Here is a 56,225-nt window from a genome sequence, read left to right on the forward strand (position 1 = left end):
TTGCCCTAGAGTCGATGATGCATTAATTGCCAAATTAAAAGATGTACATAATTATGGGCGTGGTTTGAAATATGCACGTCAAACATTATATGCACAGTATGATATGGCGATTCACACCGCGGATGCACTCCAAACCCAACCGCTTGAAACGTGGCAGAAATTAGAAGGTAAAACAGCCTTAGGTTATACGCCAACGACAGAATTTCCAGGGCAGTTTGGTCACATTATGGGGGGCTATCAAGTTGGGTACTATGGTTATATGTGGTCTGAGGTCATCGCTCTCGATATGCTTTCAGCTTTTGGACATAACTTAAATAATCCTGAAGTGGGTGAACTCTACCGTAAAACGATTTTGTCACAAGGCGGACAGAAAAAAGCCAAGCAGCTTGTGGTCGATTTCTTAGGGCGAGAACCTGATAACAAAGCATTCTTTCAAGAAATTACAGGTCAGCGCCATTAAACCGAATTCAACAAAAGTTATTCAAAAAAATAATACAAAGGAATGAAGAATGTTGGCATATATCATACGGCGTTTATGGCAAATGATTCCCACCATGTTGGGTGTGATTTTGCTAATTTTTTTCCTGTTCAATTGGGTCGGTGGTGACCCTGCTTATATTCTTGCAGGGAAAATGGCAAATCTTGAACAAATTGAAAATATACGTCAACAATTGGGTGTCGACCAGCCGTATTATGTACAGTTAGGCATTTTCATCAAGCAAATTATTACCTTTGATTATGGTGTGAGTTGGAGTACAGGCGAATCAGTTTCAGCGATTATTCTGACACGTTTGGGACCATCATTCACCATTATGATTCCTTTGGTCATATTACAAACCGTCATTTCAATCATTCTGGCACTTGCAGTTGCTTCGGTTCGAGGTACATTGACAGATCGTATGCTGATGATGCTGTGTACTATTGGTATGTCGATTAGTATTTTGGTTTATATCATTGTGTTCCAATACTTTTTTGCCTACAAGCTCGGTTGGTTTCCCATACAAGGTTGGGGGGGAAGCTTTAGCGAAAATTTATTGAAATATTCATTGCTTCCAATCTTGATTATGTTAGTGGTCAGTGTTGCGCCAACATTACGTTTATATCGAAGCTTTATTTTAGATGAAATAAATCAGGACTATGTTCGAACAGCACGTGCCAAAGGCGTAAGTGAGCGACGTGTCTTAGGTGTGCATGTCCTACGTAATGCATCCATTCCGATCATTACGGATGTGATGTCAAGTTTACCTGCATTGCTCATTGGTGCCTTTTTAATTGAGCGTTTCTTCGGTATTCCTGGTATTGGGCGGGAAGTGATTATTGCAGTTGAGCGTAGTGATTTTCCTGTGATTAAAGCCATTACGGTTTATGTTGCCGCTGCAACGATGATCTTTAATTTGATGGCAGACCTCATCTATAAAGTGGTTGATCCACGTGTACAGTTGAAGTAGGTGAGAATGATGCTTAATATTTTCACTAAAAAAATTAATACCTCACAACAAGATTTATCATCAGGTTTAAGGCGCTTGGCAATGCGTCGTTTAAAAGCAGATCGTATTGCGATGGCTTCATTGTTCATTGTGCTGAGTTTTTTCCTGATGTTGGTTTTATCCATGACAGGCTTGATCGCCAAAGATTGGAATAAAGAAGTAGCTGTGAGTTATGCACCACCGACATTCATAGCCATAGATCAAAAAGTTATAGATCGTTCAACAATGATTGAGCAAAGCACAGTAAACCAATCGAGCAATCAAATTGACTATTATGGCATTCAAGACCCACTTGCAGAAGATATGAGAGCTATAGATCAACAATTGGATGGTCATTTACTTGATCAGCAAAGCGAACTGAAAACCAGCTTGCCTTTTGGTGCCGATAAATGGGGACGAGATATTATATTAAAAACCATTAAAGGTGCTGAAACTTCAATTTTAGTGGGATTAATTTCCGCTTTAATTGCAGTGGTTATTGGAACATTCTTAGGTGCAATCGCTGGTTATTTTGGCGGTTGGATTGATGATCTCCTGAATTGGTTCTATAACGTTTTTACTTCGATTCCTTATTTACTTTTAGTCTTGGCAATTGCGGCTGTACTGCAACAAAAAGGCATATTATCCATTGTTCTGATTCTCGGGTTGACGGGTTGGACAGGTGTGTTTCGTCTCATCCGTGCGGAATATATGAAACATACTTCACGTGAATATATATTGGCTGCCAAAGCCATTGGCGTGAGTCATATGCGTCGTATGTTTGTGCATATTTTTCCGAATGTTAGTCATATTGCGCTTGTTCAAATGTCCATTTTGGTTGTTTCATTTATTAAGTCTGAAGTGATTCTCAGCTTCTTAGGTTTTGGTGTACCTGTGGGGGTAGTGTCTTGGGGCAGTATGCTCAATGAAGCGCAAAGTGAATTGATTTTAGGCAAATGGTGGCAGTTGGTGGCAGCATCTGTCGCGATGGCAGTTCTAGTCACAGCATTTTCAATGTTTACCGATGCATTACGTGATGCACTTGACCCGAAACTGAAGTAAGGAGCAGAAAGATGTCAGAACAAAAAGCTACACCTTCTGTGCTACTCAGCGTTGAAAATCTCTGTGTTTGTTTTAAAGGTGAAAATAAGCAACTTACTGAAACAGTCAAAGGTATTTCTTTTCAAATACCACAAAATACAACAGTGGCATTGGTTGGTGAATCGGGTAGTGGTAAATCAGTCACAGCATTGGCAATGATGGCTTTGCTACCTGTTGGACAGTCTAAAATTTCTAAAAAAAGTAAAATCATGTTTGAAGGTAAAGACTTAATCAGTCTTTCAACTCAAGAAATGCGAGCCATATGTGGTAAAGATATTGCCATGATTTTCCAAGAACCGATGTCATCACTCAATCCTGTATTTACTGTGGGTGATCAGATTGCAGAAATCATGCGTATTCATTTGGGTTATGGGCGTAAGCAAGCCAAAAAACGTGTTTTAGAATTGCTCAAAGAAGTCGGTATTTCATCACCTGAAACGAAGATAGATGCGTATCCAAGTCAGCTTTCAGGAGGACAACAGCAGCGAGTCATGATTGCTATGGCAATCGCTTGTGAACCTAAATTACTCATTGCTGATGAGCCAACAACTGCCTTAGATGTTACGATTCAAAAGCAAATTTTGGATTTACTTGAATCTTTACGCAAACGTCGTCAAATGTCGATGCTGTTCATTACCCATGATTTGGCTTTGGTTAGTGAAATAGCAGACGAAGTGATTGTGATGCGTCATGGTGAAATTCGTGAGAAAGGCTTGGCAAAAGATGTCTTGGAATCTCCGAAAGATGCCTATACCAAGGCATTATTACTTTGTCGTCCTTCTTTATTACATCGACCTTATCGTTTACCTGTGATTAGTGATTTTCTGAAACAGCAGGATGGTCATTGGGTGGAGAGTATGACACTTTCTGAGTTGAATACAACAGATCATAAACGTGGTTTAGACGGTAGTGAAGAAATCATTCTAGATGTACATGATTTAAAAAAATCATTTTTTAACCGTAAAGGTTTTTTCGCTAAAGATGAGTTTCAAGCGGTGAAAGGAGCTTCTTTTCAACTTGCAAAGGGTAAAACTTTAGGCTTGGTGGGAGAGTCTGGTTCAGGCAAAACCACCATTGGTTTATTACTGATGCGATTGCAAGAAGCAACGAGCGGTAAAGTGTTGTTTCAAGGCAAAGATATTTTAGCGATGTCTGAAAAAGAGTTCACTCAATATCAACGTAAGATTCAAATTGTTTTTCAAAATCCTTATGCATCGCTAAATCCACGTTTTACTGTCGGACAGATTTTGATGGAGCCAATGCAGGTTCATAAAATTGGTGAAAATGATGTAGAACGTAAGCAAATGGCGTTAGATTTACTTGAGCGTGTAAGTTTACCTACGCAAGCATTTGATCGTTATCCGCACGAGTTTTCGGGGGGACAACGTCAACGTATTGCCATTGCACGTTGTTTAACTTTGAAGCCTGAAATTTTGATTTGTGATGAATCTGTATCGGCATTGGATGTTTCTGTTCAAGCACAAGTATTGAATTTATTACAAGATTTGCAGGATGAGTTTGGGTTGAGCTATATCTTTATTTCACATGATTTGGCTGTAGTGAAATATATTTCTGATCAGATTATGGTCATGAACCACGGTGAGATTGTGGAAATTGCCAATTCCGATGAGTTATACGCTTCACCAAAGCATGAATATACCAAGCGCTTAGTAAGTGCAATTTTATAAGGTGTTGTGAAAAATATTAAATTTCATTTTAACAAAAAAGAAGCCACTCATTTGAGTGGCTTCTTTTTTAAAGACCATTTAAAAATGGCGCTTTAATTTAGAACTTTTTGAAACCTTTATTTACGACAAATGGTTTTTTCTTTTCAACTTGTTGTGGTTCGCTACGTTCTTGTTGATCGAACGAAGGACGTGGTGTACGAATTTGACGTTCACTTGGAAAACGGTTGCCACGACTTTCAGTGCTACGTGCATTGAAGCTGTTACCGCGGTTTTCCGAGTTACCTGCATTAAAGCGATTGCCACGATTATCGTTATTGCCTGCATTGAAGCTATTACCACGATTTTCCGCTGAGTTATTACGCTGAGGACGATCGCCATAAGGACGCTTATCGCCACGCTGTTCAGTGCGTTGATCGCCACGTTGTTCTGTACGCTGATCTGGACGTGGTGAACGGTTGTTAAAGCGATTGTCATTATTACGGTTATCGAAACGGTTATTATCACCCATGTTACGATATTCACGTTGTTGCTGTTCAGGTTGGTTTTCACCTTCTGTATCGCGGCGTTGTTGACGTAAATAGCCACCACGACGTGCAGCTAAAGGTTTGTCTTGCATACGTTCAGTACGGCGTTTTGCCATACCATATAAGCCTGTACCCTGACGTGGTTTCAACTCAACAGCTTTTGTTAAGTTGTCGATATCATTCTTGTCCAATTCCATCCAACGACCTGTGCGCAATTCACGTGGTAAAATAACTGTACCGTAACGAGTACGAAGTAAACGGCTAACTTTCAGCCCTTGAGATTCAAAAATACGACGAACCTCACGGTTACGACCTTCTTTTACAACAACTTGATACCAACGGTTGATCCCTTCACCACCAATTTCAGAGAAAGATTCAAACTTTGCAGGACCATCATCCAAAACAACACCATTAATCATGTTGTTTTTCAGTTGCGGCGTTACTTCACCCATGACACGCACAGCATATTCACGTTCAATTTCGTTTGATGGGTGCATCAAACGGTTAGCAAGTTCACCATCATTGGTAAACATTAACAAACCTGTAGAGTTGATGTCCAAACGACCGACCATGACCCAACGATCATTGGCAATGGTTGGTAAGTTTTCAAAAACTGTTGGACGTGACTCTGGATCGCTACGTGAGCAGATTTCACCTTCTGGTTTGTAATAAATCAACACACGACGACGAATTTCATCTTCAATTTGGAACTGAACTTTACGACCATCGATGCGAAGCTCATCATTGGGTTCGATTCGTTCACCAACAGAGGCAACTTCACCATTGACGCTCACACGACCTGCGGCAATGACTTCTTCCATATAGCGGCGGGACCCCAGTCCAACGCGCGCAAGCACCTTTTGTAATTTTTCACTCATGACAGCATAACCTTAGAAATAATATTCAACAGTGCACCTATTTATGATTTTGGAGCATTCGCATCCAACGCCATAAAAGCTTCCTTGGCATCCTGTAGGGGAGGCAACTGACCCAATGAAACAAGGCCAAATGCATTTAAAAATTGGGGCGTTGTCACCAACAACGCAGGTCTTCCAGGGAGTTCTCTAAAACCAGATTCTTTAATCCAATTCCAATCAAATAATGTCCGAAGTAGCTGACTATTATTCGTAACTCCCCGTATTTGCTCAATATCAGCACGTGTCACGGGCTGATGGTAAGCGATCACTGCAACGGTTTCCAGCAGTGACGGAGATAATTTTGTTGGGCGTTCAGGCCAGACTTGAGCAATCGTATTGCGATACTTTGCACGGACTTGAAAACGGTAACCTTGTGCAGTTTCAATTAATTCAATTGCACGTCCATGTTGCAGAACGGCAAGTTGCTGCAAGTAATGACGTAATTCAGTTTTATTGAACTGATCTTGAAACGCTTCTTTTAAACGGGCAACAGAAACAGGCGCATCACTTGCAAAAATAATAGCTTCAAGTTGCATTAAAATTTCATGGCGATGTTCATCGGCTTGAAAATTTTGATCTTGTTCTATATTCATGGTGTTGCCCCTTGTATCGTCAATGGCGCATCGAGACCTGAAGAAAGAATATGAATTTTATTTTGACGAGTCAGTTCTAAAATCGCCATAAATGTCACGACTAAACCCATCCGACCTTGACTTGGTCGAAGTAAATCGTTGAAACCTAAGATATTGCCAGATTGAGTCATATATTCAATATAGGCAATACGTTCTTCAAGTAATACAGGTTCTTGTTCAATATTATGCGTTACAGGTTCAGGACGGTTAAAAATGCAATACAGCGCATCTTTTAACAAAGCAACATCATAACCTTCTTGAACAACAGGAATATCGCCTAATGACACATTACTATTGAATGTATCTCGTTCTAAAATATGCATTTTACCCAAGCGTTCAGCTGCTTGTTTAATGCGTAAATAGGTTTCTAAACGGTCAATCAGTTCTTTTTTCGGATCTTTTTCTAAAGTGACTGCTTTCGGTTTAGGCAATAACAAACGTGATTTTAAATCTGCCAATAGAGCTGCCATGACCAAATAATCTGCAGTTAGTTCAATATTTAGTGACTTCATTTCATTGATATACGACAAATATTGTGCAGCAATAGGCGCAATATCAAGTTGTAATAAATCAAAGCCATTTTTTTGAATTAAATAAATTAAAAAATCGAGTGGTCCTTCGAAATGTTCAAGCAGAATTTCGAATGCAGCGGGAGGAATATACAGATCATCAGGGATCGAGTCTTGCCATTCATCCAATACACGGATGTGCAACATTTGATGATCGATTACATCATGATTTACTAAAGTCATTACCGTTTTTAGCCACGCGAATTTTCAAAGGCATGAAAAAAGCGATTCGAAGATCACTACAGAATAAAAGAGAAGATAAAGTGAATGTCGAAAAGCATTTCGAGAAAGTTTGCCTATTCTAGAGCAAAAATGCTGATGAATAAATTACCAAATGTATAAAAATGATAAAAAACCCGAAAAAAGTTAAGGTTTTTTCTTTATTCAGTTGGTATTCAAAATTATTTGTTAATAAAGGTGGATAAAATTACAAAAATATGCATTATTGTAAATTTTGTCACAAAATTAAAGAATTAAGATGCTTAATTATCAAAAAATACAAGAAAATGATTTAAGTCAACAGGTTGGTGTAGATGTTCAACTTGAGCAAGCACAACATTTTCAGCCAGAACAACTTAATGGTCGTTGGGGTAAACTGATTCCATTGCAAACATTAGAATCTGATTCAATATTATTTCGTAGTATGTGGCGAACGATTGAACGTGAAAGTAATAAAGGTGTTTGGACTTATTTACCTTATGATGAATTTGTTTTTCAAGTTCAGCTTGAAGGTGCGTTGAAATCTAATTTTGCATTAAAGCATGCACTGCACTATTTAGTACAGGTTGGGCATCAGGCGATTGGATGGGTGGGATTGATTAATATTCGTGAAAAAGATCAGGTTGCTGAAATTGGTAATCTTTATTTTTCCGATCAACTTAGACAAACGACTGCTGCAACAGAAGTGATCTACTTATTATTGGAAGAATGTTTTAGCAAAGGCTTTCGTAAAATTGAATGGCGTTGTGATGATTTGAATGAAGCATCTATCAATGCTGCTGTACGTTTAGGTTTCCTTTATGAAGGAACACTCCGTCAAGATCGTATTGTGAAAGGCAAAAACCGAAATACGGCTTGTTTTTCAATGTTGGATGAAGAGTGGAAGCGTATTTCATTTGCATTTCAAGATTGGTTAAAACAGGATAATTTTACAGTAAATCGTCAACAAAAAACTCGTCTTGAAGAGTTTATGAAACAATATCCAATTACAGGGCGTTTAGAAAAAGAAATTAAAGAGCGTTTAATGGCAACAGTAAGTTAAATATGTTCTTATTTACACATCATTAATGTGTTTGATTAAGCACTGATATAAATCAGCCATTGTCATTTTAAATGACCAATGGCTATTTTTTGAATGATTGTCTCAAATCATTTGAGATATTGAATTACTCAAATGCGCTTACATCACCGACACCGCGACGAATGATTTCGGGATTTAGCCCTGATAAATCGACAATACTTGTGGTGGTTAAAGTTCCGAGTCCGCTATCAATAAACACATCAATGCGTTTTTCAAGTTGTTGCTCAATGTCATAAGGATCATCGAGTGGTGCATCATCCCCAGGTAAGATCAGCGTACTGGTCAGTAAAGGTTCACCAAGTTCTTTAAGTAGCATTTGGCAAACAGTATTACTTGGTACGCGTAGTCCAATGGTTTTTTTCTTCGGATGCATTAAACGCCGAGGCACTTCACTTGTTGCAGGCAATATGTAAGTCGTCACGGCAGGCGTGTTGGCTTTAAGTAGTCGGTACATGGCATTGTCGACTTTGGCATATGTTGCAATATCAGATAAATCTGCACAAATAATGGCGTATTGGTGTTTTGCCCCAAGTCCACGAATTTGTGCAATACGTTCCATGGCATTTTTATTACCAATTTGACAACCAATGGCATAGGCGGCATCAGTTGGATAAACAATCACATCACCAGCACGTATGCGTTCAACAGCTTGGCTAATTAGACGAGGTTGTGGGTTGTCAGGATGTACTCTTAAATGCAGCATATCTTTTCTCCTGATTCAAATTATCTATTTATATAGTAGTGAAAATTAGTACAATTAAACATCATTATTATTGTAATTATAGACCAATTGTCGAAAGAAAGTTGATGATTTCAAGAGAGATATTTTATCTTGACGATTTGACTTTAAATCATATTATTTCAACATAATTGGATTATCTTTCTCAGTTTTCGATTGTAGATGATATGGCGAATATTTTTCGATAAGAGATAAATAGATACAATCAGAAATCCATAACGAAACAATGAATCTTGTAAAGAATGAAATTGAAAGGTCATTTTTGAACCTAAAATAATGAATATAAAAGCAACCCAAACCATAACAAACAGTAGTTTTATGAATATTGAAAAGCGCAGCACATTGGAAATGATACGTTGTCGTTCTTGCTTAGTTTGCGTATTCATTAGCGATGCAAGAAGAGCAGGTGATGTAGATATACTTTTTAAAAGTTCTCGGTCACCTTGTTGAAAGCCAAATTTTATTTTTTCTAGCAATACAGTGATTATTTCTTGGTTTTTGAGCATGGGTTATATTCACTTAGTTAGAAATGCATAGAATCATCTATAATCTATAGAAGTTTGATTAATTGAGTTCGCTACGTAAGAAATCGTGCTTTTGTAATGTTTTGCCACCGCGAAGGCTAGTACAAATACAGTCAATAAAACGTTGAGCATCACGTGGAAGTTTCGTTTTACCGCTAAAATAATCTTGAACTTGAGCGAAAACATTGTCTTTGAATACAGCGCCATCACCACCATCACCTGTTAAATTATCAAGTGATACACGAAATTTACGACCAAAGGCTTTAGAAAATAACCATTCAATGGCTTGTGGCTTAATTTCTACCGATTCAAATAATGCCTGTTGTTCAGCTGTTCGACCATCGGGTGCATACCAATAGCCTAAGTCAGGCAAAAGTCGGCGTTGTTCGCCTGCAATCGTCCAATGGCTAATTTCATGCAATGCACTGTTAAAAAAACCATGAGCAAATTGAATACGAGCAGGTTGTTGTTCTACCGAAGGAAAATATTCGGGTTCATCAATTCCACGAATCAGCACAACATTTAAGTGGGAAAACCAATCATTAAAGTGTAAGATAAGCCAATCAACTTGTTGAGCTTCAGTCTGTAAATCTACCCATTGAAAACGTTGTGCAAGGGCTAGGTTCTCAGCAGATATTGGAGTTGAATTTGTATTGAACTGTAATGAAGGAGTGACTTCAGGTTGCGGCTGCAACTGTTGCATGACTTGTATTACCCAAATGATCTGTCTAAATAAGTACAAAATTGTATCTTAATCTTTGACAGAGTACCGATGAATTTGTAGAATTGCCGCCTAAATTATGTCAGCAAATACCTTTCCGGCACAGATTGAGCCGTTTAAATGGGCCGAACAAGGCTACGCATGGGCAGGAACACTGCCTTTGTCTCGTTTTGTTCGAATTACCCGTGAAGCTGTTGGATCAATTGATAATCAATTGATTACCATAGACTGTAAGCTATCAATGGATGCGTATCATCGTATCATTTGGCTAGATGGTCATGTAGAAACGCAAGTTCCAGTGGAATGCCAACGTTGTTTGGATTCAGTTGAAATTTCGTTATCTTCAGACTTCCATCTTGCACTTGTTGATGATGAGTCACTGATAGAGCGCTTGGATGAGGATGCTGATTTCATCGTCTTAGGTGAAAGTGAAGCTACAACGAAGGGGGATTATTTAACCAATACCTCACCGACTGTAGATTTACTCGCACTTATAGAAGATGAATTATTATTGTTGATGCCTTTGTCTCCTAAGCATGACGTTTGTGAGCATAAGCATCAACCAGTTGTTCAGGACACTGTAGAAGAAAAACAGGATAACCCGTTTGATATTCTTGCAGGTCTAAAAGGTAAACTTAACTGATTTTTATGTTATACTGCCGAGTTAAGACAACCGACTTTGTTCTGATCCATTTTTTCGATTTGTAAGGAGCCATCATGGCCGTTCAGCAAAACCGTAAAAGTCGCTCTCGCCGTGACATGCGCCGTTCACATGACGCTTTAACCGAGAATGCATTAACTGTAGACCAAACTACGGGTGAGACTCATCGTCGTCACCACGTAACTAAAGACGGTTTCTACCGTGGTCGTCAATTGTTCGCTAAAGCAACTGCTGCTGAATAATTGAAACAGCATTAAGCGTAAGCTTAGTGAAAAATTGGGAGCGAAAGCTCCCTTTTTTTGTTTGTAAAATCTGCTTTTTTTGTTGTATTTCGCAATTAAAATAATTTTTATTTACTGTAGAATTGCCGCATCGGAAACGAGCAAAGATTAAATAAGGGACTTTTTATATGTCTGCTAAACGACTCGAGCAAGCGGCTCAAGCGACTAAAACTGCATTTTTGTTCCCAGGACAGGGCTCACAAAAAATCGGGATGCTTGCAGAGCTTGCTGAACAGTTTGCTGTGGTAGGTGAAACTTTTGCGGAAGCTTCTGAAGCATTGGGTTATGACTTATGGCACATTGCGCAAAGTGGAGAAGGTCTCGATCAGACTGAAAATACACAACCTGTGCTTTTAACAGCAAGTATTGCATTATGGCGTGTATGGTTAGATTTAGGTGGTGTTGCACCAAAATACCTTGCAGGTCATTCACTTGGTGAATACAGTGCATTGGTTGCGGCAAATGCAATGACACTGACAGATGCTGTGAAGTTGGTTCATTTACGTGGCAAGTTGATGCAATCGGCTGTACCACAAGGTCAAGGTGCGATGGCAGCAATTTTGGGTCTGGATGATGCCAAAGTGCTTGAACTCTGCGCGCAAGCAAGTGTTGATGGACAAGGTTCTATCGATGCTGCAAATTACAATGCACAAGGTCAAGTTGTTGTTGCTGGTGATAAAGCCAAAGTAGAAGCAGTCATGGTGGCAGCGAAAGAGAGTGGTGGTAAAGCTATTGCACTGCCTGTCTCTGTTCCATCGCATTGCTCACTGATGAAGCCAGCAGCAGAAAAGTTTGCAGAAGCGTTGGAACAAACTGCCATTGAGATGCCATCTATTCCTGTATTACAAAATGTCAACGCTGTGATTGCGACTGATGTCGCGCAATTACGTCAAAATTTAACTGCGCAACTTTATCAATCTGTGCAGTGGACGAAGACAATGCAATATTTACAGGATCAAGGAATTCAGTATGTTGCAGAGTGCGGCCCTGGTAATGTATTGAGCAATCTTGCAAAACGATTGCCGAATATTGAAAAAGCTCTTCCTTTGGATACGCAAAGCCGTATGGAAGATGCATTGAATGCCATTCTAGTGGCAGAAGGAAAAATTGCATGACGCAAGAACGTAAAGTTGCACTTGTTACAGGTGCAAGCCGAGGGATTGGCGCAGCCATTGCTCAGCAGCTTATTTTAGACGGTTATTTTGTTGTTGGTACGGCAACTTCTGAATCAGGTGCAGAAAAACTTTCTGTATCATTTGCTGATCAGGGTGTGGGTGCTGTACTTGATGTGCGTGATGGTGCTGCAATTGATGCCTTAGTATCAGACATAGAACAAAAATATGGTTCAGTAATGGTTTTGGTGAATAATGCCGGCATTACCAAAGACAATTTATTGCTTCGTATGTCTGAAGATGATTGGGATGACATTCTCAATATTCATTTGAAAGCGGTGTTCCGTTTGTCTAAACGTGTATTGAAGGGTATGACTAAAGCGCGTTTCGGTCGCATCATCAACATTAGTTCTGTGGTTGCACATTTTGCTAACCCAGGACAAGCAAACTATTCTGCTGCCAAAGCAGGGATTGAGGCATTTAGCCGCAGCCTTGCAAAAGAAATGGGTAGTCGTCAGATTACTGTAAATAGTATTGCACCAGGCTTTATTGCAACAGAAATGACTGAACAACTTAGCGAAGAGATTCGTAAAAAAATGAGTGATCAGGTTGCATTAAGTCGTTTTGGTGAGACACAAGACATTGCCAATGCGGTGAGTTTCTTAGCTTCTGACAAGGCAAGTTACATCACAGGTACAGTGTTACATGTAAATGGTGGTTTATACATGGCTTAATGCGATGTGTAAACTTTGAAAATTTTTAAAATTCAATTAAACTAGTGGCAATTATAAACGCCACAAGCAATGAGGAGAATTCCTGTGAGCGATATCGAACTACGCATTAAACAAGCGGTTGCTGAACAACTTGGTCTTAAAGCTGAAGAAATCAAAAACGAAGCATCTTTCATGGATGACTTAGGTGCTGATTCTTTAGATCTAGTTGAGCTTGTTATGTCTTTCGAAAATGACTTTGACATTACAATTCCAGATGAAGATTCTAACGAAATCACAACTGTTCAATCTGCAATTGACTATGTTTCTAAAAAACTTGGTTAATTGTTAGATTTCAGCCTGTGCTGAATTGAAAGCCACCGTAAGGTGGCTTTTTATTTTAAAATCATAAATTTAATACATACTTGTTTACATATTGTTACGTTTGTTTTACCAATGAGAACAACTTTCAGTATATTTTTTAGATATAAAAATAGAGTCATAATTTTTATAACACTTCAATAAACACAGCTAAATACACAACGGAGAATAACAATGGGTCTTTTTGATTTTATTAAAGGCATTGGTAAAAAAAATACAGCACCTGCAGAAACTCAAGCTGCACCAGCAACTCCTTTAGAGCCATCAGCGCAAGAAATCGCAAACAAGCTTTTAGGGCACATTAAAGCATTGGGCTTACCTGTAACAGGATTATCTGTTAGCTATAATGGCGCATCAGACTTGGCGACCATTGCGGGTCAAGTACAGACTCAAGCAGATAAAGAAAAAATTATTCTTGCGGTGGGTAATATTGATCATGTGGCACAGGTCGATGATCAGATGACAGTGGTGGCACCAGAGCCTGAAAGTAAGTTTTATACAGTAAAATCAGGTGATAATCTTTCTAAAATTTCGAAAGAGTTTTATGGTGATGCAAACCAATACAATAAGATTTTTGAAGCAAATCGTCCATTGTTGAAAAATGCAGATGATATTTTTCCAGGTCAGGTATTACGTATTCCTGCATAAGCATGGTTGAATATTAGTATTTTTATAACGTATTGATTAAATAAAAGAATGTACATGAATTTGTACATTCTTTTTTGTTTTGATTAAAAATAATAAGAATCACTTATTTTAAGTTTTATTTTTTGATGTGCAAGTACTCCATATTTATTCTTTTTTAGAAGTGGTGCTACGTGCTAACCAAATAATGAGGCAGTACCCGCCGATAATGGTAAAAATAACAGGTGCTATCAACCTGATTGATCAATGCTATGTGGCTACGACAAGCCTTGGAGTTGTTATTTTTAGTTTGGTACGATTAAAATTAATGCCCAAAAATAATCTCGGTATTATTTAGTGTGGAATAGTCTGAAATACCACCTTTCATGAATCTGTATAAATTTATAGTATTATACTATGAGTATTGAAAAAACAGCGTAATCCATGCAGGTTTTACGCTGTTGAAATAGTTTTATTTCGCAGGTTTTCCCCATTGATTTGTTTCAGGTTTTGTTTCTGTTGCGAACCATACAATAAGTAGAATAGCTCCTATAAGTGGAATAAGGCAAATTAAGTACCACCATCCTGACTTCCCAATATCGTGTAGGCGGCGAACTGAAACCGCTAAGGATGGGATAAATAGGGCTAATGCTGTTAGCATGTAAAGTACTGAGGGTTTTTTGAAAATAATAGAATCAATCACGCTTGCGATAAGTATTACACCAAATTGTACAAGAATGAAAAACCAATATTCTTTGCGACGAGCACGTCCCGAAAAATTTGCGTAATTTTTTAAACTTTTAACAAACCAATCAATTGGATTGTATTGTTCTTCATGTTTATTTTGGTCAGATAGTTTATTGAGTTGATCTGATATTTGATTGATTGGGCTATTATGATTGATCGCTACATAAATCTGTGTTGCATTGCCTTGCGCATCAATATTGAAATCAACACGATCTCCACGTGTTGGTGCACGTTGTCCTTGCCATTCTGAACCGCTGAAATTGTAGCGTTGTTGGTCATCGCCACTAATTACACCTGTATTGGTTTGAATTGCATAATCTAGAATAGTACCTTGCATATTTTCCTCATTATTTTCACTGTTATAAATGTTTGAATGTTAAATTTAATTATTTTACATTTGAATGTAGGTGGATATTTAATCTGAATATTAGCATGAAAATTAGTCAATAAAATCAACTTAATTGTGCTTTGAAATGCAAAAATTAAAAATTTAGGTTGAGATATAAATGGCACTAATTTTTTTATTTATTTTTATTGAGTTTGTTGTGGAAAAAATCAATTGATATTGACCATATTTTTTATTTATACTGAATGATAAAACCGCCATTTTTGGCGGTTTTATTAATAATATCGTAAGACGACAAATGAAATTTCTTTTTTCAGAGATATATTCAATAGCTTACGTTCAAATGCGACTTTTAGAATTTCATTAAACGACATATAAGTTTTCATAAATAATAGAAAACGTCATATAACTTTTCATTTATTGATTTTCTTATTAAAAACCATGTTTAGGTTTTATTGCATAAACATCAATTTTTAGAAAAAGACGAACTTTTTTTTCATTTCCAAAGTAATAAGCCTCTATCAGGCCTTGCGAGTGTAAGTTTGTTATGTGTTGATGAGACATACCTAGGAATTTACTTGCTTCAACGCCCGTAAAATAGTTTTCTTTCAATTTCTTTATCTCATTTAAAGTATCTCTTTGAACATATTTACCAATTTTAAGATCAATTATGTTTAAAAAATTTGTATCAATCCAATATTTTTTCAACCAATTTGGCGGACAATTAAGTAGGCAAGATACTTCGCTCAAATTGATATAGTCACCACTATTAAGAATATTATTAACATAATTTATTGATGCTTCTGATATATAAAAAGATTGAAGAAGAGATCTTTTATGTGATTTTAATATTTTGCAATGAACCAGTTTTTTAACTTCCTTTATGGATATTTTTAGTTTTAAAGAAGTAACTTCTAGTTCATTGGTATCTTTTTGATTCATATAAGCTTTACTGCCAAAGCCTCTCTCATAATTTTTAATTGATTTAATTAAATCTTGAGTCAGATGCTGTACGTCATTTCGTCTAAAAACATCAATTTTAACATCATCTATAAATGGTCCATGTATAGGTTTAATCCCGATTGAATTCAGTTTAGCTGTAAGATACTGAGTAAGAACATCCAAATCTTTTGCTAGGCGATTGACAGTGATATATTCCTGATTAAATTTTATTAGATCATCTTTGCTTAGGACAGTATATGGACGATTGTTTTTGTAAATTATCTGTTTTTGTATAAGTCTATCTGTTGAGAAAAGCTTACCAGCCAATTCATAGTAAATTCCAAGAATTTCGGAGGCTTCTTTTAATGTCAAATAAACAGAATCTTGTTTTTGAGATTCAAGAGGAGCAGTTAAATTTCCTAATAAAAAACTATTTACCTTTTTAGCAGAGAAGCCATTATCATTTTTTAAAAATGAAAAATAATTTTCATCTAATTTTGCTCTATTAGCACCTATTAAAATTGCGGTTGTCCTTTTTGTTAAAATAAAATCTTCATCAATTTCTTTGAATTTAGAATAATTAAAACTATATTTTTCAGTTAATTCTAACGCAAATTTTTGTATATTTTTTTGCATAGAAGTTAGGAAGTGAACTAAGAGTAATTTAGGATGACCAATTAGCCGATTTTTATAGATGATTTTATTAAAAATTTCTTCTGCTTTAGTTTGATTTGTAAAAAATAAATAGGTTAATAATATTGGAGGTTCATCCATAGCAAAGTGTTTAAAAGTAATATAGGTAGATTGAATAGATGAAAGAAAAATTTTAATTGATTTCATTAACTCTAAATTAGTTGATGATAATTGTTCTAAAAACCATTGATTTGCTTGTATTTCATTGTCTAAAATATTTTCATGAAGTTGATTGTTAAAGACTTTATTGCATTTATAGCATTCATTAATTTTTTTACGGTTTGCACTAATAGTATGATGACAATAGTTACATTCAGTTATCAATTTTGTTTGATGAATTATACAACAAGTTAAGTGTTTTAATAACCATTCTGTTTTTAATATACCATTGTCATTGATACACTCAGTGCATAGTTTTGAGCCATCTGCACAAAAGAATTGATAAGAAATTGGCTGAGCTTTCCATACACGTTGTGATCTTTTCGTTGGACCATATATGCTTGGAATGATACTGATATTAGATTTGCAAATACCTAATTTTATAACTATTTTTTCAAATTTTTCTTGATCACTTAACATGCTATTTAAGCTTTTAGTATGTACTGGAAAACCATAAGCATTTAAAAATGATGTAAGAGATGTATAGCCATTTTCAAAAGATGCTCGAAGTAACAGGCTCGCAGCTGATTCACTTGGAAGTGATTTAGGTATATATAAAAGTGTCATATTCTATCTAATTAGTGAATTGATTTGTAAAAACTGAAAAGCTCTTTTTCAGACATAATAAAAGGGTTAGTTGTTGATAGACGTACTGAGCTAGTAATATCAGTTTCCCACGCTTTAGAAAAATGCTCAGTATTCAATACTATAGAACTAGTACTTAATTGAAAAAACAGTGCGCGCTTTATCAATGACATTAAAAAATCGTGATAGCCAGCTGTCGCAATAAATAACATTAATACAAACTTGTCCTGCGCTAGATCCTCCGTAGAAATTTGCATTTCATTTCTAATAAACTCTTGAACTTGATAAACAAATGGTTTGATATGTGTTTTTTCTGGATCATTACTAATTGTTAATGGGTTTAAATAAAATTGATCTTTATAGCGTCGACTTTGTTGACTATCACGTAAAAATAAATCTACATATTCTGGTAATGAAACAAGGCAGATACAAATCTTATTTGCATCACCTAAAGTTTTGATCCAATTCGCAATATTTTCATTGGTTGTAGTATGTTTTTTGTGTGATGATTCTGTTGAATATACATGATGGAATTCATCAAAAATTATTAACTTTGTTTTACTGATTTTTAATTTTTGAGCTAGTCTTATATATCTATCAAATGCTGTCCCACCTGAAGGATTAATATCACCGAGCTTCTGCAGCATTAGTTTTGTTAAATTATCGATATTCGTCTTGGCTGGTATTTGAATATAAAAAGCAGGTTTAATGACTATTGAATAACCCTCATGGGAAATGATTTCATCAGTAAACTTTTCTAGTATTTTATTACATATAGTAGTTTTACCGAGCCCACCCTCAGCGACTAGAAGGCAATTAATTGATTTATTAGGTGAAAATAGAGTTTCCTCCCAACATCTAAAAATTCCATCAATCGCATTTTTATACTCTTTATGAGTAATAATACAATAATCTAGCTTTGCTATAGTCGATAAAATTTTAGTATTCATAAGAATCTCCATCTAGTGACTCATATGAGAACTCATCGAAATTTCCAAATTCTATCTTTTCAGTAATTGATTGATTATTCAATATTATTTTTTTTGATGGACTGGCTTGTGGAGGTTCTAAAAATTTTAATGGATCATGTGAATCAATGAATTTTTTTCGATTAAGTTTATTCTGTTTTTTATAGCTCATAATTAGTTTATTTAAGGTAATACGTGCTAAAACATTTTCAGAAAATGGATAATTTTTTAGATCTTGTTCTTTTATACGTTTTTTTATATTTTGTGCCACAATATGATCATCTAGTGTAAGGTTAGATGTATATTGTGGATCGGTCGAAATTGCTTCAATTATTTCATTATTTTTAGCTGTTTTCACATAGATTTTACTTAGATCCGATTCATTTACGTAAATCGTTATTTTTCTCGATTTTTTATTTTCAAGTGTTCTAAGTGCATGAGAATAGTAAAATAAATTTTCATATTGAATTTGACCATTAGATATCATTCTAAAATAAGGGATTCGGCAAATAAAATCTGCATATTCTTCATCAATTATAATTGGACGATATGATTTTATAGCTTCATTGTATTTAGCAATAGGCACTCGTTTAATTCCAGAGTGTACACTTTTATGATATATATCAATCCAATTTAAAATGCATTCTTTAGCTTGAGGTAGGGTCAAAGAAGCAAATTTTTTAGATTCATATTCTTCAACACGAAACCTATTTGAGAAGGTTGTTCCATCAATTTTCTGTATGAAGTTATGAGCTAATGTTCTAAAAAAACGCTCTATGTAAGGTTTATTATCAGGCGTCTTTACTTGTGATGGTTTGAGCGTTATTTGAAGTTCTCTAGCTAGTGCTAGAACTGAATTATTTATAAATTCTGATCCGTTGTCTGGAATGACTATATCTGGTACACCGAATGTAGTTACCATGTTTTTCATTGCTTGAAGTGTAGTGAATGAATTTGGTGGGCATTCAGATATGTAAAATCCTAAAATAATTCTTGTAAAGATATCTATAGCAACTGTGATCCAAGGTCTGCATCTTATTTCAAGAGTCTCATCATCGAGTATGATTAAATCAAGTTGATGAGAATCAATTTCTACTAAATTTAGAAAGCCTTCACTATTTATTTTTTGACCAGAAGCCTTGCAATTATTTTGTGCAAAACGAGTTGAATTTTTAGCTTTGTCTTTGCTAAATTGATCAAGATGATTTTTTTTTAAACGCTGAATTTGTCTTAAGCTATATAGTTCTTCTTTCGAATATGTCATTTGATTGTCATTCAAGTATTGAATCATTTCTCGATTTATATCGTCAGCACTATCCATAAATGGACTATGAAGAGTGTTTGTTAAAGCAATATTTAAAGCTTGATTTATAATTAGCGGCTTTCGAGAAGAAAGATTCCCTTTTCTCTGATCAGTTAAACTTCTTATGTCGAAATTACTTGATGTATATGCACGAATCCAATTAGAAAGTGTTCGAGTTGTGGGGGGAGATAGATCATTAATTTTTTGGGAAATTATAGCTATAACATTCTTTAGATTAGCTTGACTGTGAGGTGCTTGATTATTTTCTAAAGCTAGCTTTACATATTTGTACTTTTTGTTTAGTGCTTCATATACTTTGGAGTTTTTAAGAATTTTACTTTTACTAAAAGTAACAGTTATCAAATTTTCTTTAATAATTTCATCAAAAAAATCTCTAGGCCAATCTTTTCTTTTACCACCGATAACTGATGATATTCCAATTCTATCAAGGTAGATTGATACAATTTCATATTCACTATTTTTGTATATAAATTTCATGCCGAAGTGTGGTGTTATAAATAATTCTGTCATAATAAAAACTCAAATATCAATATTTGCTTGTATGTGTTTATAAAAAATCAAATAACAAATTTCATTGTATGAATATTTGTATTTTGATAAGTGGTTTAATAAAAATGTAAAATTTTTATTTATATCTTCTGTTAATATTTTTGCTAAATTTATTCTATCTTTATCTATATTGATGTTTTTCACATGTTTATAAATTCTTAGAATAGAGTTGACATCTTTATTGCTTGGTAAAGCTATTTCATCAAATATTTTATATTTAATGTTATATGATTTTAAAACTTGTTTGGTTATTTCTAGCTTCTCTATTTTTTCTTTCGAAAGCGATTTTAAATTTGATTTAACTTCATGTACTTCATAGTTATGTAAATTATTTAAAATCAAAAAATCTGGTATTGCATACATTGCATTTGAAAGGATGACTTTTAGAGCTTGAGTTCTATACTTGAGAACGCTTATATCACGCTCTAAATTTAGTGCATGCGCTAGCTCAAGTTGGCTTTCTAATGAAAAAGCTCCTCCATTTTTATAACTTGAAAAAATAACTGTGCGTTTGTTAAATGAACCGTGATGAATATTTCGGATACCGAGAAATTGCCCAGAAATGGTTATTGGTTTTTCAAAAGCCTCTTGTAGTTGAGTTTCTAAACAATTGGATATATTAAATTTTTTTCTATGGTTTGGTTTAAATCCCATTTTAGTAATCTCTAAAATAAATAAATGCATTTATCCTTCGACTGTAATTTCGAGTCGAATCTTGACTAATTAGTGCAATCAAGAGATACTAAAAACACCACATAGTTAGTGATCTCAGGATTGCAAACTGGTAGAGCGGATTCTATGAGTCCGCTTTATTTTTAATTCATGTTTCTTTCTCCTCTGGAATTAATCCAAGTTTAATCGCAATTCTTTTGCTTTCACCACGTCGTGGTAAGCGATTTGTATTTAAAATTCTATAAACTAAATCTCGTGAAAAGTTATGACGTAAACTCCATTCTGAGAGCGTCATTTTTGATTGCTCAAACTCTTTTCTAACCTGCTCTTTTGTCTTAATCATAACAATAATAATAAGAAAAATTTATATAAACTTATGTTCTTTTTTTTATTTTATCAAGTGTTTTTTTGAGTTTGTTATAAAAATTTAATAGAATATTAAATGTTTATTTTTATTTATTCGTTTTTTTATATTTATTATTATTTAATGTTTACTAATTGTTTATTTTATTTTTTAATAAGTGCAGTGCTGAAGGTTTTTAATAATATCTATGATTATTTCTTTCTCGTTATTAAGTTTGTTAATATTTTTTTTAATTAATGAAATATAATTATTAAAACAAAAATCAATGGTATTGATATTTTTCTTCATTATCTCTATATCTTTGATTTTACTATTTTTTATTATGATTTCTAATTGTAGTTCTTCTAATCGTTTTTCTAATGTTTCTTTTGCTTTTTTCTCGCAGTGATATTGCCTAAATTTAGCCAATTTTTGTGTTTCTGAGTAGAGTTTTTCATTATCTTCATAATGAATAATTAGATATTCATAATAAACTAACTCTTTGATTAAAGAGTACGTTTGTTGCTGAATTGAATCGGAATTTGGATTGATTTCTTGCCAAATTCGTTTTGGTCTAAATGCAAATAAAAGTGGATCATTTTCTATGATTTTTAGAAAATTTTCTTTTAGAGGATGATTGAACTCATTCATAAAGGGAGAACAGAATTTTAAAAGAGGATTATAGTCCGTGGATGTTTAATCCTCAAATAGTGATAGTTCTGTTTTTTGAGCATTTGATTCAAATGACAGAATTAGCAACAGCGTTAGGTCAAAACATACGCAAAGCAAGGAAAGAGAAAGACCTTTCACAAGAAAAGTTAGCATTGATGTGCGGACTTGATAGGAGCTATATGGGACGTATAGAAAGAGGGGAAGTAAATATAACGGTTTTAAAACTATATGAAATATCGAAAGTTTTAGAGGTTGATATTCGACTATTGCTTGTCTAATTCAAGATATACGATTTTATAGTTAGAAATTAGAATAATTTTTCTGATAATAGTCTGATGAGAATACTTATTGTTAATCTTTTGAACTATATTGGTTGTATACAGGCTCATATTTTTTAGAGGTAAGTTTGGCTTTTGATGAGTTTTTAGAATAAGCAACTATAAAGTTAATATCTGCGAGATTTATATGGAAAATTCAGTTAAAAAATATGGCGTTAAAATAGTTTCTCGTCCGAAAATAAAGGCTTCTAAAAAGCTTGATTTAACTGGTAAAGAGGGAGAGCAAATTGTTGAATATGAAACGAAATTGCTTCTAATTCGCCATAAAAAAGCATTCGAACGTTTAGCTGATTTATAGGATATTTAATTTGGTTTACATTTCAAGTTTATATTTTTTATAGGTAATTATTTTTAAGTAAGTATTGATATGTACTTTTCTGAGCGTGATCTGCTTGAAAGTACTGGACTGCTCCCAGTATCCTAGACATTGAAGTAGCCTCATTTTGAAGCTGCTTCAAAGGCTTCTGGACTCATTCCATCAAGATGCGAATGGCGCCTGATTCGATTGTAAAACATCTCGATGTAATCAAACACTTCTGCACGCGCCATTTCGCGTGTTTTATAGATTCTCTTTTTAATTCTTTCCTTCTTTAAGCTGCTAAAAAAGGATTCTGCAACAGCATTGTCCCAACAGTTCCCCCTTCGGCTCATGCTGGGAATCAAGTTATGCTTCTGGCAGAATTTCTGCCAGTCTCTGCTGCTATATTGTGAGCCTTGATCTGAATGTATGATTACAGATTCATTTGGCCTGCGTCGCCTCACTGCTATGAGTAGAGCATCAAGTACGATATCTTTGGCAAGAGTGGGTTTCTCATCGACCAACCAATGACTTTCCTCGAATATAAATCCAGAACAACAGCTAGATATAACCAACCTTGCCATGTGCGGATGTAAGTAATATCAGTCACCCAAGAGGTGTCTGGAGTGTTTACGACAAACTCTCGATTTAAATGGTTGTGTGGCACAATCTGAGGACGGCCTCGACCATAGCTTTTATGTTTCTTATACCCTCGTACAGCTGTAATACCATTGTTTTTCATGATCTTCAGTACACGATTAGGTCCACAACCTTCACCTAATTCTTTAAGGTCTAAAGTAATGCGTCTGTAATCATAGATACCATAGCTGGCATCATAAGAAGAACGAATGAGCTGTAATAAACGCTTGTCTTCAATGGTTCTACTTGATTCAGGTTCATGTAGCCAAGCGTAATAACCAGCTCGAGCGATCTTTAATACCCGACACATCGTTTTAATCTTAAAGTGATGACTGTATTCAAGGATAAACTGATACTTTACTCGGGCAGGCTTGCAAAGTACCTTGCGGCCTTTTTTAAGGTATCTCGTTCCTCTTCAGTCTGTTTAAGCTGACTTTTAAGGCGTAGGATTTCTTTTTTTGCTTCAAGCAGTTCATGTTCATCATGATTGTTGTGTAATGGATGAACAGCTTTAAGCCATTTATAAATACTGTGTTGTGATACACCTAAACGTTCTGCCACATCACTGACAGAATATCCTCTTTCAGTAATCAATTTTACAGCTTCATCTTTAAATTCTGGGGTATAACGTTGTCCACTCATAATGTTTTCTCCTATGCAAAAAGAATAGACCATATTTGTCTAGGAGAGTGGTGGCAGTCCAAAAGATGGTTATATGTGTCTAGAATTTTGGTGGCTATTCACACTAACTTATGTGATTGGCACTATAATTTTAAATTATAGGTATGATCTTATTAATAAATTTTAGATGTTAATAGCTTTTTTGCGACATGTTTTGTCGCTCTTGTTATTTTTTGTATTGTGTTAAATATTCATTTCATACATGCTATCTTTTCAAAGTAAAAAGGATAAAAAATGAGTTCTTTAGAACGTTTTAAAAAGATTGAGTTGCTAAAATCTGAATTATTTGAATTGAGCGCAAAGCTTTCAAATATGCAGGAACGGACTAAGAAAAATTTGGTTAAATCTACAAAACATGATGCGTAAGAGATAGTAAAAGATGGATAGATTCCAAATATTAGCTTTATCAGGTGGTGGTTACCGAGGGTTATATACCGCTACTGTTTTAAAAGAATTAGAGCAAGAAGCTAAGGATAATGGACATGATTCATTGGCTGAATGTTTTGATCTTATAACAGGAACATCTGTTGGAGGAATTGTTGCATTGGCTATAGCTTATGGGATAAGTGTTTCTGATATTGTTGATTTATTTAAATCTCATGGAAATAAAATTTTCAAACCTAAGCCATTTTATAATAAAACTGGTGCTAAATATTCAAATGAATCTTTAAAAGAGATATTAGAAGATTGGTTTGGAAATTCAATTTTAGGTGATCTTAAATGTCCTGTTGTTATACCTACAATAGATTTTACAAGGGGAAGCCCTGTGACACTAAAAACACCGCATCATGAAAATTTAAAACGAGATTGGAAAATGAAAATAGTTGATGTTGCTTTAGCAACTTCAGCAGCACCAACATATTTTCCACGACATGCCATTGGGCCAAATGAGTTTGTGGATGGAGGATTATTTGCAAATGATCCAAGCCTGGTGGGTTTACATGAAGCAGATTATATGTTTAAAAAAAACTTAGAAAATATTCATATTTTATCTATTGGAACCTTGTCTTCAAAAAAACAATTAAATCCTAGTACGAAAAAAGATGGTGGATATTTAGATTGGGGAGAGGGATCTATTTTAAAAGCAGCCCCTAATATCATTGACTTAGTTTTAAGTAGCCAACAGCAATTTATGGAACAAATGGTTAGACATAGAATGGATTCTTACCCGAATCACTTTTATAAAATTGATGAAAATATTGTTCAATCTTCTGCACAATTTATTGGCTTGGATGAGACAACTGATGCTGCAAGGCAGGTATTAGAAGGTAATGGAATTCAGTCAGCGAAAGTTGCTTTAGGGAAAGAATTTGTTCGTAGTTACTTTAAACAACCGAGCAGACAAAGAAAATGGTTTGATGGTCCGCAGAAAAACACTTAATTTTTTACATTATTTTTTGAAAGTGAAAATTGAGTATGTAAATACTGGTAAGTAATATTTATAATAATAATTACATACCAATTTTTTTAAATATTGTTATAAAAAACAAGTATTTATTTAAAATAATTAGTATCTAATACAGCTATGAAATTGTTTTAATAAGTTTTGAAAAATGATTCAAACTGAAACTAGGAGAAAATAAACTAATGCTTAGTCAACCATCATCAAATTTACATTTAGTGTATCAGGACGTAGACCAAGGCTATGCAAGTAAGCTATTACCTCCACCAAGCTTAGTTGACTTATTAAAACGTTGTCAGAAAAAAGTTAGAAATAAACTAGAACAAGCCTTAAAAGATGCATATGACGAAATGCCAAAATTTCGAGTACAAGGCTCTTTTGCATATGGAACATGTAATATCCCTGCTCAGCCAAACAAAGGTCAGGAACTTGATTTAGACTATGGTGCCTATTTACCAGTACGAGTATTTACTCTCAACGCGAATGGTGTTCCTGACTCTGCTGAAGAGGCTAAAAATTATATCGATATAACATTCGATGCTTTACAAGAATTATGTGAAGAGAATAATGGGTGGTCGCTCGAAAGAAAATCTAATTGTTTACGAATTTATGGCGTGGCGCCTCATGCACATATGGATGTTCCCTTATATGCTGTTCCAAATGAAATGTTTGATGAGATAAAAAGTCAACATGGCTTGGTAATGGATAGCATCCAGAAGAGTGTAACTGCATCCTTAGAGCAACAATATGAAGGTCGAAGTATTGGACTTGAAAGTTATGATTTCGATTTTATGGAGGCAATTTCTGAAAATGAATCTAAGATTGATCTTAGTAAAATTGAAATGATTCATATGGCAAAAGAGGATGGTACGTGGTTCCCATCAGACTGTGAAAAAGTACGAGACTGGTTTAAAAAACAATGTGAAAAATACCCAAATAGCGGCAGACAATTACGTTTTGTTGCTCGATATTTAAAAGGCTGGCGTGATCAACAATGGGAGGAGAAAGGGCCAACCTCTATTGTGCTTATGATTGCAGCCGTCAAAAATTATATTTATTGTAAAGGCCGAGATGATCTAGCTCTTTTATCAGTTACAGCAAATTTAGATTTTGTGTTAGCAAATGATATCCGTGTCGAGGACATGGAAGACCATGAAGGTGAGGATTTTAATCGTTCGAATCCTTCTCAACGAATAGAAAATGCCCAAGCTGCAAAAATGCTACACCGTAGTTTAAACATGTCTCAAAGTAATGCTTTAAATGATGCAAAATCATCTTTAGATATTTTGACGGGTTCATTTGGTTTACGTATTCCAAAAGATACGTCGTTAATTCGACAAGAACACCAGCAGTATCAAGACCCTATTGCTAAAGTAATTGAAGCACCAGCAATACAAAGAACCACATCAGTGCAACTTAAAAGTCAATCGAGTGGTTAAATAATATAATAATCTATTGCAGCTTAGTTAATGAAAGGCTGCAATAGAGTTTGATTTTGGTGAAATAGTGAAAACTAGTGAAATTAAGCAGCGTGTACTGTATTTTGATAGAGTAGATCAATATTTAGCGGAACTTGGCTTAAGTATGAATTATCTTCCAGAGCCAAATAATAGTATTTTTCCAAATATTACAAAAAAATCAATAATAGTAGATTCTTGGGTAGGAAGCCTTAATTTTGATATTTCAAAAAACTATAAGATTAAGGTTGAATTATTAATTCAAGTGGTTGATTGGAATTTTTTGACACTTCCCAAAATATATCTAAAAGGTCCTTTGTCAAAGGAGCTAGAAAAATTAATAGGCTTAGCTCATTTTTTTCCTATGCCTTATTATATTCCTCTAGAGGGACATACGGATTATTATTTAAATATTTGTTATAGCCTCCATAGCGAAATTTCACTACCTCGACATTATCCAGAAGTATTGATGGAATGGGTAATTAAACAATGCCATAAATTATTCGAAGAGTCATTGTTGAATACTTTTGTAAGAGATGCTGATATAAAGCGTGATCTTGATATTATGTGGCATCAATTAGGAATAATATTATATGGAAGTGAGATTGACTTTTCTATTAATAAGTCAGCAGATATTAATCTATTAATTGATAGAATTGAAGATCAGGTTAAAAAAGGAGAGAATATAGATTTAGGTGGACAAAAAGATCAAGAGTTGCTTCACCGATTTAGATCTGTATCTTTAAATTCTCAATCATATATACACAGAATTGAACCATCTCAAACAAAACTAGTTTTGTATAAGAGACCGGCACAATGGGAATCTAAAGATAAGCAAGTCATAAATAATTATCTTACTAGGTTTTTTGTTATCAATACAGATGGGGAAACTAATGTTTTACCAAGCCTAGAAATTTTTTCTAAGAGAATTTTTAATTACCAAAAAGAGCTCCATAGTAATAGAGACAATGTATATTTGTATAGTGGCCCTATATTAAGATTAATTGATCTAATTTTTTGGTTGAAAGTTTGGAATAAAAGTACTTTAAAAATATGGAAGGATATTTTCTTTGATTTGTTTGCAAGTGATGAAATTTTAACAAATAGGGAGCTCTATTTTTGTTTAATAATAGATACTACTCCTTTAGCATTTTGCATAACTTTTCCTGAAAGTTTAAAGAAGATTACATCTTATAAAATTATATCCAGTGAAATAAATAAACTAAGAAATTTAGATTTTTTAACAGATAACTGTTCAATTAACATTTTGTCTAAAATTGGAATTATTCCTTTATCAAGTCAAAATTTGACAGGGAATTATATTTTTAACAGGAATTTGAAAGGAATGAAACAGGAAAATCTATCTGCAAGAACTATCGTTGTTATTGGGGTTGGAGCAGTAGGTGGATATCTAACTCATAGCTTAGCACGACTTGGTGCAGGTTCTGAAGGTGGTGAACTAATTCTCATTGACGAGGATAGCTTATCTGAATCCAATGTGGGGCGTCATATTTTAGGTGAAAATTATATTTCAAAATCGAAAGTTGAGGCTCTTAAGGAACAACTAAAATTGGAACTCCCTCAATTGAATGTCAAAGTATACAATATAGGGGTTGAAAATTTTTTAAACACAAAAAGTAATAAATTCGATTTAAGTCAGGCAGATATTATTTTTGATGCTACAGCAAAAGCAGGTATTGGAGAGCTTTTATCTGAATGGAGAAGGGGTTTAGTATTTCCTCAACCTTGTTTTATACATGTATGGATAAGGGATAATGGGGAATGTGTTCAAGCATTATTGAATGCACCTACAAAAGACTTAAAACCTCAGTTTGCGTGTAGAAGTTGTTTACAGATAGCAGGTGGGAAGTTCTTACCACAATATGATGCATTACCAAACCATGAACCTACAGTTGCTTATGCTGCATGTAGTGATTTTACACCTTATGCTGTGTCGGCGAGTATGTCAGCTGCTTCCTTAGCAACAGATATGGTTCTAGATTATGTTAACGATAAAAGTTCACCCCGATATAGAACTCGTTATACAGAAAGATGGAGTGGCGCAAAGCTTGAGTCTGCTGATGTTGCAGTAGCTTTAGATTGTCCTTATTGTTCTGGTATTTGATATGAAAGGGTATAAGGCTTGGATACTTGAAAAAAATTATCAATATCAACAAGAAGAAGTGATTACCATCATACCAGAACATTTGTTCAATGAATTTAAAAATTGGAGGCAATTTAGATCAGATCAAGCTGAAGCGTGTGGAGTTATATATGGTGAAAGAAGAGGTAATCATTTTCTTGTTACAGGAATAACTCTTCCAATGATTACAGATATACGTTCAAGATATGCCTGTAAACGAAATGTAAGGGGGCATCAAGAAGTATTAGACCGATTACATAAACAAAGTAATGGAAAAATTCAGTATTTAGGTGAGTGGCATTCTCATCCACAAAAAATAGCTTTACCATCTCCTACTGACTTACGAGAGTGGGAAAACTCTTATGAATATCTTCATAAAGAACAAAATATGGATAAAATGCTATGTATAATTTTGGGGCTAGAAAAAGATTGGGTTGGAGTTTATATACAAGGACAATTACTTCCTGTTCATAAGGTTTTGATATTAAATAATTAAAAGGTGTAAATTTTAAACTGATATCATAGCTCTATATTATTTTATGAGTTCCTCGTTGTTATGGGGTAAGTGAAAAACAATAGTGCGTATCTACAGGTCATTTCATGTCTTTATTATCTGAATTTTCAATATATCACTCGTTAGAAGAAGTTTGTTTAAATAGTAATGAGAGTTTCTCAGGCTTAGGAATAGTATATTACTCTAGTCTTGATAATCTCCCATTCATTAGTTTGCAGAAAATGAATCTATCTAGTGATCTGCAATCTAAGAGCTTTATAAAAATAATGCAAGAAATATCAAAGACAACATCAGTTTTTCATGATGGTTTTCATTTTTTTGATATTAATTCTTCTAAAATCACTCATATTTCTCAATATATATCACCAGTGTTGTTAGGTGTAAATGAAAGAGAAGTTGATAAAATTACTCCTTGTGGCGCACGTGAAATGACTGCTTTTCTAACATCTTATATAAAAGGAGTATATTGCGTTGGTTTGGTAAGTGTAAATAAAAAAATAAAAATTTTTAAAGATGGGGGAATTGTTTGTAAGAAGGATGGGTTATGAATTTTATAGTATTGACATTTAAAGAATTAAAGAAAGTAATCTATCTTTTTTTAGGAATCGGATTCATATGTTTTTTTATTTTAAAGCTTCCTTTTTTCTTGGAAAAACATAATTTGTCTATTATTCAGATGATTTCAACCTCAATAACAGTATCTTTCTTTGTTTTAGGTATTCTGTTGAGTTCAATAATATTTAAATATAAAGTTTTATCTAAAATAATTGGTAAGCCCACAGTACATGGCTTATGGAAAGGTGAACTTAAAAGTAACTTTAAAATAGATGGTAAACAAATTGAACCTATTGAGATTTATTTTTATATAAAACAGACTTTTTTGTTTACAACTATAAAATCATTTACTTCCAATCAAAAATCTGAGTCTGTAATCGCAGCTTTATCATATGATTCAACCTCAGAGAAAATTAAATTTTTGTATACTTACACTTTGCATAGAACAAAAAATAGCGAAAATAAAATGACTTTTGGTAGTGGTGATTTAAGTTTAATTAATAATGGTAATAAATTAGTAGGAATATATTGGACTAATGAAAATACGCGTGGTGAAATAGAGTTAAAATTAATAGATAGAGATTGCGATAGTATTGACTCATTTGAGATGGCCTGTTCCCATTATATACTTTGTAGTTCGGAAAATAATTAGAAGTCTAAGATTTAGAGTGATTTATTAGTAATAGAGTTTTGTTTTGTAAAATGGAGTCAAACATTAGGCTCCATTTTTTGGATGTTTTTAATCTCGTACGATTGTAATGGTAATCCCCCCCGAAAAATAAAAGGAATTAAAAGTAGAATTTTCTCTTAAGATAGAAGCAGGAGATTCAGCATTTCAAATAAATTTTCATTTACTGCTTGAAAATTGATGACTGAATATAAAAAAAGCCTATCTAGTTAGATGGGCTTTTTTTATAAGGAAATTTCATTTGTCGCTAAGGAAAACTTATATGTCGTCTTACGATATCAATAGATTACCAGCTTAAAGCGCCACCAGTCTGATAGTCAGTAACACGCGTTTCAAAGAAGTTCTTCTCTTTACGTAAATCCATCATTTCAGACATCCATTGGAATGGATTATTTACACCAGCAAATTGTTCAGGTAAGCCAAGTTGTGCTAAACGACGGTTTGCAATGAACTTCAGGTATTCCTCCATCATTGCAGCATTCATACCTAATACGCCACGTGGCATAGTGTCACGCGCATATTCAATTTCAAGCATTGTACCTTCAAGAATCATTTGAATAATTTCTTCTTGGAACTCTGCTGTCCATAAACCTGGGTTTTCAATTTTGATTTGGTTAATCATATCGATACCGAAGTTTAAGTGCATAGATTCATCACGTAAAATGTATTGGAATTGCTCAGCAACACCATTCATTTTATTGCGACGACCCATAGATAAAATCTGACTGAAACCACAGTAAAAGAAGATCCCTTCAAGAACACAGTAGAATGCAATCAGGTTGCGAAGCAAAATTTGATCGTTTTCAGGTGTACCTGTTTGGAATGTTGGATCACATAAAGATTGAGTATATTTCAGGCCCCACGCTGCTTTACGTGCAACACTTGGTACTTCACGGTACATGTTGAAGACTTCGCCTTCATCCATACCTAAAGATTCGATACAGTATTGATAAGCATGTGTGTGAATCGCTTCTTCAAATGCTTGACGTAAAATGTATTGACGGCATTCAGGGTTGGTAATGTGGCGGTAAATTGCCAATACCAAGTTGTTTGCAACCAATGAATCGGCAGTAGAGAAGAAACCAAGTGAGCGCATAACAATGGTGCGTTCATCTTCAGTTAAGCCATTTTCAGATTTCCATAATGCAATATCTTGCGTCATGTTCACTTCTTGTGGCATCCAGTGGTTTGCACACCCATCTAGATACTTTTGCCAAGCCCATTCGTATTTGAATGGTACAAGTTGGTTCAAGTCAGCACGACAGTTGATCATTGCTTTGTCATCAACTTGAACGCGTTGAGCACCCATTTCAAGCTCTTCTAAGCCTGGTGCAACATCTAAAGTTTCTAAGGCGTTAGATGCTCTTGCCAATGGATCGGCTGGATCTGTTGGTCGATTGTTATTGGCTCTAGCGGGTTGTGATGCTGCCACACTCGGCGCTGAGTGCTGTGCATCAGATACCACTTGTGAATTAGTCGTTTTCTGCGGTTCGATGGGCGCAGGCTGGTCAGCTTGTTTCGGTTCATCATCTTCGAAATCGTCCCAACTTAGGATAGACATATCAATTCTCTCTTCGTTGCTTTATATCTTTTGTTTAGACATCTCAAGCAAGAGATGTCTTACTATACGCTCATTATGTGTAAGCAAAATTAAGTTTTACCGATGACTGTCTTAATCTTGTTCGATAGATTGGGTGTCGATACTACTTATTTTGCTTACGCTGGTGTTGTTTACGAATGGCAAAAAATGCATACGCGACAGGAACATAAAAAATCAAAAAGGCTAAGATTAGTACAAAAATGCCTAACTCGTAGTTATGACTTAAATGGAACATTTCCTAGCCTCTGTAAATTTGATAAAACTAAAAATTACGAATAATTTTTAGTAAAAAAACTTCTGAATACCAAACACTAATCCACTTACAATGCTTATGCCACCATATATTTTGTAGGCGAAAGGCGATCTAAGTCCTTTAGTAATTATCAAGCTCATTACGGTTAAGACCATCATGGATTGAATAACTGTCATTTCTCTAACAGATGGTTTGTACTTCCATCCAAAGATATCTATTTCTTTTTTCATAATTATTCATTCTAAATAACTATGCCACGTAGCCACGTTTGAAATTTTCAGAGAGGCTACTGGCGTAGCCTATATTCTGAGTAGATACCTTTAGTTAATTACTGACAAGCCTCACAATCAGGATTGTCAATTGAACACGCCATTGGCACTGGTGCTGCATTTGCAAAACCATCGTCTTCAACAGCTTCAGATTTTTTCGCTTCAACAGCGGGTGTTGCTACAACAGGAGTCGCAACCGTTGTTGCTTTAACTGCGTTCAATGCACCAGTATTGATTGTTGATTTTTCAGCAGAAGTCGCACCCAAAGCACGGAGGTAATAAGTGGTTTTAAGACCACGCAACCATGCCATTTTGTACGTCATATCAAGTTTCTTACCATTTGCACCAGCGATGTAAAGGTTAAGAGATTGTGCTTGATCGATCCATTTTTGACGGCGTGATGCAGCATCAACAATCCAACGAGGCTCAACTTCGAATGCTGTTGCAAAAATTGCTTTTAATTCTTCAGGAATACGAGCAATTTTTTGTACAGAACCTTCAAAATGTTTCAGATCATTCACCATCACAGAGTCCCAAAGACCACGATCTTTTAACGCGCGTACTAGGTACGGGTTGATCACTGTAAATTCACCAGAAAGGTTAGATTTTACATAGAGGTTTTGGAATGTTGGCTCGATTGACTGAGAAACACCACAAATGTTTGAAATGGTTGCAGTTGGCGCAATTGCCATCACGTTTGAGTTACGCATACCGTCTTTTTGAACTTTGGCACGTAAAGTGTCCCAGTCTAAGCGTTGAGTACGGTCAACTTCGAACATACGTTCTGGGCGTGATTTTGCAACGATGTCTAAAGAGTCAATTGGTAAGATGCCTTGATCCCACAATGAACCTTTAAATGTTTCGTATGTACCACGTTCAACGGCTAAATCGCTTGAAGTTGAAATTGCGTAGTAGCTGATGACTTCCATAGATTCATCAGCAAACTCTACAGCTGCATCTGAACCATAAGCAAGATTCATTTCATATAAAGCATCTTGGAAGCCCATGATACCCATACCTACAGGACGATGTTTCAAGTTTGATGTACGTGCTTGAGGAACAGCGTAGTAGTTGATGTCAATTACGTTGTCGAGCATACGAACTGCTGTTTTAACAGTACGCGCCAATTTCTCACGGTCTAAAACACCACCTTGAACGTGTTGTACAAGGTTAATCGAACCTAAGTTACATACTGCAATTTCATCTTTATTTGTATTTAAAGTGATTTCAGTACAAAGGTTAGATGAGTGAACAACACCCACGTGTTGTTGTGGTGAACGTAAGTTACATACGTCTTTGAATGTGATCCAAGGATGACCTGTTTCAAATAACATAGATAACATTTTGCGCCATAAGTCTTTCGCACGAATGACTTTGTGTAGCATATTATTTTCTTTTGCGATGCCTTCGTAGTGCGCATAGCGTTCAGCAAACTCAAGACCTGTTAAATCATGTAGATCAGGTGTTTCAGAAGGTGTGAACAGTGTCCATTCACCATCTTCAAATACACGTTGCATAAATAGGTCAGGAACCCAGTTTGCTGTGTTCATGTCATGCGTACGGCGACGGTCATCACCTGTATTTTTACGAAGCTCTAGGAATTCTTCAATATCCAAGTGCCAAGTTTCAAGGTATGCACACACTGCACCTTTACGTTTACCACCTTGGTTTACTGCAACAGCAGTATCGTTGGCAACTTTAAGGAAAGGAACTACACCTTGTGATTTACCGTTAGTTCCTTTGATGTATGAGTTCAAAGCACGAACGGGTGTCCAGTCATTACCCAAACCGCCTGCCCATTTAGACAACATTGCGTTATCACGCATTGCGCCATAAATATCAAACAAGTCATCATCAATAGTGGTCAAATAACAGCTTGATAACTGAGGACGAAGCGTACCTGAGTTAAACAATGTTGGTGTAGATGCCATGTAGTCGAAGCTAGACAATAAGTCATAAAATTCGATTGCACGATCTTCACGGTTTTCTTCATTGAGTGTAAGACCCATTGATACACGCATATAGAACAATTGCGGTAATTCAAAACGTACGCCATCTGAATGGATGAAGTAACGGTCAAACAATGTTTGTAGACCTAAATAGGTAAATTGATTTGAGCGTTCTGGTTTGATCGCAGCAGCCAATTTAGCAAGGTCAAAGTTCAATAATTCTGGAGAAAGAAGATCAAGCTCAATACCTTTCTTTAAGAAAGTTTCAAGTGCATCGCCTTCAACTGTATCCGTTGCTAATTCTAAGAATGCTAAACCTGTGCTTACAAGCTCATCACGAAGTAAACGAGCAGTCACATAAGTATAGTTTGGTTCTTGTTCAATGCGTGTGCGAGTCGCCATCATCATCGTGGTTGCAATATCAGATGCTTTTACACCGTTATATAAGTTTTTAACGGTTTCATCGATTACAGCTTGAATGTTGATGCCTTCCAAGCCTTCACTTGCTTTTTCAATTGTTGCTTGTAACTTGCTTAAATCGAGTGGCTGAAGCTGACCTTTCGCATCGGTAATTTGGAGCGTTGGGTGATGATGTGCATTGGTTTGCTGACGAGCAGTTGTGCGTTGTTCACGGTAAATAACATAAGAGCGAGCTACTTTTTGCTCACCTGTACGCATTAGTGCAAGTTCAACCTGATCTTGAATCTCTTCAATATGAATCGTTCCACCAGAAGGTAAGCGACGGCTGAATGTATTCATCACCATTTCTGTTAATTGTGTAATACGGTCGTGAATACGGCTTGAGTCAGCACTTTGCTGACCTTCAACTGCAAGGAAGGCTTTGCCAATCGCAACAGATATTTTATCTGCATCAAAAGGTGCAACATCACCTGTACGTTTGATCACTTGAAGTTGACCGGGTGTGGTAATTACGCTCATTGTCAGCATAGCTCCATTGACATCATTGTTATGTTTATAAGCCGTTTGAATCGCACTGGAGCTAAAAAATAGTCAGGTCACGATATTTGAGGTTAAACACAAGACTTAGTGGTTTAATTTAGGTTTAGACACAAGATACGGTAATTTTTAGGTGAGATCAATATTGACATTTTGAGAAAGTTTTTTCCCTGATCAATCAGTTTTTCTACCTAGACTTGTCTATTTACAATTAGATTTGTTATATGCCTTATCAGACAAGGGCATAGCATAACAAAGACAAAACAAAGTGCTTATAGATAACTATGTGGATAAGTAAAAAAGGTGTTAACTGATCAGCTATATTATGAGCAATGAAATATTTTGTTTAAAAATTAATCGTAAATATGTGTGTTGTGCCAAGCTTTCTAGTTACATACAAATACATGTTAAAAGCGAATTGAATTCAATTGATAAAAAAAGATAACAAATTGATATTTACATGTATCAGTTTGGTGAATGGGGTCTTGTTTACAATGTAAACGTGTGTATATTGCCAATTATAGTGTGTTGAATCTGCGACATTTACAGTAGATATGGAAACAAATTACAGGGGTCTTGTATGAGCCAGGAAGAAAAATTACCAAAAATTCTAATTGTTGAAGATGATGAGCGTCTTGCACGCCTTACTCAAGAATATTTGATTCGTAATGGGTTGGAAGTCGGGGTAGAGCCTGATGGTAATCGTGCGATTCGTAGAATTATTGCTGAGCAGCCAGACATGGTTGTACTTGATGTCATGTTGCCGGGTGCGGATGGCTTAACCGTTTGTCGTGAAGTTCGTCCACATTATCATCAACCGATTTTGATGTTAACTGCACGTACAGAAGATATGGATCAAGTTCTTGGCCTAGAGATGGGTGCAGATGACTACGTTGCAAAACCTGTACAGCCTCGTGTTTTGTTAGCGCGTATACGTGCTTTATTACGCCGTACAGACAAAACACCAGACGATGAAGTAGCACAACGTATCGAATTTGATGATCTTGTGATTGATAATGGTGGTCGCTCAGTCACTCTTAATGGTGAGTTGGTTGACTTTACCAGTGCTGAATATGACTTGTTATGGTTGTTAGCATCGAATGCTGGTCGTATTTTATCGCGCGAAGATATTTTTGAACGTCTGCGTGGCATTGAATATGATGGTCAAGATCGCTCGATTGATGTGCGTATTTCACGTATTCGTCCAAAAATTGGTGATGACCCTGAAAATCCAAAACGTATTAAAACTGTGCGTAGTAAAGGTTACTTGTTTGTAAAAGAAACCAATGGTCTATAAATGAGTATTGGGGCTATAAATTGCCCCAATTTCCAATAGGCGAATTGTCGGTGGGTGAAGGGCGTGTCTAGACACAGTATATTTTTGCGAATTTACGCAGGATTGGTCATTTTAGTATTTCTTGTGGCGATTTTTGGTTATCTGCTGGTTCAGGTTATTAATTATCAACGTGCACAAGAATACCGAGAGTCGCTCACTGACGGTATTTCGTTTGTAATTAGCGAGGGTGTGGCAAGACAGCAAACCCAACAGCAAAAAATGGATTGGATCTCGGATGCTTCAGATTTGCTGGAGCTTCCTATTTATTATCTTGATGCCTCAAAAGTTGAATTATCTCGTACTGAAGAAAAGCGAATAGCAGAGCGTAAAGCAGTTGTTCGCTATGATGCTGAGAAAAAAACGGCTTACCTTGTGATTGGGATGAAAAATGATCCGAAACACTATTTATATATAAAGATTGAATCAATTGGTGAAAAGCAGATGAAAGCTTTGCCAATTTTTATTCTCGATTATTTAGTGTACTACCCGGGTCAAGAGCAAGAATATCTTAAAAAAATTCAACAACATTTTTATTATCCTGTTGATATTAAAAAAACGGCGGAATTGAATTTAGATTCTGAACAGATTGGACGTTTACGAGCAGATCAAGGTGTGATTGTGTATCGAGATAGTGCTAGCGAAAATGGCACAAATATCTCGGTATTATATCCAATGCCGAATGCACTTGGTTCAGTTTTGGTTATGGGTCCAATTCCAATGTTTAATTGGATGCCATTTAAACTTGCTGCAGGCATCACCTTATTTAGCCTATTTCTCATTAGTTTAGGGGTTTACGGTTTAATTGTCCCTATACAGCGAAAATTGCGTCAGGTTAATCAAGCTTTAGATGTGATTCGAACAGGCGATATGAGTATGCGTGTGCCTGTTGAAGGTCGCGATGAAATGGCGAGTTTGGCAAGTAGTTATAATGGTATGTCGGATCATATTGAGCGTTTGATTGAGTCGCAACGAGAGTTAATGCGGGCGGTATCTCATGAGCTACGAACCCCTGTTGCACGCATTCGTTTTGCGCTTGAAATGCTTGCAGATGAAGATGAATATGAATATCGAATTCAGCAAGTCGAAATGATTGATAAAGATATTGAAGCTCTCAATACTTTGATTGATGAAATTATGACATATGCCAAGTTGGAACAGGGGACACCATCCCTCGATTTTGAAAATATTATTTTGGTTGACGTACTTGAGCAGGTTGCAGTTGAAACAGAAGCTTTAAAAACGCATAAAATTATTCATTTAAACCCCTTGTCAGACACAGTGCGCGTAGATGCTGAACGTCGTTATTTGCATCGTGTTGTACAAAACTTGGTAGGTAATGCCATTCGGTATTGTGATAAACAAGTGACTTTGTCAGGTGGTATCGATGAAGAAACGAAGATGGCTTATGTTTGTGTTGAAGATGATGGCCCTGGAATTCCAGAAGAAGACCGTAAGCGAGTTTTTGAAGCATTTGCACGTTTAGATGATAGTCGGACACGTGCATCGGGCGGGTATGGTTTAGGCTTATCTATTGTGAGTCGGATTGCATATTGGTTTGGTGGTACGATTCAAGTAGATGCAAGTCCAACATTAGGTGGTGCGCGTTTCACTATGTCATGGCCTGTGACCCGATTTAAAAAGAAAATATGAATCATAAAAAAAGCACCCTTAAAGGTGCTTTTTTTATGATTCATATTTACATTTAAACAAATTTTATTTTTATTATCGATGAACTGTGGCATCTGGTGGAACGATCAGTTTTCCTGATCGAAGTGCTTCTAATGCATCACTATTAAAATCAATCAGCAAGTTGTTTTCTTGTGCATTGATATAATAGTGGCTAATAATTTTTTGATCCCCATTAAGTGTATCTACTGTGTACTCATCTGCAATATTTAAAATACCTTCTAAATTGGTCGTGGTTGATGCGAGATCATGGCGAAAGAGCTCATAAATATCACGCAAGTCAAAAATGGCATTATTTGCATCAGGATGTTTTTTAATATACCCCTCAATATGACGAATCAGCAATTGAGCAAATAAAAAATAGTCAGGTTTGTGGCTGAAATTTACGTCCATATTGTTTGTCCTCTTTATTATTGGTTTTTAGCATATACCTTAAATGTAGTTTGAAATGTATAAGATTAATTAATCATGTTGCTTATTTGAAAAATAAATTGTTGATTGATGTACATTTTGTCTATTCATACAGCATAAATATACGGACCTAGGGTTTTATGTTGGGTGTTTTTGCTTGATTAGTATTTTTTTAATAAATATCAAATTGAGATAATATTTTCAAATAAAATAATGGAAACTAATTAATAATTTCTATTATTTCCTTATCTTGATAAAAATCATAAATTATTTTTTTGGTTTTATAGGTTGGTCAGAAGTAGGTGAGAGAGTGTAACAAGATATATTTAAAATACAATTTTATGATGAAATGATTGAATTTATATAAAAATAAACATTTTTTGAAATAATTTGACATATTCTAGATTTAATTTGGCTTGTTAAGTGTCTGATTTGTTATTTGTATTGTAAATTTGAGATACATTTTCGGAAATAATAATGACTTTTTCGATTTGAATCTAATTAAGCGATAGATTAGGTCTTTAAAGTGATAAATGCAGAGGAATTATGAAATTAGCATAAAAAATCATCCGAAAGACTTAGACCTATAAGCTAGCAACAGACCTGCTCAATCGGGTACAATTAGCCAGATTTATTTTGTGTTTGGTGTATTTACAAGGCCAATACATGCATTCTTTGTTAATAATAGGCCTGCCAGGAGTTATCCCCGCATGAGTGCCATTACTCCATACGACTGGGCAATCATTGCCTTCGTGATCGGCGTGACATTTTTATGTGTCTTTATGCTCACCGTTCCTTTACTCCTTGGGGGTAAATCATGGGGACGTGCGAAGCAAGAGCAATTTGAATCAGGTGTGGTTGGTGCTGGTGGTGCACGTATCCGCCTGTCTGCGAAGTTTTATCTTGTTGCAATTTTCTTTGTCGTCTTCGACTTAGAAGCTCTCTATCTTTATGCATGGGCTGCATCTGTGCGTGAAGTAGGTTGGGTTGGTTTTGTAACAGCCGCTGTATTTATTTTAGTTTTACTTGTTGGTCTAATTTACGAAATGTCGACTGGTGCGCTTAATTGGGCACCTTCAGATAAGCGTAAAGCAGCAGGAATTAAAGTTAAAATTGGTTCTCCTAATATGGACCTCGCAGAAATTACACGCTTTAACTCTATTGAAGAACTGGTAATGGATCCGACAGGAACAATTCCAGCTCAATCTTCTGGTCGTGTGAAAGATAAAACACCGACTCAGTCATCTGTAAAGGAGTAACCCGGGAATGAAATATACATTGACCCGTGCGAATCCAGAAGCTGACCAGTATCCACTTCAAGAGCGTCAGATTGTCACCGATCCGCTTGAAGATGAAGTGAATAAAAATGTGTTTATGACGCGTCTAGAAGACGTTGCACATACAGCTGTGAACTGGGGCCGTAAAAATTCATTATGGCCTTTTAACTTTGGTACTTCATGCTGCTACGTAGAATATGCAACAACCTTAACAGGTGTGCATGACTTGTCGCGTTTTGGTGCCGAGGTTATTCGTGCTTCACCACGTCAAGCTGACTTGATGATTGTTGCAGGAACTTGTTTTGTGAAAATGGCGCCAGTTATTCAGCGTCTATATGAACAAATGCTTGAACCTAAATGGGTCATCTCAATGGGTGCATGTGCAAACTCAGGTGGTATGTATGACATTTACTCTGTCGTTCAGGGTGTCGACAAAATCATTCCTGTAGATGTGTATGTTCCAGGTTGTCCGCCACGTCCAGAAGCTTTGATCCAAGCACTTTTATTGCTTCAGGATCAGATTCAATTGGAACGCCGTCCGCTTTCTGCCGTAATTGGTGATGATCTTAAGCCTGTATATAAGCCAAAGATGATGCCAGAACGTGATCGTAAGAATGCTGAACGTATTGCGGTGAAAAACTTACGTTCAATGGACGAAATTGAGTAATTTTTTCTGATGAATGTTTGACATATCTAAGACGGATATGATCATCGGAAAATTTGACAGAATTTGTATTAAATAGGAAGCCAAGCCAATGGCTGAAACTGAAATTGCTATGCCAGAATCAGCGCCTGTTGATTCCCGCCCAGCATTTGCGATCGTAGAAGATCTCAAAGCCAAATTTGGCGAGAACTTTTACGTGCAAACAACCTTTGAAGACTTTCCAACAGTCTGGGTTGAGCGTGCTCGCGTACAAGAAGTTTTAATGTTCTTACGTACAGTGTCACGTCCTTACGTGATGCTATTCGACTTGTCTGCGGTAGATGAGCGTTTACGTACACATCGTGATGATTTACCTGCATCTGACTTCACTGTGTTCTATCACTTGTTATCGCTTGAGCGTAACAGTGATATTCGTATCAAAGTTGCGTTAAACGAGAATGATATTAACATTCCGACTGCAACCAATATTTGGCCAAATGCCAACTGGTACGAACGTGAAGCATACGATATGTTCGGGATCAATTTCGAAGGGCATCCAATGCTCCGTCGTATTTTGTTGCCAACCTATTGGGAAGGTCATCCACTTCGTAAAGAATATTCTGCACGTGCAACTGAATATACACCGTATATGCAGAACCAAGCGAAGCAAGATTTTGAGCAAGAACACTTACGTTTCGTTCCCGAAGATTGGGGTTTAAGTCGTGGTAATGCCGACGAAGACTTCATGTTCTTGAACTTGGGACCGAACCATCCATCTGCGCACGGTGCATTCCGTGTAATTTTGCAGCTTGATGGCGAAGAAGTGAAAGACTGTGTGCCTGATATTGGTTATCACCACCGTGGTGTGGAAAAGATGGCTGAACGTCAAACGTGGCATTCATTCATTCCTTATACCGACCGTGTTGACTACTTGGGTGGTTGTGCGCAGAACATGCCTTATGTGATGGGTGTAGAGCAAATGGCGGGAATTACAGTTCCTGATCGTGCGCAATGTATCCGTGTCATGATGTCTGAATTATTCCGTATCAATAACCATTTATTGTATTTGGGTACAGCGATTCAGGATGCCGGCGGTATGACTCCAGTATTCTATATGTTTGCTGACCGTCAAAAAATCTATGATGCGATAGAAGCAATCACAGGTTTCCGTATGCACCCAGCATGGTTCCGTATTGGTGGTACTGCACACGATCTTCCAAATAATTGGCAGAAACTGATCAAAGATATTTTAGATTGGCTACCAAAACGTTTGAAGGAATACCATACAGCAGCATTGAAAAACTCAGTGTTTATTGGTCGTACACGTAATGTTGCTCAATATGATGCTAAATCTGCATTGGCTTGGGGTGTTACAGGTACAGGTTTGCGTGCAACAGGTATTGATTTTGACGTACGTAAATATCGTCCATACAGTGGCTATGAAAACTATGATTTTGAAGTTCCTGTAGAGTACGAAGGCGATGCGTATGCACGTGTTATGGTTCACTATCGTGAAATCGAAGAATCATTGAAAATCGTCAAACAGTGTTTGGATAACATGCCTTCTGGTCCTTATAAAGCGGATCATCCATTGGCAGTTCCACCACCAAAAGACAAGACTTTACAAGATATTGAAACCTTGATTACGCACTTCTTGAGCGTGTCATGGGGTCCTGTAATGCCTGCTGGTGAAGCATCAGTCATGGCAGAAGTGGTAAAAGGTGCATCGAACTACTACTTGACTTCTGATAAGTCAACGATGAGTTATCGTACCCGTATTCGTACACCAACGTTCACTCACTTGCAGCAAATGCCTTCCGTGATTAACGGCAGTCTTGTATCTGACTTGATCATTTATTTAGCGACAATTGACGTCGTTATGGCTGACGTGGATCGCTAAGGGGCAACGCATTATGATGATTTTGACTGATAAAAAGCCACGTGTGACTATTGAAGGAATTTTGACTGCGGACGAAATTCATGAAATTGAACATCACATTGAGCATTATCCATACCCACGTGCGGCGTGTTTAGATGCGTTAAAGCATGTACAACGCCGTAATGGTTGGGTCGATGATGCACAAATGAATGCAATTGCTCAAATGTTAAGTATGAGTGTTGCAGATTTAGAAGGTGTTGCAACTTTCTATAACCGTATTTACCGTCAACCAGTGGGTCGTCACGTAATTTTATTATGTGATTCGATTGCTTGCTTCTTGATGGGTGCGGAAACTTTAGCAGAAGCATTCCAACGTGAATTGGGGATTCAGTACGGTCAAACGACTGCCGATAACCGTTTCACTTTGCTTCCAATCTGCTGTTTAGGGAACTGTGACAAAGGTCCAACTTTGATGATTGATGAAGATACTCACGGTCTAGTTGAAGTGACATCTGTTAAACAGCTCTTGGAGAAGTATGTATGAATACTGAACCAAAACCAATTTATGGCGAAGGTAACCCTGAAACTCACCCATTAACATGGCGTTTGAGTAAACAGGAACACGTTCGCAGTGCAGATGATTACGAAGCACTTGAAGGCTATGCAGGCTTTAAAAAAGCATTGGAAATGCCACCGAAAGATGTACTTGAAATCATTAAAGCAGCGACTGTTAAAGGTCGTGGTGGTGCAGGTTTCCCAGCAGGGATTAAATGGTCACTCATGGCGCCAAATGATGGCGGTCCTCGTTACCTGATCTGTAATGCCGATGAAATGGAGCCAGGGACATTCAAAGACCGTTTGTTGATGGAAAAACTTCCACATCAATTGATCGAAGGGATGTTGATTGCAGGTTATACCTTAGAAGCAACACAAGGTTATATCTTCATTCGTGGTGAATACATTGAAGCTGCAGGCTACTTAACTGAAGCTTTAGCACAAGCACGTGCCAAAGGTTACTTGGGTGAAAATATCCTTGGAACAGGTTGGAACTTCGATATGCATGTGCATACCGGTGCGGGTCGTTATATTTGTGGTGAAGAAACTGCATTGATTAACTCGCTTGAAGGTCGCCGTGCAAATCCTCGTACTAAACCACCTTTCCCACAAGTTGCAGGTGCTTGGGGTCGTCCTACGATTGTCAACAACGTAGAAACGTACAACAACTTACCGGCAATTATGCTTCGTGGTCCTGAATGGTATAACGGTTTATCTCAAGGTAAATCGAAAGATCCAGGCACAAAAATTTATGGTGCATCAGGTAAAGTGAAATTCCCTGGTCTTTGGGAGCTTCCTTTTGGTACGACTGCGCGTGAAGTGATTGAAGACTATGCTGGTGGTATGCGTGATGGCTTGAAGCTTAAAGCATGGTTACCTGGTGGTGCATCGACTGACTTTTTGGCAGCAGAGCACATCGATCTTCCTATGGATGCGGAAACAATCATGAAAGCGGGTTCACGTTTAGGTACGTGTTTGCTTATGGTTGTAGATGAAACTCAATGTATGGTTTCAGCAACACGTAACTTAGAAGAATTCTTTGCACGTGAATCATGTGGTTTTTGTACTCCTTGTCGTGATGGATTGCCTTGGGCGGTTAAAGCGCTTAAAGCAATCGAAGATGGCACAGGTAAGAAAGAAGATATCGATCATTTACAGGAGCTTACTCGTAAGCTTTGGATTGGTAAAACTTTCTGTGCTCACGCACCTGGTGCAATGGAACCATTAATGGGTGCACTCAAATATTTCCGTAGCGAGTTTGAAGCGAAGGTAGTCGATGCTGCCGCTCAAATTAGCAACGTAGAACAAGCTTAAGGAATTCGACTATGGCTACAATTCATGTCGATGGCAAATCTTACGAAGTCGATGGCTCAGAAAACTTGCTACAAGCGTGTTTAAGTCTGGGTATTGATATCCCGTATTTTTGTTGGCATCCATCCTTAGGTTCTGTCGGTTCTTGTCGTCAATGTGCTGTGACTCAATATGCGAATCCGGAAGATACCCGTGGTCGTTTGGTCATGTCATGTATGACACCTGCATCTGACAATACCTATATCTCAATTGAAGACAAAGAAGCGACTTCGTTTCGTGAATCAATTGTAGAATTCTTAATGACAAACCACCCACATGACTGTCCAGTTTGTGAAGAAGGTGGTCATTGCCATTTACAAGATATGACTGTGATGACACAGCATGACCGTCGTCGCTATCGTTTTACTAAGCGTACACACCATAACCAAGAGTTAGGCTCGTTTATTTCGCATGAAATGAACCGCTGTATCGCGTGTTATCGTTGTGTTCGTTATTACAACGATTATGCTGGCGGTACAGACTTTGGTGTGTATGGTAATGCATCACGTGTTTACTTCGGTCGCCCAGAATCAGGTGCTTTAGAGTCTGAATTTTCTGGCAACTTGACTGAAGTATGCCCAACAGGTGTATTTACCGATAAAACACATTCTGCACGTTATAACCGTAAATGGGACATGCAGTATGCGCCAAGCGTATGCCAAGGCTGTTCTTCAGGTTGTAATATTTCTCCAGGTGAACGCTATGGTGAGATTCGTCGTGTAGAAAACCGTTTCAACGGTGAAGTGAACCAATACTTCCTTTGCGATAAAGGTCGTTTTGGTACAGGTTATGTGAACCTTGAAAATCGTCCACGTCAACCGCAGTTCCGTAAAGGCACAAATGTTGAAACTGTATCTGTAGATGCTGCGCTTGATTCCGTAATCGAAGCAATTCAAGGTAAAAAAGTATTAGGAATTGGCTCGCCGCGTGCGTCTTTAGAGTCAAACTTTGCACTTCGTGAATTGGTTGGGCAAGAAAACTATTCAACAGGTTTATCTCAAAAAGAGCAAAATCTAGTTGAGCTTGCTGCATCAATCATGCAAACCGAAGGTGTTTATAACCCAGGTATGCGTGAAATTGAAAGCTATGATGCAGTACTGATTCTAGGTGAAGATTTAACGCAAACTGCACCACGTATGGCATTGTCTGTTCGCCAAGCTGCGAAAAATAAAGCCAAAGAAATGGCTGCAGAACGTCGTACACAAGAGTGGTTGGCTGAGCCGTTACAACGTATTGCACAAGATGCTAAATCTCCGATTTACATTTTAGCTGCAACACAAACACGTCTTGCTGATGTTGCTGCGGGTGAAGTTGTTGCTTCTCCAAATGACATTGCACGTTTAGGTTTTGCAGTTGCTGCAGGCGTTAAAGGTGAAGCGATTCTTGGTTTAGATGACGATGCAAAAGCATTTGCTCAAACCATTGCTGATACTTTAAAAGCTGCGAAAAAACCGTTGATTATTTCAGGTACAAGTTTACAAGATGCTGCGATCATGGAAGCTGCTGCACAAGTTGCACAGAACCTTGGTGGCAATGCAGGCTTGACTTTAACTGTTCCTGAAGTGAACTCAATGGGTCTTGCATTGTTTGGTGGCTTAAGCCTAGAGCAAGCATTTGCTCAAGATTACGACTCAATCATGATTGTGGAAAATGACTTATACCGTCGTTTACCTGCAAAACAAGTTCAAGCTGCATTTGCAAAAGCAAAAAATGTGATTGTTCTTGATCATACTGAAACTGAAACTGTAAAAGCTGCGACCGTTGTTCTGTCTGCTGCAAGTTTTGCTGAAGGTGATGGTACAGTTGTATCTCAAGAAGGTCGTGCTCAGCGCTTCTATCAGGTTTATGATCCGTCATATTACAAGCCTGAACTTGCGATTAAAGAATCTTGGCGCTGGTTGCATGCCATTGAAACTGGTGTGCAAGGTAAAGCGATTGCATGGACTGTGCTTGATGATGTGATTGAAAGTCTTGCTAAAAATGTGCCTACACTTGAAGCGATTCAAGATGTTGCACCAAATGCAGGCTTCCGTGTACATGGCTTAAAAATTGCCCGTGAACCACGTCGTTATTCAGGTCGTACAGCAATTCGTGCGCCACTTTCAATTCATGAACCAAAACAACCTGTCGATAAAGACTCTGCATTAGCATTCTCTATGGAAGGTTATGTTGGTGATCAAACTCCATCTGCATTGGTTCCATTTGCATGGTCTGCGGGTTGGAACTCACCACAATCTTGGAATAAATTCCAAGACAAAGTGGGTGGTCATTTGAAAGGTGGTGATTCAGGCGTGCGTCTATTTGACCGTTTGAATAAGCGTCCTGTCCGTACTTTCGTTGCGCCAGCTGTTGTTGTCGTGAATCCTGAAAGCTTCCGTCTTGTCCCGATGCATCATATTTTTGCATCAGGCGAATTTACGACGAAAACACCAGCGATGGAAACACGTATTCCAAATGCTGTGTTTGCAGTCGGTGAACAAGATGCAGCACGTTTGAAGGTTCAAGAAGGTCAAAACATTACGGTGAAAGCAGGCGAAACTGAAATCAGTCTTCCTGTACAAGTCATCGAATATTTACCTGCAGGTTATATTGGTTACCCAGTTGGTCAAGCACCTACGGTTTCTCTTGCTGAACCTGTATCTGTAGCGGTAGGAGTGTAATCATGAATGAAGCTTTACGCGCCTTACCGACTTGGGCACAGGACTGGCCAGTTGCTTACTCAGTACTTCAAGCAATTGTCATCTTATTGGCTGTGGTTTTACTCGCAGCATTGATGTCATTTGTTGAACGTCGTTTACTGGGTTTGTGGCAAGACCGTTATGGTCCTAACCGTGTTGGTCCAGGCGGTATGTTCCAAATCGTTGCCGACATGCTTAAAATCATGTTCAAAGAAGATTGGACACCAAAGTTTGTTGATAAATTAACGTTCCGTATGGCACCTGCAGTTGCAATGGCAACTGCGGTACTGTCGTTCATGGTTATTCCTGTTTCACCTTACTTAGGTGTTGCAGATATGAGCATTGGTCTATTGTTCTTTATGGCAATGGCAGGTATTGCAGTTTATGCAGTACTGTTCGGTGGTTGGTCATCAAATAACAAATATGCATTGCTCGGTGGTTTACGTTCTGCTGCTCAAACCATTTCTTATGAAGTGTTCTTGGGTATTTCATTGATGGGTGTTGTGGCGATTGCAGGTTCATTTAACTTGCGTGACATCGTTGAAGCTCAACGTGATGTCTGGTTCGTGATTCCACAGTTCATTGGCTTTATGGTATTCGTGGTTGCGGGTGTAGCGGTAACGCATCGTCATCCATTTGACCAACCTGAAGCTGAGCAAGAACTTGCGGAAGGTTACCATGTAGAATACGGCGGTATGAAGTGGGGGATGTTCTTCGTTGCTGAATACGTGAACGTGATCTTAATTTCAGCGTTGATTGTTACGTTGTTCTTCGGCGGTTGGTTAGCGCCATTTAACTTAGATATTCCATTCATTCCAGATGCGTTCTGGTTCATTATCAAAACAGCATTCTTTGTGATGATGTTTGTCTTGGCTCGTGGTTCTTTAATGCGTCCACGTTATGATCAAGTGATGAATTTTGGTTGGAAAGTATGTTTACCATTAGCGTTAGTCAACCTTTTGGTGACTGGTGCTGTGATTCTGATGAATCAAGCCTAGGACAGCAGGGAGTACAAAATGTATAAAATTCTAGCTGGAGTAGGGTCGATCGTACGTTCATTGTGGATGGTGTTCAGCCATGTCACACGTAAACGTGACACGATTTTATATCCTGAAGTACCAGCCGAACAGATCGCACCACCACGTTACCGTGGTCGTATCGTGTTGACACGTGACCCAGATGGTGAAGAACGCTGTGTTGCGTGTAACCTGTGTGCGGTTGCATGTCCTGTAGGTTGTATTTCACTACAAAAAGCTGAAAAAGAAGATGGTCGTTGGTATCCAGAGTTTTTCCGTATCAACTTCTCACGCTGTATTTTCTGTGGTATGTGTGAAGAAGCATGTCCAACCACTGCAATTCAGTTAACACCTGATTTTGAATTGGGCGAATACGTTCGTCAGGATCTTGTGTACGAAAAAGAAAACTTACTGATCTCGGGTCCTGGTAAATATCCAGACTACAATTTCTACCGTGTAACTGGTATGGCAATTGATGGTAAAGAGAAAGGTCAAGCACAGCGTGAAAGCGCACCTGTAGACGTACGGAGCTTATTACCATGATGTGGCCATTTTATTTAATGGCTCTTGTGGCCATTGTTTCTACAATCCGTGTTGTAACCAATGCAACGCCAGTTCACGCATTGTTGAGCTTGATTGTTTCATTGTTGGCAGTGGCAGGTATGTTCCTGACCATTGGAGCACCTTTTGCAGCGGCACTTGAAATTATTGTCTATGCCGGCGCAATTATGGTGTTATTCGTATTCGTTGTGATGATGCTGAATCTTGGTCAAGAGACTGTAGATCAAGAGCGTAAATGGTTAACTTCAGATGCTTGGGCAGTACCAGCGATGTTGAGCTTCTTGATGGGCTTATGCTTAGTATGGATGTTGTCTGGTGACTATACATCTACAGGCATGTTGCTCGGTACGCAAGTGATCGGCCCTAAATTGGTTGGTCAGGCACTCTTTTCACATTACGTATTGTTAGTTGAAGTTGCGGCAATGTTATTGCTTGCTGCACTTGTAGCTGCATACCACTTGGGCAAACGTGTACCAGGTGCAGATGAGGAGAAAGAATAATGGGCAACATTCCTTTAGAACATGGTTTGATCGTTGCATCTATCCTTTTTGCACTTGGTTTTTACGGTGTAATGGTTCGTCGCAATCTTTTATTTGTTCTTATGAGCTTAGAAGTGATGATGAATGCAGCAGCGTTTGCATTCGTTGTTGCTGGTAGTGCTTGGGTGCAACCAGATGGACAGATCATGTTTATTTTGATTTTGACACTTGCAGCTGCAGAGGCTTGTATTGGTCTTGCAATCGTCCTTCAGTTTTACCATCGCTTCCATCACTTGGATGTGGATGCAGCCAGTGAGATGCGCGGATGAGTTATTTATATCTAACGATTTTATTCCCGCTCATTGGTTTTGTCCTTTTAGCGGCAGGTCGTAATAAACTTCCTGAAAATGTAGCAGCAATTATTGGTGCAGGTTCTGTCGGCTTATCTGCTTTAGTCGCATTGATTGCAGGTATTGGTTTTGTAAACAATGGTTCAACGCCAGTGGTTCAAAACTTATGGACTTGGTTTAGCGTTGGTGATTTTGCACCGGGCATTAGTTTGCACCTTGATGGTCTATCATTACTCATGATGGGCATGGTAACAGGTGTAGGCTTCCTGATTCATATCTTTGCAACGTGGTATATGCGTGGCGAAGAAGACTTTGCACGTTTCTTCTCTTACTTCAACTTATTCGTTGCAAGCATGCTTGTACTTGTATTGGGTGACAACTTAGCGTTGTTATTCTTAGGTTGGGAAGGCGTAGGTTTATGTTCTTACCTATTGATTGGTTATTACTACCAAAACCCTGAAAATGGTTTTGCAGCAATCAAAGCATTTACAGTAACACGTGTGGGTGATGTATTTTTACTCATCGCATTGTTCTTACTTTTCCAACAATTTGGTACTTTGCACATTGGTACAATCGTTGCAGAAGCACCGAAAGTATTGGCATTGGATCATAACCTTGCACTTTGGACTTCACTCATGTTGTTCTTGGGTGCTGCAGGTAAATCAGCGCAAATTCCATTACAAACATGGTTAGCAGATGCGATGGCTGGTCCTACACCAGTATCAGCACTGATCCATGCAGCAACAATGGTTACAGCGGGTATTTACTTGTGCTGCCGAATGTTCTCTGTGTTTGAAATGACACCAGAAGTAATGCAGTTCATCTCAATTACAGGTGCTGTAACATTATTGGTTGCAGGCTTTGCTGCATTGGTTCAAACAGACATCAAACGTATTCTTGCTTACTCAACAATGAGTCAGTTGGGTTATATGTTTATGGCTGTGGGTGCTGAAGCATACCAAGCTGGTCTGTTCCATATGCTTTCTCACGCATTCTTTAAAGCGTTATTGTTCCTTTCTTCTGGTGCAGTGATTCTTGCGTATCATCACGAACAAAATATTTTTAAAATGGGTGGCTTGTTCTACAAGAACAAATTCCTGTTTGCATGTTTTGCCATTGGTGGTGGTGCATTAGCAGCAATTCCTTTCATTACTGTTGGTTTCTTCTCGAAAGATGCAATCTTGGGTGCTGTTTGGGTTCAAGGTCAGTCAATCGCAACTTTTGGCTGGTTGTATTGGGTGGGTGTAGCAGGTGCTTTCTTAACTTCAATTTATACATTCCGCTTAATTTGGGTTGTATTCTTTGGTAAAGAAAATACGCCATATCACGAAATCAAAGGCGCAACATATTGGGTGCCATTGGGTATTCTTGCTGTTCTTTCAACAGGTTTAGCTTATTTCCTTAAAGCACCCGTTGAAAAAGCACTGACAGCTGCAAACATTCCTGTATTTGAAGTTTCAGAAGCTTTAACACATGGCATGCATTCAGCTGAATATACTGCTGTCGGTATTGCGCTCGTTGGTCTTGCAGTTGGCGTCGTTTTATTTGCATTTGCTTATAATGCGGTTAAAGGGTTTGCAGCAACTTCATTTGGTGCAGGGCTTGTGAATATTTGCCGTAATGCATTTGGTTTTGATGCACTGTATAACCTTGTATTTGTTCAACCTTACTTGTTATTGGCGAAGATCTTTGGTCGTGATCCAATTGATGGCTTGTGGCTTCTTTTACCAGCCATTGTAAAAGGTGGTAATAAATTTACAAGTTCACGTCAGACGGGTCTATTACGCGAATATGCATCAAGTATGTCTCTTGGTGTAGTGGTTGTGTTGATGATCCTGATCGTGATTCAGGTCGTGGGGAAATAAGATGGAAATCACAAACAATTGGATTTTACCAGCGCTGATCCTCGTACCGTTCATTGCAGGTTTTGCTTGTTGGTTGGTCGATAAAATCGACCAACATCTACCACGTTATATTGCGTTGGTAGGGATGTTGGTTACACTAGGATTGACCATTTCTTTATGGCATTCTGGTACATATAACTATCAGTTGGGTGTAAGCGCACCAGAGTGGGCTGCACAGTTTAAAATTGAGTGGATTAAAACATTAGGCATTAACATTCACCTTGCTGTGGATGGTTTGTCACTTCTTATGGTCGGTTTGACTGCATTACTCGGTGTACTTGCAGTAGGCTGTTCATGGGGCGAGATTCAGAAAAACGTTGGCTTCTTCCATTTAAACCTTTTATGGTCTTTGGGTGGTGTCATTGGTGTTTTCCTTGCAATTGATATGTTCCTCTTCTTCTTCTTCTGGGAGATGATGCTAGTTCCAATCTATTTCTTGATTGCACTTTGGGGACATTCAGGTGCAGATGGTAAATCTCGCGTTTATGCTGCAACTAAATTCTTCATTTATACCCAAGTTGCGGGTCTGATTATGCTTGTCGGCATTTTAGGACTTGTGATTGCTGGTTATATGATGGGTGGTGGCATTGAATTTGGTTATACACATTTAATGGCTGTAGCAAATGCATTAGATGCTAACCCTGCAACATCAAGTTTTGCTTATGCATTGATGATCTGTTTCTTTATTGGTTTTGCAGTGAAGCTTCCTGTATTCCCATTACACGGCTGGTTACCCGATGCGCATGCGCAAGCACCAACAGCAGGTTCTGTTGACCTTGCAGGAATTCTAATCAAAACTGCGGCTTATGGTTTATTACGTTTCGTGATTCCATTCTTCCCAGCAGCATCTGCTCAGTTTGCAGATATCGCGATTATTCTTGGTTTGATCGGTATTTTCTACGGTGCAGTGTGTGCATTCCAACAAACAGATATGAAACGTCTGCTTGCGTACACATCTATTTCGCACATGGGCTTTGTTTTACTTGCACTTTATGCAGGTAATATTCTGACTTTCCAAGGCTTGATGATCATGATGCTTGCACATGGTTTATCTTCTGCTGCATTGTTCATTATGTGTGGTCAAGTTTACGAACGTTTGCACACACGTGATTTACGCTTGATGGGTGGTATTCGTGGTCAGTTCCAATATTTGCCATTCTTCTTGATGTTCTTTGTATCGGCACTTGTCGGTATTCCAGGACTAGGAAACTTTATTGGTGAATTCCTGATCTTGATGGGTTCATTTGGTAAATTCCCACTCTTTACAATTCTTGCCGCGGTGAGTTTGGTCTTTGCAGGTCTTTACGGTCTTATTCTCATCCACAAAGCTTTATTTGGTACGCCAAATGAAGAGCAGAAACAACATTATGCATCGCCTTTGAAAGATCTCAATGCACGTGAAATTGGTCTTCTTCTTGTTTGTGCGATTGGTTTGATTTGGTTGGGTCTGTACCCGCAAACGTTCCTTGATGTTTCAAATTCGAGCATGGCTTGGTTAGCAAATAGTTTTACGCCAACTCAAGATGTTGCTGATGCCGTTCAGCAAATTGCAACTCAACAAAATGTGGAGATCCAATAAGTCATGAACTTCACACTCTCTTTTTCCGACTTAATGCCTTTAGCACCAGTGATGATTGTGGCTTTGACCGCAATTGTCGTGATGATTCTAATTGCAATTAAACGAAACCATAATTTAATTGCAACAGTTTCAGTAATTGGTTTAAACCTTGCATTGCTCAATATCTTATTTACGCTTTTTGGTAAAGGATATGAACCTGCAACGGTGATGGGCATGTTTATGGTTGATCCATTTACATTGTTCTATCAAATTATTATTTTGATTGCTGCGCTTGCGTGTTTCACACTTTCTCATGCGTACATTGAAAATTATAAAGACAACCGTGAAGAATTGTACCTTTTGATGCTAATTTCAGTGTCAGGTGCAATGCTTATGGTTGCAAGCACACACTTCGCATCATTCTTTATTAGCCTTGAGTTAATGTCGATTCCTGTTTACGGTCTATTGGCATATACGTATCAACGTAGTAAATCGCTTGAAGCAGGGATTAAATACCTTGTTCTTTCAGCGACTGCTTCTGCAATGTTATTGATGGGTATGGCGTATGTGTATGCAACAGTAGGTTCATTATCATTTGCAGGTCAAGTTGATGAATTATTCTGGACATTGACGAAGACACAAAATCCAGAAGTGATGACTGCGTTACAAACGTATCTTGGTCAATATCACCAACTGATTGAATCTCCACTTGCGATTATTGGTTTGGGTCTAATCATTGCGGCAGTTGCGTTTAAATTGTCACTTGCACCATTCCATAAATGGACACCAGACGTTTATGCAGGTGCGCCTGCACCAATCGCAACATTCCTTGCAACGGTTTCTAAAGTTGCAATGATTGGTTTGTTGGTTCGTTACTTGTTGTCTTCAGGTGTGATTGGTATTGAATCAATCAAAACTGTAATTGTTGTCATTGCTGTTCTTTCGATTCTTGCAGGTAACTTACTTGCAGTGCGTCAAGTGAACTTGAAACGTATTCTTGCGTATTCATCAATTGCACACTTTGGTTACTTGTTATTGGGTCTTGTGAGTGCATCATTCCTCAGCCTAACATCAGTGGGTACTTATGTATTTACTTATGTGATTACCACCATTGGTGCGTTTGGTGTTGTGGCGTTGATGTCTAGCCCATACAACAATGTAGATGAAGCCGAATCACTTGCTGATTACCGTGGTTTGTTCTGGCGTCGTCCTGTATTGACTGCAACATTGACTGTAATGATGTTGTCACTTGCAGGTATTCCGTTGACAGCAGGCTTCATTGGTAAGTTCATGTTGGTGATGACAGTTGTGTCTCAACAACATTGGTTCTATGCGGCAATGATCGTGATTGGTAGTGGTATTGGTTTGTACTATTACTTACGTGTGATGGTTGTTCTATATATGACACCGCCTGAGACTCCTCGTATTGATGCAGATAAGCATTGGGGACAAAAAGCGGGTGGTATTATGGTACTTCTTGCTGCATTGCTTGTAATCGTTGTAGGTGTTTACCCAGATCCGATTATTGCTTTGGCGAATCAAGCTCAAATGCTTGCACCATTACATTTAGTACTTCAGTAATCCAAAAAAACGATAGCTGTTAACAAAAAAAGCCCTCATTCATTGAGGGCTTTTCTTATTTCTTATATAAAAAACATTTATACTATCCATATTATATTGTTCGCTTTTTAGGTGTTCTCCCGTGTCTATCCAAGAAATTCGCCATCCACTTATCCGCCATAAATTAGGTTTATTACGCCGTGCGGAAATCAGTACTAAAAACTTTCGTGAGCTTGCACAAGAAGTCACTATGTTGCTTACTTATGAAGCAACTAAAGACTTACCAATGGTTGACCATGAAATTGATGGTTGGAATGGTAAAGTGACTGTAGATCGGATTGCGGGTAAAAAAATTACAGTTGTGCCAATTTTACGTGCAGGTATTGGTATGCTTGATGGCTTCTTAAGCCTTATTCCAAGTGCAAAAGTATCTGTACTCGGTTTAGAGCGTGACGAAGAAACTTTAGAAGCACGAACTTATTATAAAAAATTAGTTCCTGATGTACAAAATCGTATTGCCATGATTATTGATCCAATGTTGGCAACAGGTTCATCACTTGTTGCTGCAATTGATGCATTGAAAGCAAGTGGTTGTAAAGACATCCGTGTGATGGTTCTTGTTGCTGCACCTGAAGGCATTAAACGTGTTGAAGATGCGCATCCTGATGTTACGATTTTCACCGCTTCTATTGATGATGGTTTAAATGAAAATGGCTATATCGTTCCTGGTTTAGGCGATGCAGGCGATAAAATTTTTGGTAGTGTTCAAAAAGATTAAAATTGAGTATTATAAAGAGGAGGTTAATAACCTCCTTTTTTATTTTAATTATAATAAAATGAGTACTTCATTATGTTCTATAAGGGGTTGGTCACAATTTATGACAAAGTAACCAAAAAGGGCCACATTGTATTATTAGACAATGAACAAGAGCTTATTTTTGCTAGTGCAGACTTTCCAAATTCAAATATTGCTCCTCATATTGGTGAACGAATTAAGTGTTCTATTATAGAAAAAAATGGTGTGCTACACGCAAATCTGATTGTCCGATTAGATTATAAAAATGCAGCTTATACGCAAGAAATAGAAGTGAAAAAGAATAGTTTTGATATTGTTCGTCAGTCTATGACACCACTTGTAACGCTTGCAGCAGATGGTATTCAAATCAACAAACAAGCCGATTTACAAAATAGCACTGAACAACACTTGCCTAGAGTAGAGTTAAACATCAACGCTGTGGAATCTGTGGAATCTGTGGAATCTGTGGAATCTGTGGAATCTGTGGAATCTG

The 56,225-nt window shown here is 37.2% G+C and carries 51 protein-coding genes and 3 pseudogenes (1 of these 54 only partly in view); 37 read left to right on the plus strand and 17 right to left on the minus strand.

The genetic code is table 11. The features are described 5' to 3' along the window. The 4 genes in view from FW754_RS12520 to FW754_RS12535 are tightly spaced (at most 49 nt apart) and all read left to right on the plus strand, a layout consistent with a single transcriptional unit that may run on beyond the window. Positions 1–460, plus strand: partial view of a M3 family metallopeptidase gene (locus FW754_RS12520; RefSeq protein WP_446324822.1) — the 3' end only. It extends 1,529 nt beyond the left edge of the window; the window shows 460 of its 1,989 coding nt (coding positions 1,530–1,989); its start codon lies off the left edge, out of view; its stop codon occupies positions 458–460. Between the two features lie 49 nt (positions 461–509). Continuing rightward, positions 510–1,448: an ABC transporter permease gene (locus FW754_RS12525; RefSeq protein WP_446324823.1), complete on the plus strand. Its 939-nt coding sequence runs from the start codon at positions 510–512 to the stop codon at positions 1,446–1,448. Positions 1,449–1,457: 9 nt separating this feature from the next. Continuing rightward, entirely contained in the window at positions 1,458–2,528 is a 1,071-nt protein-coding gene (locus FW754_RS12530; protein WP_446324824.1) for an ABC transporter permease, read from the plus strand. An 11-nt stretch (positions 2,529–2,539) separates the two neighbouring features. Further along, the gene (locus FW754_RS12535; protein WP_446324825.1) at positions 2,540–4,255 is read left to right on the plus strand and encodes an ABC transporter ATP-binding protein; all 1,716 of its coding nucleotides are present in this window, start codon (positions 2,540–2,542) and stop codon (positions 4,253–4,255) included. Between the two features lie 544 nt (positions 4,256–4,799). Here the strand turns inward: FW754_RS12535 and rluB are convergent. The 3 genes and pseudogenes from rluB to FW754_RS12550 form a co-directional block, all read right to left on the minus strand. Continuing rightward, positions 4,800–5,657, minus strand: a pseudogene (gene rluB / locus FW754_RS12540) (23S rRNA pseudouridine(2605) synthase RluB); the annotation flags it as partial. 41 nt (positions 5,658–5,698) lie between these two features. Continuing rightward, positions 5,699–6,289, minus strand: a complete 591-nt coding sequence (scpB, locus tag FW754_RS12545; protein WP_409511140.1) for an SMC-Scp complex subunit ScpB — start codon at positions 6,287–6,289, stop codon at positions 5,699–5,701. Continuing rightward, positions 6,286–7,080: a segregation and condensation protein A gene (locus tag FW754_RS12550; RefSeq protein ID WP_409511141.1), complete on the minus strand. Its 795-nt coding sequence runs from the start codon at positions 7,078–7,080 to the stop codon at positions 6,286–6,288. The genes scpB and FW754_RS12550 overlap by 4 nt, the downstream gene beginning before the upstream one ends. Positions 7,081–7,375: 295 nt before the next feature. Between FW754_RS12550 and FW754_RS12555 the strand changes: the two genes are divergently transcribed. Further along, positions 7,376–8,158 (plus strand): GNAT family N-acetyltransferase, encoded by a 783-nt coding sequence (locus tag FW754_RS12555; RefSeq protein WP_446324826.1) that lies wholly within the window; start codon positions 7,376–7,378, stop codon positions 8,156–8,158. A gap of 124 nt (positions 8,159–8,282) precedes the next feature. Here the strand turns inward: FW754_RS12555 and FW754_RS12560 are convergent, their stop codons facing one another. Together FW754_RS12560 and FW754_RS12565 are read right to left on the minus strand one after the other, a co-directional pair. Further along, on the minus strand, positions 8,283–8,900 hold the full coding sequence (locus tag FW754_RS12560; protein WP_409511143.1) for an L-threonylcarbamoyladenylate synthase: 618 nt from the start codon (positions 8,898–8,900) through the stop codon (positions 8,283–8,285). A 600-nt stretch (positions 8,901–9,500) separates the two neighbouring features. Continuing rightward, positions 9,501–10,163, minus strand: a complete 663-nt coding sequence (locus FW754_RS12565) for an elongation factor P hydroxylase (RefSeq protein ID WP_409511144.1) — start codon at positions 10,161–10,163, stop codon at positions 9,501–9,503. A 97-nt stretch (positions 10,164–10,260) separates the two neighbouring features. Between FW754_RS12565 and FW754_RS12570 the strand changes: the two genes are divergently transcribed. The 6 genes from FW754_RS12570 to lysM all read left to right on the plus strand — a co-directional run bounded on the left by FW754_RS12570 (position 10,261) and on the right by lysM (position 13,974). After that, positions 10,261–10,824, plus strand: a complete 564-nt coding sequence (locus FW754_RS12570; protein ID WP_409511145.1) for a YceD family protein — start codon at positions 10,261–10,263, stop codon at positions 10,822–10,824. 74 nt (positions 10,825–10,898) lie between these two features. Next, on the plus strand, positions 10,899–11,084 hold the full coding sequence (gene rpmF, locus FW754_RS12575) for a 50S ribosomal protein L32 (RefSeq protein ID WP_409511146.1): 186 nt from the start codon (positions 10,899–10,901) through the stop codon (positions 11,082–11,084). Positions 11,085–11,251: 167 nt separating this feature from the next. Continuing rightward, the gene (gene fabD / locus FW754_RS12580; RefSeq protein ID WP_446324827.1) at positions 11,252–12,238 is read left to right on the plus strand and encodes an ACP S-malonyltransferase; all 987 of its coding nucleotides are present in this window, start codon (positions 11,252–11,254) and stop codon (positions 12,236–12,238) included. Next, positions 12,235–12,969 carry a 3-oxoacyl-ACP reductase FabG gene (gene fabG, locus FW754_RS12585; RefSeq protein WP_419347621.1) on the plus strand — a complete coding sequence of 245 codons (735 nt, stop codon included), beginning with the start codon at positions 12,235–12,237 and terminating at the stop codon, positions 12,967–12,969. The genes fabD and fabG overlap by 4 nt, the downstream gene beginning before the upstream one ends. Positions 12,970–13,053: 84 nt before the next feature. Continuing rightward, positions 13,054–13,290, plus strand: coding sequence for an acyl carrier protein (acpP, locus tag FW754_RS12590; RefSeq protein WP_004651013.1), 237 nt, complete (start codon positions 13,054–13,056; stop codon positions 13,288–13,290). A 210-nt stretch (positions 13,291–13,500) separates the two neighbouring features. Further along, positions 13,501–13,974: a peptidoglycan-binding protein LysM gene (lysM, locus tag FW754_RS12595; RefSeq protein ID WP_409511149.1), complete on the plus strand. Its 474-nt coding sequence runs from the start codon at positions 13,501–13,503 to the stop codon at positions 13,972–13,974. Between the two features lie 448 nt (positions 13,975–14,422). Here lysM and FW754_RS12600 read toward each other — a convergent pair whose 3' ends face one another. The 7 genes from FW754_RS12600 to FW754_RS12630 all read right to left on the minus strand — a co-directional run bounded on the left by FW754_RS12600 (position 14,423) and on the right by FW754_RS12630 (position 21,929). After that, entirely contained in the window at positions 14,423–15,034 is a 612-nt protein-coding gene (locus tag FW754_RS12600) for a DUF805 domain-containing protein (RefSeq protein WP_446324828.1), read from the minus strand. Positions 15,035–15,475: 441 nt separating this feature from the next. After that, entirely contained in the window at positions 15,476–17,404 is a 1,929-nt protein-coding gene (locus FW754_RS12605) for a TniQ family protein (protein WP_446324829.1), read from the minus strand. A gap of 11 nt (positions 17,405–17,415) precedes the next feature. Beyond that, on the minus strand, positions 17,416–18,372 hold the full coding sequence (locus FW754_RS12610) for a TniB family NTP-binding protein (protein ID WP_446324830.1): 957 nt from the start codon (positions 18,370–18,372) through the stop codon (positions 17,416–17,418). Continuing rightward, positions 18,362–20,224 (minus strand): Mu transposase C-terminal domain-containing protein, encoded by a 1,863-nt coding sequence (locus FW754_RS12615; RefSeq protein ID WP_446324831.1) that lies wholly within the window; start codon positions 20,222–20,224, stop codon positions 18,362–18,364. The genes FW754_RS12610 and FW754_RS12615 overlap by 11 nt, the downstream gene beginning before the upstream one ends. A 9-nt stretch (positions 20,225–20,233) precedes the next feature. Next, positions 20,234–20,947, minus strand: coding sequence for a hypothetical protein (locus tag FW754_RS12620; protein WP_446324832.1), 714 nt, complete (start codon positions 20,945–20,947; stop codon positions 20,234–20,236). Positions 20,948–21,083: 136 nt separating this feature from the next. Then, positions 21,084–21,278, minus strand: a complete 195-nt coding sequence (locus tag FW754_RS12625) for a DNA-binding protein (protein ID WP_171499529.1) — start codon at positions 21,276–21,278, stop codon at positions 21,084–21,086. A 171-nt stretch (positions 21,279–21,449) separates the two neighbouring features. Then, on the minus strand, positions 21,450–21,929 hold the full coding sequence (locus FW754_RS12630; protein WP_446324833.1) for a hypothetical protein: 480 nt from the start codon (positions 21,927–21,929) through the stop codon (positions 21,450–21,452). A gap of 92 nt (positions 21,930–22,021) precedes the next feature. Between FW754_RS12630 and FW754_RS12635 the strand changes: the two genes are divergently transcribed. After that, the gene (locus FW754_RS12635) at positions 22,022–22,228 is read left to right on the plus strand and encodes a helix-turn-helix domain-containing protein (RefSeq protein ID WP_446324852.1); all 207 of its coding nucleotides are present in this window, start codon (positions 22,022–22,024) and stop codon (positions 22,226–22,228) included. A gap of 187 nt (positions 22,229–22,415) precedes the next feature. Beyond that, positions 22,416–22,586 carry an acetyltransferase gene (locus FW754_RS12640; protein WP_446324834.1) on the plus strand — a complete coding sequence of 57 codons (171 nt, stop codon included), beginning with the start codon at positions 22,416–22,418 and terminating at the stop codon, positions 22,584–22,586. A 140-nt stretch (positions 22,587–22,726) separates the two neighbouring features. Here the strand turns inward: FW754_RS12640 and FW754_RS12645 are convergent. Next, positions 22,727–23,867: pseudogene (locus tag FW754_RS12645) on the minus strand (IS3 family transposase). A 273-nt stretch (positions 23,868–24,140) separates the two neighbouring features. On the opposite strand from FW754_RS12645, the gene FW754_RS12650 reads away from it, so the two are divergent. From FW754_RS12650 to FW754_RS12680, 7 genes are all read left to right on the plus strand, one after another. Continuing rightward, on the plus strand, positions 24,141–24,272 hold the full coding sequence (locus tag FW754_RS12650; protein WP_446324835.1) for a hypothetical protein: 132 nt from the start codon (positions 24,141–24,143) through the stop codon (positions 24,270–24,272). Between the two features lie 13 nt (positions 24,273–24,285). Then, complete coding sequence (locus tag FW754_RS12655; protein ID WP_446324836.1) at positions 24,286–25,287, plus strand: CBASS cGAMP-activated phospholipase; 1,002 nt, start codon at positions 24,286–24,288, stop codon at positions 25,285–25,287. A 206-nt stretch (positions 25,288–25,493) separates the two neighbouring features. Beyond that, positions 25,494–26,747: a CBASS cGAMP synthase gene (locus tag FW754_RS12660; RefSeq protein ID WP_446324837.1), complete on the plus strand. Its 1,254-nt coding sequence runs from the start codon at positions 25,494–25,496 to the stop codon at positions 26,745–26,747. A 67-nt stretch (positions 26,748–26,814) separates the two neighbouring features. After that, positions 26,815–28,890, plus strand: a complete 2,076-nt coding sequence (locus FW754_RS12665; RefSeq protein ID WP_446324838.1) for a ThiF family adenylyltransferase — start codon at positions 26,815–26,817, stop codon at positions 28,888–28,890. A gap of 1 nt (position 28,891) precedes the next feature. Further along, positions 28,892–29,404, plus strand: a complete 513-nt coding sequence (locus FW754_RS12670; protein WP_446324839.1) for a Mov34/MPN/PAD-1 family protein — start codon at positions 28,892–28,894, stop codon at positions 29,402–29,404. A gap of 104 nt (positions 29,405–29,508) precedes the next feature. Continuing rightward, a complete protein-coding gene (locus FW754_RS12675) occupies positions 29,509–29,970 on the plus strand; it encodes a hypothetical protein (RefSeq protein ID WP_446324840.1) in 462 nt (153 codons plus the stop codon). Then, on the plus strand, positions 29,967–30,629 hold the full coding sequence (locus FW754_RS12680; protein WP_446324841.1) for a Cap15 family cyclic dinucleotide receptor domain-containing protein: 663 nt from the start codon (positions 29,967–29,969) through the stop codon (positions 30,627–30,629). The genes FW754_RS12675 and FW754_RS12680 overlap by 4 nt, the downstream gene beginning before the upstream one ends. A gap of 322 nt (positions 30,630–30,951) precedes the next feature. Here the strand turns inward: FW754_RS12680 and FW754_RS12685 are convergent, their stop codons facing one another. From FW754_RS12685 to FW754_RS12695, 3 genes are all read right to left on the minus strand, one after another. Next, on the minus strand, positions 30,952–32,226 hold the full coding sequence (locus FW754_RS12685) for a ribonucleotide-diphosphate reductase subunit beta (protein ID WP_446324842.1): 1,275 nt from the start codon (positions 32,224–32,226) through the stop codon (positions 30,952–30,954). A 142-nt stretch (positions 32,227–32,368) separates the two neighbouring features. After that, positions 32,369–32,500 carry a preprotein translocase subunit YajC gene (locus FW754_RS12690; RefSeq protein WP_409511152.1) on the minus strand — a complete coding sequence of 44 codons (132 nt, stop codon included), beginning with the start codon at positions 32,498–32,500 and terminating at the stop codon, positions 32,369–32,371. Between the two features lie 346 nt (positions 32,501–32,846). After that, positions 32,847–35,675 (minus strand): ribonucleoside-diphosphate reductase subunit alpha, encoded by a 2,829-nt coding sequence (locus FW754_RS12695; protein ID WP_446324843.1) that lies wholly within the window; start codon positions 35,673–35,675, stop codon positions 32,847–32,849. Positions 35,676–36,273: 598 nt separating this feature from the next. Between FW754_RS12695 and bfmR the strand changes: the two genes are divergently transcribed. Both bfmR and bfmS read left to right on the plus strand, forming a co-directional pair. Beyond that, positions 36,274–36,990 carry a response regulator transcription factor BfmR gene (gene bfmR / locus FW754_RS12700; RefSeq protein ID WP_409511155.1) on the plus strand — a complete coding sequence of 239 codons (717 nt, stop codon included), beginning with the start codon at positions 36,274–36,276 and terminating at the stop codon, positions 36,988–36,990. 63 nt (positions 36,991–37,053) lie between these two features. Beyond that, positions 37,054–38,679, plus strand: a complete 1,626-nt coding sequence (bfmS, locus tag FW754_RS12705) for a sensor histidine kinase BfmS (RefSeq protein ID WP_419347633.1) — start codon at positions 37,054–37,056, stop codon at positions 38,677–38,679. A 72-nt stretch (positions 38,680–38,751) separates the two neighbouring features. On the opposite strand, the gene FW754_RS12710 is transcribed toward bfmS, so the two are convergent. After that, positions 38,752–39,108 carry a hypothetical protein gene (locus tag FW754_RS12710; RefSeq protein ID WP_446324844.1) on the minus strand — a complete coding sequence of 119 codons (357 nt, stop codon included), beginning with the start codon at positions 39,106–39,108 and terminating at the stop codon, positions 38,752–38,754. Between the two features lie 728 nt (positions 39,109–39,836). On the opposite strand from FW754_RS12710, the gene ndhC reads away from it, so the two are divergent. The 15 genes and pseudogenes from ndhC to FW754_RS12785 all read left to right on the plus strand — a co-directional run. After that, entirely contained in the window at positions 39,837–40,385 is a 549-nt protein-coding gene (gene ndhC, locus FW754_RS12715; RefSeq protein ID WP_409511158.1) for an NADH-quinone oxidoreductase subunit A, read from the plus strand. Between the two features lie 7 nt (positions 40,386–40,392). Continuing rightward, positions 40,393–41,070 carry a NuoB/complex I 20 kDa subunit family protein gene (locus tag FW754_RS12720; protein WP_409511159.1) on the plus strand — a complete coding sequence of 226 codons (678 nt, stop codon included), beginning with the start codon at positions 40,393–40,395 and terminating at the stop codon, positions 41,068–41,070. Between the two features lie 88 nt (positions 41,071–41,158). After that, entirely contained in the window at positions 41,159–42,946 is a 1,788-nt protein-coding gene (nuoC, locus tag FW754_RS12725) for an NADH-quinone oxidoreductase subunit C/D (RefSeq protein WP_419347636.1), read from the plus strand. Between the two features lie 13 nt (positions 42,947–42,959). Then, positions 42,960–43,469, plus strand: a complete 510-nt coding sequence (gene nuoE, locus FW754_RS12730; RefSeq protein WP_446324845.1) for an NADH-quinone oxidoreductase subunit NuoE — start codon at positions 42,960–42,962, stop codon at positions 43,467–43,469. After that, positions 43,466–44,794, plus strand: coding sequence for an NADH-quinone oxidoreductase subunit NuoF (gene nuoF, locus FW754_RS12735; RefSeq protein ID WP_409511162.1), 1,329 nt, complete (start codon positions 43,466–43,468; stop codon positions 44,792–44,794). Before nuoE ends, nuoF begins: the two co-directional genes overlap by 4 nt. 11 nt (positions 44,795–44,805) lie before the next feature. Continuing rightward, on the plus strand, positions 44,806–47,490 hold the full coding sequence (gene nuoG, locus FW754_RS12740; protein WP_409511163.1) for an NADH-quinone oxidoreductase subunit NuoG: 2,685 nt from the start codon (positions 44,806–44,808) through the stop codon (positions 47,488–47,490). A gap of 2 nt (positions 47,491–47,492) precedes the next feature. Continuing rightward, entirely contained in the window at positions 47,493–48,506 is a 1,014-nt protein-coding gene (nuoH, locus tag FW754_RS12745; RefSeq protein WP_446324846.1) for an NADH-quinone oxidoreductase subunit NuoH, read from the plus strand. An 18-nt stretch (positions 48,507–48,524) separates the two neighbouring features. Continuing rightward, on the plus strand, positions 48,525–49,067 hold the full coding sequence (nuoI, locus tag FW754_RS12750; RefSeq protein ID WP_446324847.1) for an NADH-quinone oxidoreductase subunit NuoI: 543 nt from the start codon (positions 48,525–48,527) through the stop codon (positions 49,065–49,067). Then, positions 49,067–49,585, plus strand: a complete 519-nt coding sequence (gene nuoJ / locus FW754_RS12755; RefSeq protein ID WP_409511219.1) for an NADH-quinone oxidoreductase subunit J — start codon at positions 49,067–49,069, stop codon at positions 49,583–49,585. The genes nuoI and nuoJ overlap by 1 nt, the downstream gene beginning before the upstream one ends. Further along, positions 49,585–49,893 carry an NADH-quinone oxidoreductase subunit NuoK gene (gene nuoK, locus FW754_RS12760; RefSeq protein WP_409511165.1) on the plus strand — a complete coding sequence of 103 codons (309 nt, stop codon included), beginning with the start codon at positions 49,585–49,587 and terminating at the stop codon, positions 49,891–49,893. Before nuoJ ends, nuoK begins: the two co-directional genes overlap by 1 nt. Beyond that, positions 49,890–51,779, plus strand: coding sequence for an NADH-quinone oxidoreductase subunit L (nuoL, locus tag FW754_RS12765; RefSeq protein ID WP_446324848.1), 1,890 nt, complete (start codon positions 49,890–49,892; stop codon positions 51,777–51,779). The genes nuoK and nuoL overlap by 4 nt, the downstream gene beginning before the upstream one ends. Positions 51,780–51,786: 7 nt before the next feature. After that, the gene (nuoM, locus tag FW754_RS12770; protein WP_409511220.1) at positions 51,787–53,397 is read left to right on the plus strand and encodes an NADH-quinone oxidoreductase subunit M; all 1,611 of its coding nucleotides are present in this window, start codon (positions 51,787–51,789) and stop codon (positions 53,395–53,397) included. 3 nt (positions 53,398–53,400) lie between these two features. Further along, positions 53,401–54,957, plus strand: coding sequence for an NADH-quinone oxidoreductase subunit NuoN (nuoN, locus tag FW754_RS12775; RefSeq protein WP_409511167.1), 1,557 nt, complete (start codon positions 53,401–53,403; stop codon positions 54,955–54,957). 121 nt (positions 54,958–55,078) lie between these two features. After that, on the plus strand, positions 55,079–55,714 hold the full coding sequence (gene upp, locus FW754_RS12780) for a uracil phosphoribosyltransferase (protein ID WP_409511168.1): 636 nt from the start codon (positions 55,079–55,081) through the stop codon (positions 55,712–55,714). A gap of 72 nt (positions 55,715–55,786) precedes the next feature. Further along, positions 55,787–56,225, plus strand: a pseudogene (locus FW754_RS12785) (hypothetical protein); the annotation flags it as partial.

The sequence above is a fragment of the Acinetobacter sp. 1207_04 genome, assembly GCF_052850415.1.

Bases quoted from the DNA above. Each gene is read 5' to 3' on its own strand.
- FW754_RS12525 (WP_446324823.1), top strand. From the start codon at position 510: ATGTTGGCATATATCATACGGCGTTTATGGCAAATGATTCCCACCATG.
- FW754_RS12530 (WP_446324824.1), top strand. From the start codon at position 1,458: ATGCTTAATATTTTCACTAAAAAAATTAATACCTCACAACAAGATTTA.
- FW754_RS12535 (WP_446324825.1), top strand. From the start codon at position 2,540: ATGTCAGAACAAAAAGCTACACCTTCTGTGCTACTCAGCGTTGAAAAT.
- scpB (WP_409511140.1), bottom strand. From the start codon at position 6,289: ATGAATATAGAACAAGATCAAAATTTTCAAGCCGATGAACATCGCCAT.
- FW754_RS12550 (WP_409511141.1), bottom strand. From the start codon at position 7,080: ATGACTTTAGTAAATCATGATGTAATCGATCATCAAATGTTGCACATC.
- FW754_RS12555 (WP_446324826.1), top strand. From the start codon at position 7,376: ATGCTTAATTATCAAAAAATACAAGAAAATGATTTAAGTCAACAGGTT.
- FW754_RS12560 (WP_409511143.1), bottom strand. From the start codon at position 8,900: ATGCTGCATTTAAGAGTACATCCTGACAACCCACAACCTCGTCTAATT.
- FW754_RS12565 (WP_409511144.1), bottom strand. From the start codon at position 10,163: ATGCAACAGTTGCAGCCGCAACCTGAAGTCACTCCTTCATTACAGTTC.
- FW754_RS12570 (WP_409511145.1), top strand. From the start codon at position 10,261: ATGTCAGCAAATACCTTTCCGGCACAGATTGAGCCGTTTAAATGGGCC.
- rpmF (WP_409511146.1), top strand. From the start codon at position 10,899: ATGGCCGTTCAGCAAAACCGTAAAAGTCGCTCTCGCCGTGACATGCGC.
- fabD (WP_446324827.1), top strand. From the start codon at position 11,252: ATGTCTGCTAAACGACTCGAGCAAGCGGCTCAAGCGACTAAAACTGCA.
- fabG (WP_419347621.1), top strand. From the start codon at position 12,235: ATGACGCAAGAACGTAAAGTTGCACTTGTTACAGGTGCAAGCCGAGGG.
- lysM (WP_409511149.1), top strand. From the start codon at position 13,501: ATGGGTCTTTTTGATTTTATTAAAGGCATTGGTAAAAAAAATACAGCA.
- FW754_RS12600 (WP_446324828.1), bottom strand. From the start codon at position 15,034: ATGCAAGGTACTATTCTAGATTATGCAATTCAAACCAATACAGGTGTA.
- FW754_RS12605 (WP_446324829.1), bottom strand. From the start codon at position 17,404: ATGACACTTTTATATATACCTAAATCACTTCCAAGTGAATCAGCTGCG.
- FW754_RS12610 (WP_446324830.1), bottom strand. From the start codon at position 18,372: ATGAATACTAAAATTTTATCGACTATAGCAAAGCTAGATTATTGTATT.
- FW754_RS12615 (WP_446324831.1), bottom strand. From the start codon at position 20,224: ATGACAGAATTATTTATAACACCACACTTCGGCATGAAATTTATATAC.
- FW754_RS12620 (WP_446324832.1), bottom strand. From the start codon at position 20,947: ATGCATTTATTTATTTTAGAGATTACTAAAATGGGATTTAAACCAAAC.
- FW754_RS12625 (WP_171499529.1), bottom strand. From the start codon at position 21,278: ATGATTAAGACAAAAGAGCAGGTTAGAAAAGAGTTTGAGCAATCAAAA.
- FW754_RS12630 (WP_446324833.1), bottom strand. From the start codon at position 21,929: ATGAATGAGTTCAATCATCCTCTAAAAGAAAATTTTCTAAAAATCATA.
- FW754_RS12635 (WP_446324852.1), top strand. From the start codon at position 22,022: ATGACAGAATTAGCAACAGCGTTAGGTCAAAACATACGCAAAGCAAGG.
- FW754_RS12640 (WP_446324834.1), top strand. From the start codon at position 22,416: ATGGAAAATTCAGTTAAAAAATATGGCGTTAAAATAGTTTCTCGTCCG.
- FW754_RS12650 (WP_446324835.1), top strand. From the start codon at position 24,141: ATGAGTTCTTTAGAACGTTTTAAAAAGATTGAGTTGCTAAAATCTGAA.
- FW754_RS12655 (WP_446324836.1), top strand. From the start codon at position 24,286: ATGGATAGATTCCAAATATTAGCTTTATCAGGTGGTGGTTACCGAGGG.
- FW754_RS12660 (WP_446324837.1), top strand. From the start codon at position 25,494: ATGCTTAGTCAACCATCATCAAATTTACATTTAGTGTATCAGGACGTA.
- FW754_RS12670 (WP_446324839.1), top strand. From the start codon at position 28,892: ATGAAAGGGTATAAGGCTTGGATACTTGAAAAAAATTATCAATATCAA.
- FW754_RS12675 (WP_446324840.1), top strand. From the start codon at position 29,509: ATGTCTTTATTATCTGAATTTTCAATATATCACTCGTTAGAAGAAGTT.
- FW754_RS12680 (WP_446324841.1), top strand. From the start codon at position 29,967: ATGAATTTTATAGTATTGACATTTAAAGAATTAAAGAAAGTAATCTAT.
- FW754_RS12685 (WP_446324842.1), bottom strand. From the start codon at position 32,226: ATGTCTATCCTAAGTTGGGACGATTTCGAAGATGATGAACCGAAACAA.
- FW754_RS12690 (WP_409511152.1), bottom strand. From the start codon at position 32,500: ATGTTCCATTTAAGTCATAACTACGAGTTAGGCATTTTTGTACTAATC.
- FW754_RS12695 (WP_446324843.1), bottom strand. From the start codon at position 35,675: ATGAGCGTAATTACCACACCCGGTCAACTTCAAGTGATCAAACGTACA.
- bfmR (WP_409511155.1), top strand. From the start codon at position 36,274: ATGAGCCAGGAAGAAAAATTACCAAAAATTCTAATTGTTGAAGATGAT.
- FW754_RS12710 (WP_446324844.1), bottom strand. From the start codon at position 39,108: ATGGACGTAAATTTCAGCCACAAACCTGACTATTTTTTATTTGCTCAA.
- ndhC (WP_409511158.1), top strand. From the start codon at position 39,837: ATGAGTGCCATTACTCCATACGACTGGGCAATCATTGCCTTCGTGATC.
- FW754_RS12720 (WP_409511159.1), top strand. From the start codon at position 40,393: ATGAAATATACATTGACCCGTGCGAATCCAGAAGCTGACCAGTATCCA.
- nuoC (WP_419347636.1), top strand. From the start codon at position 41,159: ATGGCTGAAACTGAAATTGCTATGCCAGAATCAGCGCCTGTTGATTCC.
- nuoE (WP_446324845.1), top strand. From the start codon at position 42,960: ATGATGATTTTGACTGATAAAAAGCCACGTGTGACTATTGAAGGAATT.
- nuoF (WP_409511162.1), top strand. From the start codon at position 43,466: ATGAATACTGAACCAAAACCAATTTATGGCGAAGGTAACCCTGAAACT.
- nuoG (WP_409511163.1), top strand. From the start codon at position 44,806: ATGGCTACAATTCATGTCGATGGCAAATCTTACGAAGTCGATGGCTCA.
- nuoH (WP_446324846.1), top strand. From the start codon at position 47,493: ATGAATGAAGCTTTACGCGCCTTACCGACTTGGGCACAGGACTGGCCA.
- nuoI (WP_446324847.1), top strand. From the start codon at position 48,525: ATGTATAAAATTCTAGCTGGAGTAGGGTCGATCGTACGTTCATTGTGG.
- nuoJ (WP_409511219.1), top strand. From the start codon at position 49,067: ATGTGGCCATTTTATTTAATGGCTCTTGTGGCCATTGTTTCTACAATC.
- nuoK (WP_409511165.1), top strand. From the start codon at position 49,585: ATGGGCAACATTCCTTTAGAACATGGTTTGATCGTTGCATCTATCCTT.
- nuoL (WP_446324848.1), top strand. From the start codon at position 49,890: ATGAGTTATTTATATCTAACGATTTTATTCCCGCTCATTGGTTTTGTC.
- nuoN (WP_409511167.1), top strand. From the start codon at position 53,401: ATGAACTTCACACTCTCTTTTTCCGACTTAATGCCTTTAGCACCAGTG.